General features: G+C 71.4%; 50 protein-coding genes and 3 pseudogenes (1 of these 53 running past the window's edge). 35 read left to right on the forward strand and 18 right to left on the reverse strand.

The annotated features are described in order from the left end of the window. The 3 genes from ACIRG6_RS36460 to ACIRG6_RS36470 form a co-directional block, all read right to left on the reverse strand. A partial coding sequence (locus ACIRG6_RS36460; protein WP_450152420.1) for an SDR family NAD(P)-dependent oxidoreductase occupies positions 1–13,028 on the reverse strand: 13,028 nt, incomplete at its 3' end. 244 nt (positions 13,029–13,272) lie between these two features. Next, a complete protein-coding gene (locus tag ACIRG6_RS36465; RefSeq protein ID WP_364686050.1) occupies positions 13,273–14,004 on the reverse strand; it encodes a TetR/AcrR family transcriptional regulator in 732 nt (243 codons plus the stop codon). Between the two features lie 4 nt (positions 14,005–14,008). Then, the gene (locus tag ACIRG6_RS36470) at positions 14,009–15,625 is read right to left on the reverse strand and encodes an MFS transporter (protein ID WP_403326201.1); all 1,617 of its coding nucleotides are present in this window, start codon (positions 15,623–15,625) and stop codon (positions 14,009–14,011) included. 338 nt (positions 15,626–15,963) lie between these two features. On the opposite strand from ACIRG6_RS36470, the gene ACIRG6_RS36475 reads away from it, so the two are divergent. The 13 genes from ACIRG6_RS36475 (at position 15,964) to ACIRG6_RS36535 (ending at position 30,611) form a co-directional block, all read left to right on the forward strand. Further along, positions 15,964–16,146: a DUF5302 domain-containing protein gene (locus ACIRG6_RS36475; protein WP_364686056.1), complete on the forward strand. Its 183-nt coding sequence runs from the start codon at positions 15,964–15,966 to the stop codon at positions 16,144–16,146. 329 nt (positions 16,147–16,475) lie between these two features. Next, positions 16,476–17,132 (forward strand): helix-turn-helix domain-containing protein, encoded by a 657-nt coding sequence (locus ACIRG6_RS36480; protein WP_364686059.1) that lies wholly within the window; start codon positions 16,476–16,478, stop codon positions 17,130–17,132. Positions 17,133–17,368: 236 nt separating this feature from the next. Beyond that, a complete protein-coding gene (locus tag ACIRG6_RS36485; protein WP_364825295.1) occupies positions 17,369–18,193 on the forward strand; it encodes an AfsR/SARP family transcriptional regulator in 825 nt (274 codons plus the stop codon). Positions 18,194–18,283: 90 nt separating this feature from the next. Then, positions 18,284–18,697: an acyl carrier protein gene (locus tag ACIRG6_RS36490; protein WP_403326206.1), complete on the forward strand. Its 414-nt coding sequence runs from the start codon at positions 18,284–18,286 to the stop codon at positions 18,695–18,697. A 14-nt stretch (positions 18,698–18,711) separates the two neighbouring features. Then, positions 18,712–20,523 (forward strand): beta-ketoacyl [acyl carrier protein] synthase domain-containing protein, encoded by a 1,812-nt coding sequence (locus ACIRG6_RS36495; protein WP_403326209.1) that lies wholly within the window; start codon positions 18,712–18,714, stop codon positions 20,521–20,523. After that, positions 20,520–21,350 carry a 4'-phosphopantetheinyl transferase family protein gene (locus tag ACIRG6_RS36500; protein ID WP_364686071.1) on the forward strand — a complete coding sequence of 277 codons (831 nt, stop codon included), beginning with the start codon at positions 20,520–20,522 and terminating at the stop codon, positions 21,348–21,350. Before ACIRG6_RS36495 ends, ACIRG6_RS36500 begins: the two co-directional genes overlap by 4 nt. Positions 21,351–21,562: 212 nt before the next feature. Further along, positions 21,563–22,384, forward strand: coding sequence for an AfsR/SARP family transcriptional regulator (locus ACIRG6_RS36505; RefSeq protein WP_403326212.1), 822 nt, complete (start codon positions 21,563–21,565; stop codon positions 22,382–22,384). Positions 22,385–22,555: 171 nt separating this feature from the next. After that, positions 22,556–23,515: an aromatase/cyclase gene (locus ACIRG6_RS36510; protein ID WP_403326215.1), complete on the forward strand. Its 960-nt coding sequence runs from the start codon at positions 22,556–22,558 to the stop codon at positions 23,513–23,515. Positions 23,516–23,561: 46 nt separating this feature from the next. Next, positions 23,562–24,251, forward strand: coding sequence for an acyltransferase domain-containing protein (locus ACIRG6_RS36515; protein WP_364686107.1), 690 nt, complete (start codon positions 23,562–23,564; stop codon positions 24,249–24,251). A gap of 180 nt (positions 24,252–24,431) precedes the next feature. Then, positions 24,432–26,528: a condensation domain-containing protein gene (locus ACIRG6_RS36520; protein ID WP_403326218.1), complete on the forward strand. Its 2,097-nt coding sequence runs from the start codon at positions 24,432–24,434 to the stop codon at positions 26,526–26,528. 44 nt (positions 26,529–26,572) lie between these two features. Further along, positions 26,573–26,758 (forward strand): DUF5302 domain-containing protein, encoded by a 186-nt coding sequence (locus tag ACIRG6_RS36525; protein WP_364686083.1) that lies wholly within the window; start codon positions 26,573–26,575, stop codon positions 26,756–26,758. A 201-nt stretch (positions 26,759–26,959) separates the two neighbouring features. Continuing rightward, positions 26,960–27,127 carry a hypothetical protein gene (locus ACIRG6_RS36530; protein ID WP_158075149.1) on the forward strand — a complete coding sequence of 56 codons (168 nt, stop codon included), beginning with the start codon at positions 26,960–26,962 and terminating at the stop codon, positions 27,125–27,127. 175 nt (positions 27,128–27,302) lie between these two features. Continuing rightward, a complete protein-coding gene (locus ACIRG6_RS36535; protein WP_403326222.1) occupies positions 27,303–30,611 on the forward strand; it encodes a type 2 lanthipeptide synthetase LanM family protein in 3,309 nt (1,102 codons plus the stop codon). Here the strand turns inward: ACIRG6_RS36535 and ACIRG6_RS36540 are convergent. From ACIRG6_RS36540 to ACIRG6_RS36550, 3 genes and pseudogenes are all read right to left on the reverse strand, one after another. Beyond that, positions 30,533–31,574: pseudogene (locus ACIRG6_RS36540) on the reverse strand (acyltransferase domain-containing protein). The gene ACIRG6_RS36535 and the pseudogene ACIRG6_RS36540 sit on opposite strands and share 79 nt — an antisense overlap. Before the next feature lie 421 nt (positions 31,575–31,995). Next, positions 31,996–32,511, reverse strand: coding sequence for a hypothetical protein (locus ACIRG6_RS36545; protein WP_403326225.1), 516 nt, complete (start codon positions 32,509–32,511; stop codon positions 31,996–31,998). Between the two features lie 17 nt (positions 32,512–32,528). Continuing rightward, positions 32,529–33,008, reverse strand: coding sequence for a hypothetical protein (locus tag ACIRG6_RS36550; RefSeq protein ID WP_403326228.1), 480 nt, complete (start codon positions 33,006–33,008; stop codon positions 32,529–32,531). Between the two features lie 307 nt (positions 33,009–33,315). On the opposite strand from ACIRG6_RS36550, the gene ACIRG6_RS36555 reads away from it, so the two are divergent. After that, the gene (locus tag ACIRG6_RS36555; protein ID WP_403326231.1) at positions 33,316–34,302 is read left to right on the forward strand and encodes a hypothetical protein; all 987 of its coding nucleotides are present in this window, start codon (positions 33,316–33,318) and stop codon (positions 34,300–34,302) included. A gap of 66 nt (positions 34,303–34,368) precedes the next feature. Here the strand turns inward: ACIRG6_RS36555 and ACIRG6_RS36560 are convergent, their stop codons facing one another. Beyond that, entirely contained in the window at positions 34,369–34,617 is a 249-nt protein-coding gene (locus tag ACIRG6_RS36560) for a hypothetical protein (protein WP_403326453.1), read from the reverse strand. Here ACIRG6_RS36560 and ACIRG6_RS36565 point away from each other — a divergent pair. The 4 genes and pseudogenes from ACIRG6_RS36565 to ACIRG6_RS36580 all read left to right on the forward strand — a co-directional run. After that, positions 34,550–34,821 (forward strand): annotated as a pseudogene (locus ACIRG6_RS36565) (Tn3 family transposase); the annotation flags it as partial. The gene ACIRG6_RS36560 and the pseudogene ACIRG6_RS36565 sit on opposite strands and share 68 nt — an antisense overlap. 89 nt (positions 34,822–34,910) lie before the next feature. Then, the gene (locus ACIRG6_RS36570) at positions 34,911–35,489 is read left to right on the forward strand and encodes a TetR/AcrR family transcriptional regulator (protein ID WP_403326234.1); all 579 of its coding nucleotides are present in this window, start codon (positions 34,911–34,913) and stop codon (positions 35,487–35,489) included. A 111-nt stretch (positions 35,490–35,600) separates the two neighbouring features. Further along, positions 35,601–36,630, forward strand: a pseudogene (locus ACIRG6_RS36575) (hypothetical protein). Between the two features lie 37 nt (positions 36,631–36,667). After that, a complete protein-coding gene (locus ACIRG6_RS36580) occupies positions 36,668–37,549 on the forward strand; it encodes an alpha/beta fold hydrolase (protein WP_403326237.1) in 882 nt (293 codons plus the stop codon). Positions 37,550–38,040: 491 nt separating this feature from the next. On the opposite strand, the gene ACIRG6_RS36585 is transcribed toward ACIRG6_RS36580, so the two are convergent. Then, entirely contained in the window at positions 38,041–38,640 is a 600-nt protein-coding gene (locus ACIRG6_RS36585) for a TetR/AcrR family transcriptional regulator (RefSeq protein ID WP_403326240.1), read from the reverse strand. 118 nt (positions 38,641–38,758) lie between these two features. Here ACIRG6_RS36585 and ACIRG6_RS36590 point away from each other — a divergent pair, with 118 nt between their 5' ends. The 3 genes from ACIRG6_RS36590 to ACIRG6_RS36600 all read left to right on the forward strand — a co-directional run bounded on the left by ACIRG6_RS36590 (position 38,759) and on the right by ACIRG6_RS36600 (position 41,176). Then, positions 38,759–39,508, forward strand: a complete 750-nt coding sequence (locus ACIRG6_RS36590; RefSeq protein ID WP_403326243.1) for an SDR family NAD(P)-dependent oxidoreductase — start codon at positions 38,759–38,761, stop codon at positions 39,506–39,508. 14 nt (positions 39,509–39,522) lie between these two features. Beyond that, complete coding sequence (locus ACIRG6_RS36595; protein WP_403326246.1) at positions 39,523–40,272, forward strand: SDR family oxidoreductase; 750 nt, start codon at positions 39,523–39,525, stop codon at positions 40,270–40,272. A gap of 44 nt (positions 40,273–40,316) precedes the next feature. Further along, a protein-coding gene (locus ACIRG6_RS36600; RefSeq protein ID WP_403326445.1) for an IS5 family transposase occupies positions 40,317–41,176 on the forward strand; the annotation gives its coding sequence in 2 pieces (ribosomal slippage) (positions 40,317–40,662 and positions 40,662–41,176; 861 coding nt in all). 9 nt (positions 41,177–41,185) lie between these two features. Here ACIRG6_RS36600 and ACIRG6_RS36605 read toward each other — a convergent pair. Beyond that, positions 41,186–41,518: a hypothetical protein gene (locus tag ACIRG6_RS36605; protein ID WP_403326249.1), complete on the reverse strand. Its 333-nt coding sequence runs from the start codon at positions 41,516–41,518 to the stop codon at positions 41,186–41,188. 1,012 nt (positions 41,519–42,530) lie between these two features. Between ACIRG6_RS36605 and ACIRG6_RS36610 the strand changes: the two genes are divergently transcribed. Further along, positions 42,531–43,379, forward strand: coding sequence for a hypothetical protein (locus ACIRG6_RS36610; RefSeq protein WP_403326252.1), 849 nt, complete (start codon positions 42,531–42,533; stop codon positions 43,377–43,379). A gap of 136 nt (positions 43,380–43,515) precedes the next feature. Next, positions 43,516–43,839, forward strand: coding sequence for a hypothetical protein (locus ACIRG6_RS36615; RefSeq protein ID WP_403326255.1), 324 nt, complete (start codon positions 43,516–43,518; stop codon positions 43,837–43,839). Here the strand turns inward: ACIRG6_RS36615 and ACIRG6_RS36620 are convergent. Together ACIRG6_RS36620 and ACIRG6_RS36625 are read right to left on the reverse strand one after the other, a co-directional pair. Then, the gene (locus tag ACIRG6_RS36620; RefSeq protein WP_403326258.1) at positions 43,836–44,114 is read right to left on the reverse strand and encodes a hypothetical protein; all 279 of its coding nucleotides are present in this window, start codon (positions 44,112–44,114) and stop codon (positions 43,836–43,838) included. The two genes, ACIRG6_RS36615 and ACIRG6_RS36620, sit on opposite strands and share 4 nt — an antisense overlap. 290 nt (positions 44,115–44,404) lie before the next feature. After that, on the reverse strand, positions 44,405–44,587 hold the full coding sequence (locus ACIRG6_RS36625) for a hypothetical protein (RefSeq protein WP_403326261.1): 183 nt from the start codon (positions 44,585–44,587) through the stop codon (positions 44,405–44,407). A gap of 296 nt (positions 44,588–44,883) precedes the next feature. Here ACIRG6_RS36625 and ACIRG6_RS36630 point away from each other — a divergent pair, with 296 nt between their 5' ends. Next, positions 44,884–45,285, forward strand: coding sequence for a hypothetical protein (locus ACIRG6_RS36630; protein ID WP_403326264.1), 402 nt, complete (start codon positions 44,884–44,886; stop codon positions 45,283–45,285). Between the two features lie 50 nt (positions 45,286–45,335). On the opposite strand, the gene ACIRG6_RS36635 is transcribed toward ACIRG6_RS36630, so the two are convergent. Continuing rightward, positions 45,336–45,812, reverse strand: a complete 477-nt coding sequence (locus ACIRG6_RS36635) for a hypothetical protein (RefSeq protein ID WP_403326267.1) — start codon at positions 45,810–45,812, stop codon at positions 45,336–45,338. 488 nt (positions 45,813–46,300) lie between these two features. Here ACIRG6_RS36635 and ACIRG6_RS36640 point away from each other — a divergent pair, with 488 nt between their 5' ends. After that, the gene (locus tag ACIRG6_RS36640) at positions 46,301–46,828 is read left to right on the forward strand and encodes a hypothetical protein (RefSeq protein ID WP_403326270.1); all 528 of its coding nucleotides are present in this window, start codon (positions 46,301–46,303) and stop codon (positions 46,826–46,828) included. A gap of 67 nt (positions 46,829–46,895) precedes the next feature. On the opposite strand, the gene ACIRG6_RS36645 is transcribed toward ACIRG6_RS36640, so the two are convergent. Continuing rightward, positions 46,896–47,396: a hypothetical protein gene (locus ACIRG6_RS36645; protein WP_403326273.1), complete on the reverse strand. Its 501-nt coding sequence runs from the start codon at positions 47,394–47,396 to the stop codon at positions 46,896–46,898. Then, positions 47,393–47,782, reverse strand: a complete 390-nt coding sequence (locus ACIRG6_RS36650) for a hypothetical protein (RefSeq protein WP_403326276.1) — start codon at positions 47,780–47,782, stop codon at positions 47,393–47,395. Before ACIRG6_RS36650 ends, ACIRG6_RS36645 begins: the two co-directional genes overlap by 4 nt. A gap of 169 nt (positions 47,783–47,951) precedes the next feature. Here ACIRG6_RS36650 and ACIRG6_RS36655 point away from each other — a divergent pair, with 169 nt between their 5' ends. The 4 genes from ACIRG6_RS36655 (at position 47,952) to ACIRG6_RS36670 (ending at position 50,684) form a co-directional block, all read left to right on the forward strand. Further along, a complete protein-coding gene (locus ACIRG6_RS36655) occupies positions 47,952–48,239 on the forward strand; it encodes a WhiB family transcriptional regulator (protein ID WP_403326278.1) in 288 nt (95 codons plus the stop codon). Positions 48,240–48,429: 190 nt separating this feature from the next. Beyond that, a complete protein-coding gene (locus ACIRG6_RS36660; protein ID WP_403326281.1) occupies positions 48,430–49,029 on the forward strand; it encodes an SMI1/KNR4 family protein in 600 nt (199 codons plus the stop codon). 225 nt (positions 49,030–49,254) lie between these two features. Next, positions 49,255–49,413, forward strand: coding sequence for a hypothetical protein (locus ACIRG6_RS36665; RefSeq protein WP_403326284.1), 159 nt, complete (start codon positions 49,255–49,257; stop codon positions 49,411–49,413). Between the two features lie 1,076 nt (positions 49,414–50,489). Beyond that, a complete protein-coding gene (locus ACIRG6_RS36670; protein ID WP_403326287.1) occupies positions 50,490–50,684 on the forward strand; it encodes a hypothetical protein in 195 nt (64 codons plus the stop codon). 3 nt (positions 50,685–50,687) lie between these two features. Here the strand turns inward: ACIRG6_RS36670 and ACIRG6_RS36675 are convergent, their stop codons facing one another. Further along, entirely contained in the window at positions 50,688–51,125 is a 438-nt protein-coding gene (locus tag ACIRG6_RS36675) for a DUF5959 family protein (RefSeq protein ID WP_403326289.1), read from the reverse strand. 202 nt (positions 51,126–51,327) lie between these two features. Here ACIRG6_RS36675 and ACIRG6_RS36680 point away from each other — a divergent pair, with 202 nt between their 5' ends. From ACIRG6_RS36680 to ACIRG6_RS36690, 3 genes are all read left to right on the forward strand, one after another. Next, on the forward strand, positions 51,328–51,579 hold the full coding sequence (locus ACIRG6_RS36680; RefSeq protein WP_403326292.1) for a DEAD/DEAH box helicase family protein: 252 nt from the start codon (positions 51,328–51,330) through the stop codon (positions 51,577–51,579). A gap of 214 nt (positions 51,580–51,793) precedes the next feature. Continuing rightward, positions 51,794–52,354 (forward strand): hypothetical protein, encoded by a 561-nt coding sequence (locus ACIRG6_RS36685; protein WP_403326295.1) that lies wholly within the window; start codon positions 51,794–51,796, stop codon positions 52,352–52,354. Between the two features lie 31 nt (positions 52,355–52,385). Beyond that, positions 52,386–52,610, forward strand: coding sequence for a hypothetical protein (locus tag ACIRG6_RS36690; RefSeq protein WP_364825772.1), 225 nt, complete (start codon positions 52,386–52,388; stop codon positions 52,608–52,610). Positions 52,611–52,832: 222 nt separating this feature from the next. Here the strand turns inward: ACIRG6_RS36690 and ACIRG6_RS36695 are convergent, their stop codons facing one another. Next, positions 52,833–53,138 (reverse strand): DUF6342 family protein, encoded by a 306-nt coding sequence (locus ACIRG6_RS36695; RefSeq protein ID WP_403326298.1) that lies wholly within the window; start codon positions 53,136–53,138, stop codon positions 52,833–52,835. A 481-nt stretch (positions 53,139–53,619) separates the two neighbouring features. After that, complete coding sequence (locus tag ACIRG6_RS36700; RefSeq protein WP_089513097.1) at positions 53,620–54,072, reverse strand: Lrp/AsnC family transcriptional regulator; 453 nt, start codon at positions 54,070–54,072, stop codon at positions 53,620–53,622. A gap of 109 nt (positions 54,073–54,181) precedes the next feature. Between ACIRG6_RS36700 and ACIRG6_RS36705 the strand changes: the two genes are divergently transcribed. Then, entirely contained in the window at positions 54,182–54,799 is a 618-nt protein-coding gene (locus ACIRG6_RS36705) for a LysE family translocator (protein WP_403326301.1), read from the forward strand. A gap of 41 nt (positions 54,800–54,840) precedes the next feature. Next, entirely contained in the window at positions 54,841–55,272 is a 432-nt protein-coding gene (locus ACIRG6_RS36710) for a PaaI family thioesterase (protein WP_403326448.1), read from the forward strand. A 142-nt stretch (positions 55,273–55,414) separates the two neighbouring features. Here ACIRG6_RS36710 and sigJ read toward each other — a convergent pair whose 3' ends face one another. Continuing rightward, positions 55,415–56,350, reverse strand: coding sequence for an RNA polymerase sigma factor SigJ (gene sigJ, locus ACIRG6_RS36715; RefSeq protein ID WP_403326304.1), 936 nt, complete (start codon positions 56,348–56,350; stop codon positions 55,415–55,417). Between the two features lie 72 nt (positions 56,351–56,422). Here sigJ and ACIRG6_RS36720 point away from each other — a divergent pair, with 72 nt between their 5' ends. After that, positions 56,423–56,648, forward strand: the 5' portion of a protein-coding gene (locus tag ACIRG6_RS36720) for an LUD domain-containing protein (RefSeq protein WP_403326306.1). Its footprint extends 485 nt past the window's final position; the window shows 226 of its 711 coding nt (coding positions 1–226); its start codon is at positions 56,423–56,425; its stop codon lies off the right edge, out of view.

Below are 56,648 nucleotides of genomic sequence, written 5' to 3' on the forward strand. Positions count from 1 at the left end.
TGGGGGTCGGTGTCGGGGTGGGCGCGGACGTGGGCGGCCAGGCGGGCTGCCTGGTCCCGCAGCGCGGCCGCCGTCTTGCCCGACACCGTCCAGGGGATCACCGGAAGCGGCGTCCCCGGCTCGTCCGGTGACTCGTCCTCCGCCGGAGTCTGCTCCAGCACCACGTGCGCGTTCGTACCGCTGATGCCGAACGACGACACCGCGGCGCGCCGCGCACGCCCGGTGTCCGACCACTCCCTGGCCTCCGTCAGCAGGGCCACCTGCCCCGCCGACCAGTCGACCTCCGTCGTGGGCCGCTCGACGTGCAGGGTCTTCGGCAGCACACCGTGCCGCATGGCCTGCACCATCTTGATGACACCCGCGACACCGGCCGCCGCCTGCGTGTGACCGATGTTGGACTTGATCGAACCCAGATACAGCGGCCGGTCCTCCGGCCGGTCCTGGCCGTAGGTCGCCAGCAGCGCCTGCGCCTCGATCGGATCACCGAGCCGGGTGCCCGTGCCGTGCGCCTCGACGACGTCCACATCACGCGGCGTCAGCCCGGCGCCCGCCAGGGCCTGCTGGATGACCCGCTGCTGCGAGGGCCCGTTCGGAGCGGTCAGACCGTTGGACGCGCCGTCCTGGTTGACCGCCGTACCGCGCACCACCGCGAGCACGTCGTGCCCGAGCCGGCGGGCGTCCGACAGCCGCTCCACGAGCAGCATGCCCACGCCCTCGGAGAACCCGGTGCCGTCGGCCGTGTCCGCGAACGCCTTGCAGCGTGCGTCCGGCGCGAGGCCCCGCTGCCGGGAGAACCCGATGAACGTGGCCGGCGTTGCCATCACCGTCACACCGCCCGCGAGCGCCAGTGAGCACTCGCCGGAGCGCACGGCCTGCGCCGCCAGATGCAGCGCGACCAGCGACGACGAGCACGCCGTGTCGACCGTCACCGCCGGGCCCTCGAAACCGAGGGTGTACGACACCCGGCCGGAGACGACGCTGCTGGTGTTGCCCGTCATCAGATGGCCCTGCACCTCGTCCGAGGCCTTCGCCACCCCGGACACGTAGTCCTGGCTGATGCTGCCGACGAACACGCCGGTACGGCTGCCCCGCAGGGACGCCGGGTCGATCCCGCTCTGCTCCAGGGTCTCCCACGCCGTCTCCAGCAGCAGCCGCTGCTGCGGGTCCATCGCCAGCGCCTCACGCGGGCTGATCCCGAAGAACGCCGGGTCGAACTCCGCGGCGCCGTACAGGAAACCGCCCTCACGCGTGTACGAGGTGCCCGGGTTGGCCGGGTCCGGGTCGTAGAGGTTCTCCAGGTCCCAGCCGCGGTCCTCGGGCATGCCGCCGATGGCGTCACGGCCCTCGGCGACCAGGTTCCACAGGCCGTCCGGGTCGGTGATGCCACCCGGGTAGCGGCAGGCCATGCCGACGATCACGACCGGGTCGCTGTCGTCCGCGACGGCGGCCACCACCGGGGCGGCGGCCCGGGACCGCACGCCGGTCACCTCGGTGTACAGGTGAGCGGCGAGTACGGCCGGCGTCGGATGGTCGAAGACGAGCGTCGACGGCAGCGTCAGACCCGTCGCCGCCGCCAGCCGGTTGCGCAGCTCCACCGAGGTCAGCGAGTCGAAGCCGACGTCCTTGAACGCCCGGTTCTCCTCGACCGCCGCCGCGGACTGCGCGCCGAGCACGGCCGTCGCGTGCGAGCGGACCAGATCCGCCAGCACGGCCGTCGCCTCCTTCCGGGCGAGCCCGGCGAGCCGTTCCAGCAGCGCCGAACCCGCGGCACCGGCAGGCGCCGACGCGGCGGTACGGCGTACCACCGTCCCGGCCAGCCCCCGCAGCACCGGCGGCAGCGCACCGGCCGCCGCCAGCTCCCGCAGACGGCGCGGCTCCCACCGGGTGGGCAGCAGCGCCGCCTCCGGCCGGGTGAGCGCCGCGTCCAGCAGCGCCAGCCCCTGCTCGGAGGCGAGCGGGAGGATGCCGGCCTTCGCCATCCGGGCCAGATCCCGTTCGCCCAGCTGCGCGGTCAGATCACTGGCCTCCTCCCAGAAGCCCCAGCCCAGCGCGTGCGCGGGCAGCCCCTGGGCACGCCGGTGCGCGGCGAGGGCGTCCAGGAACACGTTCGCCGCCGCGTAGTTGGCCTGGCCGGCCGCTCCGAGCGTGCCCGCCATGGACGAGAACAGCACGAACGCCGCCAGCGGCAACGCGCGGGTCAGCTCGTGCAGATGCCAGGCGCCGTCCACCTTCGGCCGCAGCACGGCGTCGAGGCGCTCCGGCGTCAGCGATTCCACGACGGTGTCGTCCAGGGCGCCCGCCAGGTGCACCACACCCGTCAGCGGGTGCGCCGCGTCGATGCCGTTCAGCAGGTCCGCGACCGCCGCCCGGTCCGCCACGTCGCAGGCCACGACCCGTACGTCGGCGCCGAGTTCCGTCAGATCGGCGCCCAGCCGCAGCGCGGCGGGCGCGTCGGGGCCCCGGCGGCTGGTCAGCACCAGGTGCCGCACGCCGTGCGCGGTCACCAGGTGCCGGGCCACCAGCGCGCCCAGCGTTCCGGTGCCGCCGGTGACGAGCACCGTGCCCTCCGACGCGAGCGGACGACCGCCCTCGGCGGGTTCCGCCACGGCCTCGGCCGCCACCGCGAGCCGGGGCACGAGCACTTCGCCCGCCCGCAGCGCGAACTGGGTCTCCGTGTCGAACGGCACACCGGCCGGCAACGGCCGGGCGTCCCCGTCACCGGGCAGGTCCAGCAGCGCGAAACGGCCCGGATGCTCCGTCTGCGCCGACCGCACCAGACCCCACACGGCAGCCGTGGCCGGGTCCGGGGCACCCGCGCCGGCGTCGACCGCGCCCCGGGTGACGACGACCAGACGGGACGCGGCGAACCGCTTCCCGGCCAGCCACCCCTGGAGCGTGGCGAGGACCGACGCCGTCACCCGCCGTGTCTCGGCGGTCGGTTCGGCCGAGGCGTCCGCCTCCACCGGCACGAACACCACCGGCGGGACGTCGTCGTCCGCCCCCGCGAGCGCCTCCGGACCGGCACACTGCCGCACCGACCAGCCCGCGCCGTCCAGCGCGGATGTCACCGGCCCGGCCGCGGAGCCCACGACCGCGCACTCCACCGGCGATCCGGCCGGGGCCGTCGGCACGGCCGTCCAGTCCAGCCGGTGCAGCGCGCCTCCGCGCGAAGCACCGTCGGCGAGCTTGCCCGCGGAGATCTCCCGGGACTCCAACACCGCGATCGAGGCGACCGGGCGGCCCGACGCGTCGGCCACCTCGACGGCGACCTCAGCCGCGCCCGCCGCGGGCGCGATCCGCACCCGGACCGTCGTGGCGCCCCGCGCGTGCAGTTCGGCACCGCGCACCCGGGCGACACCGCGCGGCCGTCCGTCGGCGGCGGCCTCCTGGTGCCACAGCGGGTGCAGCGCCGCTTCCAGCAGCACCGGATGCAGCACGAACGCACCGGCGTCCGCGTGCAGGTCCTGCGCCAGCTCGGCCTCGGCGAACAGCTCGTCGCCGCGCCGCCAGGCGGCCCGCACGGACCGCAGCACCGGGCCGAGCTCCAGGCCGCCGGCCGCCGACGCCTCGTACCACTCGTCCACGGCGACGGGCTGCGCCTTCGGGGGCGGCCAGGCCGCCAGATCGAAGGAGGGCGCTGCCGCCGCCCGGCCCAGCGTCCCGGAGGCGTGGTGGACCCACGCGTCCTCGGCCGCGCCCTCGGCGCGGGAGTACACGTCGACCGGACGGCCGCCGGACGCGGACTCCTCGCCCACGACCACGTGCAGATGCACCCCGTCGCCCGCTCCGCCCGCGCCCTCGGGGAGCACCAGCGGCTCGTGCAGCGCGAGATCCTCGATCCGGTCGAGGCCGGCCCTGTCCCCGGCCTGGGCGACCAGCTCCACGAACGCGGCGTCCGGCAGCACCGTCCGCCCGTGCATCCGCCTCTCGCCCAGCCAGGGCTGCGCGGCCGTCGACAGCCTGCCGGTGAGCACCACCGACCCGGAGCGCGGCGACGTCACCTCGGCGGCGAGCAGCGGGTGGCCGAGGGCACCCAGGCCGACGGCGCCCGCGTCCCGCACCGCCGGCTTCGGCGGCAGCCAGTACCGCTGCCGCTGGAACGGGTAGGTGGGCAACTCGGTGTGTTCGGCGGCCGGCAGCAGCGCGGTCCAGTCGACGCGGACGCCCGCGGCGTACGCCTCCGCCAGCGACAGCACGAACCGCTCCGGTCCGCCCTCACCACGCCGCAGCGTCCCCACCGCGACGGCGTCCGCCCCGGCATCCTGAACCGTGTCCTGCACGCCCATGATCAGGGCCGGGTGCGGGGACACCTCGAGGAACAGCCCGTATCCGTCGGCGAGCAGCGCCCGCGTGGCCTCCTCGAACCGCACGGTCTCGCGCAGGTTGCGGCTCCAGTAGGCCGCGTCCAGACCGCTGGTGGCGATCGGCGCGCCGGTCACCGCCGAGTAGAACGCGACCGAGGTGTCGCGCGGCGCCAGCTCGGACAGCTGCGCCTGCAGCTCGGGCAGCAGCGGGTCCATGTGACGGCTGTGCGAGGCGCACGAGGCGTTCAGCCGGCCGCAGACGATGTCGTCGTCGTCGAGCTCGATCAGCAGGTCGACGATCGCGTCGGTGTCGCCGGACACCGTCACCGAGCGCGGGGTGTTCACGGCGGCCACGGCGATGCGCTCGCCGTAGCCCGCGATGCGCTCCCGCAGCTCGGCCAGCGGCAGTTCGACGAACGCCATCTCGCCGCCGCCCCCGCCGCGGTGCAGCGCGCGGCTGCGCAGCGCGATGATGCGGGCCCCCTCCTGGAGGGTGAGCGCCCCCGCGACCACGGCCGCGGCGACCTCGCCCTGGCTGTGCCCGACCACCGCGTCCGGCTCCACGCCCAGCTCACGCCAGACCGCCGCCAGCGACACGAACATCGTGAACAGCGCCGGCTGCGCGATGTCGATGCGCTCCAGCGGGTAGTCGGCGGCGGGCAGTTCACCGCGCAGCAGTTCCCGTACGGACCAGCCGATCATCGGCGCGAAGGCCGCGTCGCAGGCGGCGACGGTCTCCTCGAACGCCGGGCTGCGCTCCAGCATCTCCCGGCCCATGGCATGCCACTGGCTGCCCTGCCCGGAGAAGACGAACACGGTCCGGTCCGGCACGGTCGCGGTGCCCTGCACGACCCCCGGCACGGGTTCCCCCGCCGCCAGCGCCGCGAGCCGCTCGCGCAGCTCCCCGCGGCCCGCGCCGATCACGACCGCCCGGTGCTCGAAGGCGCCGCGGCCCACGGCCAGGGCGCCCGCGACCCGGGCCGCCGACACCTCCTCGTGCGTGTCCACGTGCCCGAGGAGCCGCTCGGCCTGCGCCCGCAGCGCGTCGGCCGAGCGGGCCGACAGCACCCACGGCAGGACGCCGCACGGGGCCGTCGTCTCCGGGGCGGGCTCGGGCGCGGGCGGTGCCTGTTCCAGCAGCACGTGCGCGTTGGTGCCGCTCACCCCGAACGAGGACACCGCGGCCCGCCGCGGACGGTCCTCGCTCTCCCACGGCAGCGCCTCGGTGAGCAGCCGGATCGCGCCCGACGACCAGTCGACGTGCGAGGTCGGCCGGTCGACGTGCAGGGTCTTCGGCAGCACCCCGTGCCGCATGGCCTGCACCATCTTGATGATGCCCGCGACACCGGCGGCCGACTGCGTGTGACCGATGTTGGACTTGATGGAACCCAGGTACAGGGGCCTGTCCTCCGGCCGGTCCCGGCCGTAGGTGGCGAGCAGTGCCTGCGCCTCGATCGGGTCGCCCAGCCGGGTGCCCGTCCCATGGCCCTCGACGACGTCCACATCGCCCGGTGTGAGCCCGGCACCCGCGAGGGCCTGCCGGATCACCCGCTGCTGCGAGGGCCCGTTGGGGGCGGTCAGGCCGTTGGACGCGCCGTCGGAGTTGACGGCCGTGCCGCGCACCACGGCGAGCACGGGATGCCCCTGGGCCCGCGCCTGCGACAGGCGTTCCACGAGCAGCATGCCGACGCCCTCGGAGAACCCGGTGCCGTCGGCGGCGTCCGCGTACGGCTTGCAGCGGGCGTTCGGCGCCAGCCCCTTCTGCTTGTCGAACTCGTCGAACACCGACGGCGTCACCATCACCTGCACACCGCCCACGAGCGCCAGCGAGCATTCGCCGGAGCGCACCGCCTGCGCCGCCAGATGCAGCGCGACCAGCGACGACGAGCACGCCGTGTCCACCGTCACCGCCGGGCCCTCCAGCCCGAAGACGTAGGCGAGGCGACCGGACATCACACTGCTGGAGACGCCGGTCATCATGTGCCCCTCGACGCCGGCCCGCGCCAGGTCCGCCTCCGTGCCGTAGCCCGTCGACGCACCGCCGACGAACACGCCGACGGACGTGCCGCGCAGCGCGCCCGGCTCGATCCCGGCCCGTTCCAGGGTCTCCCAGGTCGTCTCCAGCAGCAGGCGCTGCTGCGGGTCCATCGCCAGCGCCTCGCGGGCGCTGATCCCGAAGAACGCCGGGTCGAACTCCGCGGCCCCCGCCAGGAACCCGCCCTGACGGGTGTAGTCGGCGCCGTCGCCGGCCGTCCATCCCCGGTCCGTGGGGAACGCGGCGATGCCGTCGCGGCCCTCGGCGACCAGGTCCCACAGACCGTCCGGGTCGCTGATGCCGCCCGGGTAGCGGCAGGCCATGCCGACGATCACGACCGGGTCGTCGTCGTCCGCGACCGCCGCCGGCACCGCGGCCGGCGCCTCGGCACGGCCACCGAGGAGTTCCTCGGCCAGGTGCCGGGCGAGGACCTGCGGCGTCGGATAGTCGAAGACCAGGGTGGCGGGCAGATTCAGGCCCGTGACCACGCTCAGCCGGTTGCGCAGGTCGACCGCCGTCAGCGAGTCGAACCCGAGCACCTTGAACACCGAGTCGTCGCGGACCGCCTGGGCACCGGTGTGCCCGAGCACCGCCGCGGCGTGCTCGCACACCAGGCCGGCCAGGGTCCGCTCCGCGTCGGTGGCGGACAGCGCCGCGAGCCGGCCGCGCAGCGCCGAGTCACCGGCCGCGACGGCAGCGCCCGCGGCGGTACGGCGCACCGTGCCGCCCAGACGTCGCAGCACCGGCGGCAGGTCACCGGCGGCGGCACGGGCCTTGAGCTGCCGGAAGTCCCACTGCACCGGCACGGTCGCGGCCTCGGTCGAGGCGAGGGCCGCGTCGAACAGCCCCAGGCCGTCCTGGGCGGGCAGCAGCACCAGACCCGTCCGGGCGATCCGGGCGAGATCGCTGTCGCCGACGTCGGCCATCATCGTGCTGCTGTCCCGGAGATCCCACGGGCCCCAGGCCAGCGAGTGGCCGGGCAGCCCCGACGCCACGCGGTGCTGGGCGAGGGCGTCCAGGAAGACGTTGGCCGCCGCGTAGTTGGCCTGGCCCGCGGAGCCCACGGTGCCCGCCATCGAGGAGAACAGCACGAAGGCCGCGAGGTCCGCGTCCCGGGTCAGCTCGTGCAGGTTCCACGCCGCGTCCACCTTCGGCCGCAGCACCCGGGTGACCCGCTCGGGGGTGAGGGCGTCCAGCACACAGTCGTCGAGCACACCGGCCGAGTGCACCACCCCGGTCAGCGGGTGCGCCGGGTCGACCCCGGCGAGCAGCGCCGCCAGGCTGTCCCGGTCGGCCGTGTCGCAGGCCACCAGGTTCACCTCGGCGCCGAGCGCGGCCAGTTCGGCGAGCAGCTCCGGCGCACCGGCCGCGTCCATGCCGCTGCGGCTGGCCAGGAGAAGGTGCCTGACACCGTGCCGGGTCACCAGGTGACGGGCCACCAGGGTGCCGATCGCGCCGGTGGCGCCGGTGAGCAGCACCGTGCCGTCGGGGTCGAGCGCGCGGGGCACGGTCAGCACGATCTTGCCGATCTGCTGCGCCTGCGCCAGCAGCCGGAACGCCTCGGGCGCCCGGAGCAGACTCAGCGCCCGCACCGGCAGCTGCTCCAGCCCGCCGTCCGCCAGGAGCCCCACCACCTCGGCGAGCATCTCGCCGAGCCGCTGCGGGCCCGCCTCGATCAGGTCGAACGCGCGGTAGGAGACACCGGGCAGGTCCCGCGCCACCTCGTCGGCCGAACGGATGTCGCTCTTGCCCATCTCGATGAACCGGCCGCCGCGCGGCAGCAGCCGCAGCGACGCGTCCACGAAGTCACCGGCCAGCGAGTCCAGGACGACGTCCATGCCCTCGCCGTCCGTGGCACGCAGGAACTCCCCTTCGAAGTCCAGGTCCCGCGAGGACGCCAGGTGCGCGTCGTCGAAGCCCGCGGCGCGCAGCACGGCGTGCTTGCCGGGCGACGCGGTGCCGTAGACCTCGGCGCCCAGGTGCCGGGCGATCCGCACGGCCGCGGTGCCCACACCGCCCGCCGCGGCGTGCACGAGCACCTTCTCCCCGGCCCGCAGCCCGGCGAGGTCGACCAGCCCGTAGTACGCCGTGAGGTAGGCGATCGGCACGGCGGCGGCCTGCTCGAACGACCAGCCCCGCGGCATCGGCACGACCATCCGCGCGTCGGCGACGGCCACCGGCCCGAACGACCGGTCCACCATGCCGAGAACACGGTCACCGGGCGCCAGCCCGGTCACGTCCGGGGCGACCTCCAGGACCACACCGGCAGCCTCGCTGCCGATGTGCCCCTCGTCGGGGTACGTACCCAGCGCGATCAGCACGTCCCGGAAGTTCAGGCCCGCGGCCCGCACCGAGATCCGCACCTGCCCGGCCGCCAGCGGCTCGCAGGCCTGCGGGAACGGCACCAGCGACAGATCGGCCAGGCCTCCCTTGCCCGGGGCGAGCTGCCACACGGCCTCACCGGCGGGCGGCGTCAGCGGCTCGCGGGGCACCGCGGCCAGCAGCGGCGTGAGCCGGTCACCGCCGCGCAGCGCCAACTGCTCCTGCGTACCGAGCGGTGCGCTCTCCAGGGCCCGCCAGGACTCCTCCGCACGCTCGGGACCGACAGCGGGGTCCAGGTCGACCAGACCGAACCGGCCGGGGTGCTCGGACTGCGCGGACCGCACCAGACCCCACACCGCGGCACCGGCCAGATCCCGCGGCCCGGACCCGACGGCCACCGCGCCACGGGTCAGGAGCACCAGCCGGGACGAGGCGAACCGCTCGTCCGCCGCCCAGCCGCGCACCAACTCCAGCGCCTCGACGACCTTCGCGTGCACGACATCGGCACCCAACTCGGCCTCCGCGCCGGGCAGGAAGGGCGCGAAGACGGCCTCCGGCAGGCCACCCGCCTCCTGCGCCCGCTCGGCGAGAGCGGCCACGTCCTGGTACACCGCGCACTCCCAGCCCGCGGCCCGCAGCGACACGGCGACATCCTCGGCGCCCTGCCCCACCACCGCGCACCGCGCCCCGCCGAGAACGTCGGCGGCGGGCACGGGCGACCAGTCGAGGCGGTACAGCGACCCCGAACCGCGCTGGGCGACGTCGGCGAGCTGCCCCGCCGTCACCTGACGGGCCACCAGCGAATCGACCGAGGCGACGGGGTTGCCCGACCGGTCGGCCAGCTCCACCCGCACCGACCCGGCGCCCACCGGCGAGATCTTCGCCCGCACCGAGGTGGCACCCACCGCGTGCAGCGCCACTCCCGACCAGGCGAACGGCAGCCACGGCCGGCCCTCCTCCGCCGTCAGCGGACCGAACCCGGCCGCGTGCAGGGCGGCGTCGAGCAGCGCCGGATGCACACCGAACCGAGCTGCCTCGGTGTGCTGTTCGGCCGGCAACTCGACCTCGGCGTATACCTCGTCGCCCTTCCGCCACACCGCCGACAGCCCCTGGAACGCGGGCCCGTACTCCAGCCCGCCCCGTGCCGCAGCCTCGTAGAAGCCCTCCACCGTGACAGGCTCGGCCCCCGCCGGAGGCCACTGGACCGACTCGAACGCCGGCTCCGGCAGCTCACGGGCCAGGGTGCCGTCGGCGTTGTGCGCCCACTGCTCCGACGGGTCGGCGTCCTCGGGCCGGGAGAAGACCTTCACGGCCCGGCGGCCGCTCTCGTCGACCTCGCCCACGACGACCTGCACCTGCACGCCGCCGCGCTCGGGCAGCTGCAACGGCGCCTGCAGCGTGAGTTCCTCCAGGAGCCCGCACCCGACATGGTCACCGGCCCGCAGGGCCAGCTCCACGAACGCGGTGCCGGGCAGCAGCACCGATCCCATCACCTGGTGGTCGACGAGCCAGCGCTGGCTGCCGCGAGCGAGCCGCCCGGTCAGCAGCACGCCACCGGAGCCCGGCAGATCCACCCCGGCCTTGAGCAGCGGATGCCCCGCCGCCCCGAGCCCGGCGGCCCTGACGTCGGCACCGCCGTCGAGGTCGTCCGGCCAGAAACGCTCGTGCTGGAAGGGGTAGGTGGGCAGGGGGGTGGGGCTGCCGGTGGGGAGGGTTTTGGTCCAGTCGGTGGTGTGTCCCTGGACGTGGAGCAGGGCGAGGTTGCGCAGCAGTTGAGTGTGGCTGCCGTGGTTGCGGGCGAGGGTGCCGACGACGATGCCGTTGTGTTCGGTGGCGGCGTTGGTGAGGGGCATCGAGAGCACCGGGTGGGCGCTGATTTCGATGTAGGTGGTGTGGTGGTCGGCGAGGAGGTGGGTGAGGGCTTGGTCGAAGCGGACGGTTTCGCGCAGGTTGCGGCACCAGTAGGTGCCGTCCAGTTCGGTGCCGTCGGTGGGCTGGCCGGTGACGGTGGAGTAGAAGGCGGTCTGGGTGGTGGTGGGGGTGATGTTGGTGAAGCCTGCCGCGAGGTCGGGCAGGAGGGGGTCCATGTGGGCGTGGTGGGAGGCGTAGTCGACGTTGACCTTGCGGGCGTAGACGCCGTCTTCGGTGAGGCGGGTGACGATCTCGGTGATGGCGTTGGCTTCGCCGGAGATGACCGTTGAGGTTGAGGTGTTGATGGCCGCGATGGAGAGGGCTTCGCCGTAGGGTGCGATGAACTTTTCGACTTCGGCCTGGGGGCGCTCGATGAGGGCCATGCCGCCACTGCCTGAGCAGGCCAGGACCGCCTGGGAGCGCTGGGCGACGATCTGCGCGCCGTGTTCCAGGGTGAGTGCGCCGGCGACGACGGCGGCGACGACTTCGCCTTGGGAGTGGCCGATGACGGCGTCGGGGTTGATGCCGTGGGAGCGCCAGAGGGCGGACAGGGCCACGCCCATGGCGAAGAGTGCGGGCTGGATGACATCGACCCGGTCGTGCGGCGGGTGGTCTCCACCCTCGCCGGTGAGGACTTCGCGTACAGACCAGCCGGTGAACGGCTTCAAAGCGGTGTCGCAGGCGTCGATCGTTTCGGCGAAGACGGGCGACTGGGCGAGCAGTTCGCGGCCCATGCCGATCCACTGGCTGCCCTGCCCGGGATAGACGAACACCGTCTTTCCCCGCGGCTGGGCCGTGCCGGTCACGACCTGCTCATGGGGCTGGCCTTCGGCGATCGCTCGCAGCGTCTCAACGGCCTGTTCCACCGACTCCGCGAGCACCGCAGCCCGGGAGTCGAAGTGCGTACGGTGCAGCGCAGCCGTGGCGGCCACATCCACCAGCGGCACCTCGTCGTGGTTCTCCAGCCAGTCCGCCCAGCGCCCTGCCTGTTCCCGCAGTGCGGCCTCGTTGCGGCCCGACACCACGATCGGCACCGGAAGCCGAGGAGCCTCAGCGGTCTCGGCCGTCTCGGCGGCGGGCGCCTCCTCGATCACTACATGCGCATTGGTGCCGCTGATGCCGAACGAGGAGATGCCGGCCCGCCGGGTCCGCTCGCCGCGCTCCCAGGGCAGGGCCTCCCGCAGCAGCTCCAGGCCGGAACCGTCCCACTGGATGTGGGGGCTCGGCTCGTCGGCGTGCAGGGTCTTCGGCAGGGTCTCGTGCTGGAGCGCCAGCACCATCTTCATGACGCCCGCGACACCGGCCGCCGCCTGCGAGTGGCCGATGTTGGACTTGGAGGAGCCCAGGTAGAGGGGGTGGTCCTGGGCGCGGGTGGGTCCGAAGACCTCGGCGAGGGCGCCGGCCTCGATGGGGTCGCCGAGGGTCGTGCCGGTGCCGTGGGCCTCGATGGCGTCGATGTCGTCCGGCGTGAGGCGTGCCGTCGCGAGGGCCTCGCGCACCACACGCTGCTGCGAGGGCCCGTGGGGAACGGTCAGGCCCTGGCTGCGGCCGTCCTGGTTGACGGCGCTGCCCCGGATGACGGCCAGCACGCGGTCGCCGTCGCGCTGGGCGTCGGAGAGGCGCTTCAGGACCAGCATGCCCGCGCCCTCCGACCAGCCCGCGCCGTCGGCGTCGGCGGAGAAGCTCTTGCAGCGGCCGTCGGCGGCCATGCCCTTGAACTGGCTGGACTCCACGAACAGCACAGGCGTGCTCATGACGGTGACCCCGCCGGCGAGGGCGGTGTCGCACTCGCCGTTGCGCAGCGCGCCCACCGCGGAATGCAGGGCGACGAGAGAGGACGAGCAGGCCGTGTCTATGGTCACGGCGGGGCCCTGGAGTCCCAGGACGTAGGAGACACGGCCGGAGATGACGCTGCTGGAGACACCGGTGCCCTGGTAGCCGTCCAGGTAGTCGAAGCCGGTCTGGTCGTCCGCGTAGTCCGAGCGCATGGCGCCGAGGTAGACGCCCGTCCGGCTGCCGCTCAGCGACTCCGGGCGCATTCCGGCCCGCTCCAGGGCCTCCCACACGGTCTCCAGCACGATCCGCTGCTGCGGGTCCATCGACTGCGCCTCACGCGGAGGGACGCCGAAGAAGTCCGCGTCGAAGCCTTCGACGTCGTCGATGAATCCGCCCTCACGGGCGTAGGACTTGCCGGGGGTCTGCGGTGTCGGGTCGTACAGGTCCAGGGCGTCCCATCGGGCGGGGAAACCGCCGATGGCGTCCCGTCCCTCGTTCAGCAGGTCCCAGTACTCCTCGGGGTTGGCGATCCCGCCGGGGAAACGACAGGCCATCGACACGATCGCGATCGGTTCGGTGCGCTGTTCCTCCAGCTCGGCGTTGCGCTGCTGAAGCTGCAGCACCGCGGCCATCGCGCGACGCAGGCGGTCATCGTTCCCGGGCCTGTTCACATCCGTCATTCGACTCGACTCCGTCACTTTTCCCTACGGCGGGTACTGGAAACGCAAGAGAGCCGTATCGCCAACGGGCGATACGGCTCTTGAAGAAATTCTATGAGTATTCGGGGGTGTGTTTTGAATTATGGCACACCACGCCTGTTCGAACAGTGTGACAGCAGACCCGCTCCGCCGTCAATGTTGTTCTGGCCGGAGGTGCGAGCTCAAGAATCGCTCGAAAAGAAATCAATCGCTTTTCGAGCGATTCTCAGTTTTCCTTGGTTCCTTTGGCGCGCATGCCGGCGATCATGCAACTCAGGCCGAACTCGAAGTGGTCGTCCCAGGCCCGGGACTCCCCGGCCTCCAGGTTGGCCCGCATGCGCGGATAGGCGTCGCCGACGAGTTCGAGCACCGGAGACAGCCAGATCTCCTTGATGTCGTCCGGCTGCAGCTCCGTCTCGCGCATCTTCAGGATCCACTTCACCTCGTCCGCCGCGAATCCGAGGACGAAGTTCACCAGGGTGCCCGCCGCCCGGTAGGCATCGGGCGGGCCGAACCCGCCCGCTTCGACGAGCACGGTCAGCTGCTCGTGCAGCGCCAGCGAATTCGGGCCGACCAGTGCGAAGCTGCCGGCCAGCTGGCTGGTCCAGGGGTGTTCACGGATGATGCGGCGCAGGTCCTGGGAGATGTGCTCGATCTGCTCACCCCAGTCGGCGTCCGGCTTGGGCGTCAGGTCGAGCTCGCCGAACGCCTCGTCGAGGGCGAATTCGAGCACCGCGTCCTTGGTGGGGACGTGCCAGTACAAGGACATCGCCGCGACACCGAGCTCGGCGGCGAGGCGCCGCATGGAGAGGGCACCGAGGCCTTCCCGGTCGAGCAGACGGACAGCCGCCGCGACGATCTGATCACGGCTCAGGGGATTCTGACCGCTGGGCGGCCGCCGGGCCGGCCTGGACAGCCAGATGCTGTCCAGGCGCGGTTCGGGAAGGTTGCGGGACATGGGATCAAGATACGCCCGTGGTGTCCGGCGTCTTTTCGGCCCCTGGAGCGGGCGCCTGCGCCGTGGCCTCGGCGGACTGCGTCGCGGCCTCCTCGGGCGGGACCGAGTTCCTGCGCAGCAGCGCCCAGGCCACCAAACCGGCGGCGACGGCGGCCGCGGCACCGATGCGCATGCTCACCGAGAAGCCGGAGACGAACGCGTCCCTCACCTGCTCGACGAGCTGTGACGGGTCCTCGCCGGCGGCGGCGACGCCCAGGGCCTGCCCGATGGAGTGCGTCGCCTCGTCAGGAATGGCGTCCGGCAGACGCGAGGCGAACAGCCCGGCGGCGAGGCTGCCCATCACGGCCACACCACAGGCACTGCCGAACTCCTGCATCGTGGAGTTGAGCCCGCCGGCCACCCCGGCGCGTTCCACCGGAATCGCGCTCACCATGGCGGTCGACGCCGTCGGCATGGCGATGCCGGCGCCCGCGCCCATCACGGCCAGTCCGGCCAGGGCCAGGAGGTAGCCGGAACCCTCGCCCAGGAAGCTCAGTGTCACCAGACCGGCACCCATCACGGCCAGACCCGTGGCCATCGTGGCGGGAGTGCCGATCTTCTCCGCGATCTTCGGGCCGAACGGCGTCATCACCATGAGCGCGAGCGCCATGGGCACGACGCCGAGGCCGGCCTCCAGCGGGCTGTAGTCCAGGACGAACTGCAGGTACTGGGTGAACAGGAACAGCGAGCCGGAGAGCGCGAGATAGGTCAGCGCCGTACTGCCGACGGCTCCGCTGAACGCGGGGTTCCTGAAGAGGGCCACGTCGAGCATGGGTTCCTCGCAGCGGCGCTCCCAGTACGTGAAGGAGATCAGCGCCGCCGCGCCGACCGCGAAGGGGATCAGCGTCTGCGGGGAGCTCCAGCCGTGCTCCGGCACGGAGATGATCGCGTACACCAGGCCGACGCTCATCAGGATGGACAGTGCCACACCGGGGACATCGGTCCGGCGGACCTGCGGGTCGCGCGACTCGGGGATCAGGATGATCATCGAGATCAGCGCGGCGAGCCCGACCGGCACGTTGATCAGCAGGACCGAACCCCACCAGAAGTGGTCGAGCATGAAGCCGCCGAGCACAGGCCCGAGGGCCACGGCGGCCGCGGCCACACCGGTCCACACGCCGATGGCCTTCGGCCGCTCCTTCTCGTCGAACACCTGCATGAGCACGGCCAGGGTGCTGGGCATCAGCAGCGCGGCGCCCACACCCATGCCGACCCGTCCCGCGATCAACTGTGCCGGGCTGTCGGCCATCGAGGCCACACCGGAACAGATGGTGAACAGCGCCACGCCGATCAGGAGCGCCTTGCGGCGCCCGATCCGGTCGGCCAGGGAGCCCGTCGTCATGAGCAGGCCGCCCACCGCCAGCGTGTAGCCGTTCATCACCCACTGGATCGCCGAGGTCGAGGCGTTGAGTGATTCCGTCATCGACGGGATCGCCACGGTCAGCACCGTGTTGTCCAGCAGCACCAGCATCACGGCGAGGCAGAGGGTGCTCAGGATCAGCCAGCGCTGCGGGTGGGGGGCGGGCCCCGCGGCCGGATCCTGCGTCTCCGCAGCCGTCCGCGGCTCAGAGGCCTCAGTCATGGAGGCTCCCTTCCAAAAGCTTTGACTTACTACGTAAGGGGAGTACGGTACACTGTAAGCGGGAAGAGGTTGCACCGCAATGACGCCCCATGAGTATGGGGTGTCTGCACGAGTTATGAAGGGGTGGTTCCGGTATCACTCGACTCGCTCTCGAGGGCGGCGCGGTGAAACGGACTTCCCTGGCCGACAGGTACCGGGTGCGGTGGCTGGAACGCGCATTTCGCGCGGATCGTCACTGCTTTATTCGAGGGGGTGTCAGGTGATTCTCAAGTGAGACTCAAGCGCTTTTCGAGCGGTGGTTCCGCTCGACTCCATTCCTCTCGACCCAGGAGCGACGTATGGCTGACGTGACCAAGCGCAATGCAGCAGACACCGACGTGAAGCTTCAGTTCAAGGAAGTGCTCGAGCGCAAGCAGCGCCGGCAGCGGTCCGGGGAGGCTCACGGCGACAGGGGCCTGCAGGCCAAGGGTGTGAGCGGCCCGGTGCCGCAGAAGAAAATCTTCCGTCGCAAGACCGGCTGACCATCCCCCGTTGTAAGCCGGGCGGCGGAGCAGGAGCCCCGGCGGTCCCGTCCTCAGTGACGGACCGTCGGGGCATCCGTATGTCCTGGACGCGAAGCAAAAACAGACAATCTTGACTGTTTCTGCCGGGGTCTCGATGTCGTGAAGAGCCCCTGGACAGCGCACTGATTCTGGCTGCCGCCTGGGCCCACCTTGGCATTTTCGGTGCGGAGGGCTCCCGTAATAAACCGTCATGATGGTTTACTGATCCTACGAAGCATGTCCGCTCGCGGTCCCCTGTGTGCGGACTGTCGTGCCGGGCGGCTGTCCCGCGATCAGGAGACTTCTCGATGGTGAAGCAGGAACGAGCGGCGCACACTCGGCAGACGTTGGTCCGAGCCGCCGGCGAGGAGTTCGCCCGCGGGGGCTACGAGCCGGTGTCGCTCAGCAGGATCAGCAAACGGGCCGGGGTCAGCTACGGCGGCCTGCACCACCACTTCGCCGGCAAGCAGGACCTGGCCCGGGCGGTCGTGGCGGAGGCCGCCGCCATCCTGCGTGACGAGGTGTGCGCGGACACCGGCTCCGCGCCCGGTGACGGCGGGCGCGGAGCCCTGGCGCGGCTCGTCGGGTCCACCTACCGCCTGGTGGACCGGATCGACCGGGACGCGGTGGTTCAGGCGGGGTTCGTCCTCACTCTGGACCTCTCCAGCCCCGACCTCGGAGAGGACCTGCGCGAGCGGTGGCGGCGCTGGGTCGAGCAGATCCTGGACGAGGCCGAGCGGGCGCAGGAGCTCGGCGCGGGCATCCGCGGTGCCGACGTCGCGACGGCCGTGGTGGCGGCGACCGTGGGATTCGAGGCGCTCAGCGTGCGGGACCGGGCCTGGCTGAAGCCGGATGTCGTCGTCCGCTTCTGGCGGCTGATCCTGCCGCGCGTCGCCTCGCCGGAGACGGCGGCCGCCCTGCATGCCGTCGGCTGCCCGCCCGTCGCGTGCGAGCCGGCGGTGTGATCCCCGGGACGGCGCCGCGCCCCCCGGGGCGGGCTGGCCGTCCCCGATCGAGGCAAAAAAAGTCATCGCGTTCTCTTTTTGGCCTCGCATCAGCAAGGATGCCCCCTGATCGGGCCGAAAGAGTGGTCGATTTGCCCGATTAGGTCGGGTTCACCGGCACACTCCGTGCATTGACAAACCGATCGTACTGTTTTTTACTTCGGCGAGAGGTTGCACAACAAACAGGGGAGAGAGTTGTGGACATCGGGGTCTTGGGGGCTCTGGAGGTGAAGGTGCGGGGTGTGTCGATCACACCCACGGCACCCAAACCGCGGCAGGTACTGGCGATGCTCGCCTCGCGCGTCAACCGGCTGGTGCCGGTGGAGGTGCTGACCGAGGAGCTGTGGGGAAGCTGCCCGCCCCGCAGCGCCCGCACGACGCTGCAGACCTACGTGCTGCAGCTGCGGGAGCTGATCGCCGCCGCTCTGGCCTCGCGGCCGGCGACGGACGAGCAGGAGCCCCAGGACACCGGAGCGAAGGACGTCCTGATGACGCTGCCCGGCGGCTACCGCCTGGTGGGCGGCGAAGGAGCCTGCGACGTCCGGGAGTTCGAGCTGCTGGCCGGGCGCGGCTACCGCGCCATGGACGCGGGCGACTTCACCGAGGCGTCCACGCTGCTGCGGCAGGCCCTCGGCCTCTGGTCGGGCGAGGCCTTCGCCGACGTCCGCACGGGCGCACAACTGCAGTCGGAGGCATGGCGACTGGAGGAGTCACGCCTGTGCGCGCTGGAGCAGTGCTTCGAGGCGGAGCTGCGGCTCGGCCGGCACCGTGAACTGCTGTCGGAACTGACGGTGCTGGTGAACCGGTACGGCACGCACGAGAACCTGCACGCCCAGTTCATGCTCGCGCTGTACCGCTCCGGACGGCGTGGCGAGGCCCTGCACGCCTACCAGCGCCTGCGCGCCACCCTCGTCCGCGATCTGGGGATCGAACCCTCCGCGCACGTACGCAGGTTGCAGCGCTCCATCCTCATGGCGGCGCCGGACGCCCCCGCCGCTTCCGTGCCCTCCCTGACCGGGTGAACCGGACCCATCAGCCATCGCCGTACGGATTCGACACGGCCTCGCCCATGCTTCCGCCGCGGCCAGCACGTGACTTGGAGAGAAGCCATCGTGTTCAACAACCCGAACCCGGCCCAGTCGGCACCCGGCGGTGACGTGCCGCTCGTTCTCGACACACTGCGCGAGATGCTCGGCGCGATCCTGCGCTGCGACCCGTGGGAGATCGACGAGAAGGCCACCTTCCACGTCCTGGGCCTCGACTCCATCCTCGGAGCCGAATTCGTGGACGCCATCAACACCCGGTACGGCCTCAAAGAGGAAGCCTTCACCCTCTACGACCACCCCACCCCCGCCGCCATGGCCACCCATGTCGTCGCCCGCACCTCGGCGAGGACCCCGGCCGCGCCCGGCCCGGGCCGCGCGGCCGGGCCCCGTGCCGGTCTCGACACCCTGCTCGACGCCGTCCGCGACGACCGGCTGAGCGTCGACGAGGCCGTCGCTCTGCTCGCCGCGGACAGGGCCTGAAGCGCCTGCCGCACATGCGTATGGACAACAGGGAGATCCTGACTCGGTTCAAGGACGGCACCCTCGGCAGGCAACAGGCCGTCGAGCTCCTCACCGAAGGAGCCGGCCCGCCCCCGCCGCCCGTCCCCCTCACCGCCCGGCCCGAACCCGCAGCCCCCCGCACCCCGCCCGCGGGCTGCGCCGTCATCGGCATCGCCGGACGCTATCCGCACGCCGGTGACCTCGACGCCTTGCGGCGTCTGCTGCGCACCGGACCGGACGCACCCGCCACCCCGCCGCCCGGCCGCCTGATCGACGAACACGGCCGCACCGGCCACTACCTCGACCGGGTCGCCGACTTCGACCCCGACTTCTTCCGGCTGACCGCCAGGGAAGCCGCCCTCACCGACCCCCAGGAACGCCTCTTCCTCGAAGTCGCCTGGCAGGTGATGGAGGACGCGGGCTACACCGGAGCCCGCCTCGACGCCCTGGTCGGCGCCGACGGCGAATCGCGCAGTGTCGGCGTGTACACGGCGGTGAGCTCCTGCGACTACGCCCTGCTGGCCGCGGAGCTGTGGGCCGACGGCCACCGGGCCATGCCCCGCAGCGGCCACGGGAGCGTGGCGCACCCGCTCTCCGCGCTGCTCGACCTGCGGGGCCCCAACTGGTCGGTGGACACCGCCGACTCGTCCTTCCTCGTCGCCCTGCACCAGGCGATCGGCGCGCTGGAGTCCGGCGAATGCGCCGCCGCGCTCGTCGGTGCTGTGGAGCTGCGGCTGCACCCCTCCCGCCAGTTCCCCGGAGCCGGAGAAGGCGTGGGCGCCCTGCTCCTCAAGCCACTGGACCGGGCACGGGCGGACGGCGACACCGTCCACGCCGTCATCCGCTCCAGCGCCGTGGGCCGCACCGGCCGCGCCGGGAACACCGGGCCCGCCCACCGCACGGAACAGCCCGGCCACGCCGGACCCGGCGGGCAGACCCGCAGCCCCGGCGAAGACCGCCTGGTGCGCCGCGCCCTGGCAGCCGCCGCGATCGACGCGGACACGGTCACCGTGCTGGAGACACCCGACAGCGCGGCACGCACCACCGGCCGGGCCGGAGCGGCCACCGGGGTCGCCGCCCTCACCCGGGCGGTGCTGCGGCTCGGCGAAGAGGCCGGCCGGGACGCCTCGGTACCGCACCGGGCCGTGATCACCGCCGGAAGCGAGGCCGGCACCCGGGCCTGTGTCGTCGTCGAGGCAGGTCCGGCGCAGCCGCCCGCCCGCCCGAAGACGGAGACGGACCCCTTCACCGGGCGGCCGCCGGTGGAGCACGGTGAGGACCGGGGTGCCGCCCCCGAGCTGATCCTGCTGTCGGCACCCACCCCCGGCCACCTCGCCGCCACCGCCCGCCGCCTGGCCGACTGGCTCGGTGCCGGCCGGGCAGCGGATCTGCCCGCTCTCGCCCACGCCCTGCGCACCGGCCGCGCCGCGCTGCCCTGCCGCCTCGCCGTCACCGCTCGCAGCCACCGGGAACTGGCCGAACTGCTGGGGGACTTCGCCGCCGGGGCGCCCGGTGACCGCGCGGGCCGGCGCCTGCGGGTGGCGGACCTGCGGACCGCACCGGCCGATCCGCTGCTCCTCGACGAGGCGCCCGAGACCCGCGCTTACCTGTCCGCGCTGTGGCGAGCCGGACGCCTGGAACAGCTCGCCGGACTGTGGGCCGGCGGCGTCGACGTGACGCGGACGGCGGAGACCGCCGACGGCCGCGAACCCGGGCCGCGCTCCGTGCCGCCCCGCTCCGCCCTGCTGCCCCGGCCGCTGTGGCTGGGCCGCGACACGGAAGCGGACGTGGAGCCACCGACGTGATCACGGACATCGGCCGGAGCGAGGACCCGGACCGCCCCGTCCAGCTGTGGTTCTGCGCCAACGACGACCTGCCGCCGGACCACGCGGCCCTGCTCGCCGCCCACTGGTTCGACGAGGAGGAGAAACGGACGGCACAGGCCTTCCTCTTCGAACGCGACCGGCGCCAGTACCTGGTCGCCCACACCCTGGTGCGCCGCGTACTGGCGCTGGAGACCGGCCTCGCCGAGGACGAACTGCACTTCTGGCGTTCCTCGCGCGGCCGGCCCTTCCTGCGCGTGCCGGCGGGCGGACTCCTGCGCGGCGGACGGCAACTGGACTTCAACCTGTCGCACGCCAGTGGCTGCAACCTGCTGGGCGTGACCCGCGCGCACACCATCGGCGTCGACGTGGAGCGGCTCGACCGGGACCCGCGCTCCTTCCACACGATCCTGCAGACCTTCGCGGCACGGGAGCGGCACTGGGTGGCCGAAGCGGCCACCGGAGCGGCGCGCGACCGCAGGACGATGCGGCTGTGGACTCTGAAAGAGGCCTACGCGAAAGCGCGCGGGCTCGGACTCGGGCTGCCGTTCGACTCGTTCTCCTTCACGCTGGCCGAGGACCGCGGTGTGCTCGGATTCGAGCCGCCCGCCGACGACCGGTACGGGCAGTGGACGTTCGTCGAACTCGAGCCCGCGCCCGACGTCCTGGCCGCCGTGGTCATCCAGACCGACCCCTTCACGGATCCCGTGATGCACCTGCACCGCGGATTTCCGTGGGCACGGACGGCACCGCACCGCGTCGCCCTGCCCGCGCCGGCGGCCGTCGCCGCGACACCGGCCTACCGGTGACCGCCCCGCGTTTGCTTTCTCCAGCGAATTCAGGGCCGCACTCCAGCAATTCACGAGCCGTACCACGCCAATCTGCGAGCAGCGAATTCAGCCGTCCATAACCGCTGGAGAAGAACTGGAGAATCAAGCGTGCACACTCTGTGTCCCGCTAGCGTGCAAAGAACCAAGCGTGTGTGCCCATGGAGTGCATCTCGCCGACACCGGGGGAGAACATGAAGATTCAGGTACTGGGACCGCTGAGGGCGGAAGTCAACGGCGGATCGATCGTTCCCACGGCCGGCAAGCCGCGTCAGCTGCTTTCCCTGCTGGCCCTCTACCGAGGACGTGTCGTGCCGGTGCAGACCCTCATGGAGGAGATATGGGGGGTCGAGCCGCCGCTGAGCTCGCTCACCACGCTCCAGACCTACATCCTCCAGCTGCGCCGCCGCCTCGGCACCGCCATGGGCCCGGACGTCCCCGGAAACGCCAAGGACATCCTGGCCACCCGGCACGGCGGCTACGTGCTGCAGATCCCCTCGGACTGCATCGACGTGCACGAGTACGAGCGGCTGGTGGCGGAGGGACGCAACGCCTTCGAGGCCGGTGACGCCGCCCTCGCCTCCGACCGGTTCCGCGCGGCCCTCGATCTGTGGGACGGTGCCGCCCTGGTGGACGTGCGTCTCGGACCCGTCCTCGACATCGAGGTCGTACGGCTCGAGGAGAGCCGGCTGGTCACCACCGAGCGCCGCATCGACGCCGACCTGCGTCTCGGTCGGCACGCCGAACTGCTGGGTGAGCTGCGCCAGTTGACGATGCATCACCCGCTGCACGAGGGGCTGCACGCGCAGTTCATCCTGGCGCAGTACCGCTCCGGACGGCAGGCCGCCGCTCTGGGTGCGTACCGCGGGCTGTGCGGCCGGCTGCGCGAGGAGCTCGGCGTCGAGCCCGCCCCGCAACTCCAGCGGCTGTACCAGGCGATGCTCACCACGGCTCCCCAGCTCGACATCCTGGCCGGCCCGCGCGGCGCCTCCACGTTCGACCTCTTCGCCGCCTGAGCGCACGCGCACCGACGCGACCTGCTGTCGAGGCGGTGCTCAAGGCGTCCTCGTCCCTCCCTCTAGTGATTCAGGACACAGTCGGCACGACGGCCTCGGCCCGCCGGAGCCCGAGGCCCGTGACGCCATGGGGCCCCCGCCCCGGGCTGTGACTTGGAGGAGGGCGGACGGATGCCTGCCGAGCGGATGCGCTGTGCGCAGCACGACGTGGTGATCGCCGCCCCCGCGGGCGTGGTCTACGGGCTGGTGGCCGATGCCGTCCACTGGCCCCGGTACTTCCCGTCCGTCGTGCACGTCGAACAGCTGGAGTCCGACGGGCGGCAGGAACGGCACCGCCTGTGGGACACCGCCGAGGGCCAGGTGCGCTCGTGGACGACGCGCCTGGTCTTCTCGTCCGACCTGCGGCGGGTGGACTTCTGGCAGGAGCAGCCGGCAGCACCGCTCACGAGCATGCACGGTTCCTGGACCGTCGAAGCCCTCGACGAGCGGCGCACCCGGCTGACCCTGAACCGCACCTTCACCGTCGCCCGCGACGACCCGGCGAGCGCCGCCCGGGCGGAGCGGGCCCTCGACACCACCGCCCGCATGGATCTGGAGGGTGTGCGCCACCACGCGCAGCACTGGGGCGACCTCGACGGACTCATGCTGTCCTTCGAGGACTCCGCCCGCGTCAAGGGGCCCGCCGAGCTCGTCTACGACGTGCTGTACCGAGTCCGGGACTGGCCCCAGCTCCTGCCCCAGATCGCCCGCGCCGACGTGCGGGAGGACCCGCCCGGTGTGCAGCTGGTCCGCGGGCAGACCCACGCGACGGGCCGGCTGCCCGCCCGCACCACCGAGGCCGTACGCATCTGCTTCCCCCACGCCGGACGCATCGTGTTCAAACTGACCGCCCCGCCGGGCCCGCTGGTGGCCCACACCGGGGAGTGGTCCGTCGTGCCGGACACGGCGGGCGTGACCGTCACCGCCCAGCACCGTGCCGTCCTCGACCCGGACCGCATCGAAGCCGTTCTCGGCGCCGGCACGGACACCGCCCAGGCCCGGCGCCACGTGCGGGAGAGCCTCGGCCAGGAGAGCCGGGCGGTACTCGAACTGGCCAGGCAACACGCGGAGAGCGCGGTCCGGGTGCTGTGACCCGCGTGCCGCGGTGGATTCGCCACGAGGACACGAGAGGGTGCCCATGAAATCCGACCCGCACATCCGGGACATCCCCCGGCCCGCACTCCTGGCCTGCGGCTGCGCCGACCGAGGCGGAAAGCCCGGCGTCCGCGGCGACCTCGCGGTGCTGTTCCCCGACTGGGACGGCCGCCCACCCACCACGACCAGGACCCTGTACGGCTCGTTCCCCGCCTTCCGGGCCGCCTTCGACGCCCTGCGCGACGCCCTGGACTGCTGTCTGCCCGTACCGCTGGTCGCCGCCGTGTTCGCGCCCCCGCACGGAGTCGACGCCCGGCTGCTCGAAGACCCCCGGTACGGCAAGCCCGCGCTGTTCGGGTACCAGGTGGGCCTGTTCCGCCTCTGGCACGCCCTCGGCATCGACGCCACCGCGGTCACCGGACACGGCATCGGCGCGCTCGCGGCGGCCCACGTGGCAGGAGCCCTCGGTCTGCGTGACGCCGCCCACCTGACCCTCACTCAGGAAGGCGGCCCCTGCACCGCGCCCACCTCGCACCCCGTGGGCTTCGGCAGGCTCCTGCGGTGCGAACCCGTCCGGGAGATGCCCCAGGCCGCCCCCGAACCCCGGGCCCTGCTGGCGGCCTTCCGCCAACTCCAGGTGCGGGGACCCGAGATCGACTGGAAAAGGCTCCTGGCATCGGGATCCGCTTCAGGGCCGCTAGAGGAATCCGGCCTCAGCTCCCTGAGTGCCTAGTCTGGCCGCAAGGATCCCGGCCGACCCCCCACGCCCGCACGCCGCCCCGGGTGAGCCCCGGGCGGCACGCCCGCGAGTACACCGTCACGACACCCGTCCTGCCGTCCCGCCGGCGGCGTCCGCGCGCGACAGCCGGACGGCACGACAGATCACGACACACCGAGGGGAAAGGGGGCACGGATGACCACCGACGGCCACCACCCCTCCGACGCGCCCGCCCCCGTCCCGGGACACCCGCCGGCACCCGAACCGGGGGCCGTGACCGTGACCGTGACCTTCGCCGGCACCCCCGAGACACGGCAGGCCGTCGTGCACGTCCACGGCCCCGCACCGACCGGCGCCCTCGGCACCGGCACCGCACCCGCCGCCCGCCACACCGGGCACGCGACGGTCTCGCCCGCGTTCGCCGGGCCCCTCGCCGACCGGCTCACCCGCTCCCCGGCCCCGTCACCCGCCCCCACCCGGGTCGAACCTCCGGAGACCTTCGCCGTCACCCCCCTGCAACGCGATGTCCTCGCCGACGCCGTCCACCACCCGGACCACCATGTGGAGCAGCTCGCCTGGCGCTGGCACGGCCCGCTGGACACCGGCCGCTTCACCGCCGCCTGGCAGTCCGTCTTCGACCGGGAGACCGTGCTGCGCGCCGCGTTCGACTGGGACCCGCACCCCACAGTCACCGTGCACCGCCACGCCACCCCGGAGGTCGTACGGCACGCACACGGAACCTTCCCCGGCCGCGCCGCCCTGATGGAACACGAGCGGGTACGCGGCTTCGACCTGCGCCGCCCCGGGCTGCTGCGCGCCGCCCTCCTCGACGGGGCACCCCCGGGCACGCCGGGCGGTACCGCGCCCACCGAGGTCCTGCTCACCTACCACCGCGCCCTGCTCGACCACTGGAGCGTGCACGCCCTGCTCCGTGAGTTCTACCGCGCCTACTGCGCCGAGGGCGTCCTGCCCGGCGGCGAGCGCCGCCCCGACCTGCGCGACTACGTCCGCTGGCTGGGAGACCAGGACCCGTCCGCCGCCCGGGACTTCTGGTCCCGGGAGGCGGCACGTCCCGCCGTGCGCCTGCCGCGGGCCGAACCCGGCGCCACCACCGGGCAGACCGGCACCGGACGCATCCGGGTCCGGCTCACCGGCGACGAGGTGGCACGCCTGGCCGCATGGGTGGCGCACCAGGGCGCCACCGAGAGCGTCGCCGTGCACGCGGTGTGGGCGATGCTCCTGCACCGCGCGTCGGACGCCGCCGCGGAGCCCGCCCGGGTGCGCTTCGGCGTCACGGTCTCCGGCCGGGGCGTCTTCCTCGGGGACATCGAGCGCACCCCCGGCCCCTTCGCCAGCCCCCTGCCGGTGTCCGTCGAGGTGGACCCGCACGCCCCGGTCTCCCGGCTGCTGTGGGCCCTGCGCGACTGCGCCCTGGACGTGTCCGGGTACGAGTGGGTCGCCGCGGGCCAGATCCGCGACTGGCTCGCGCAGGGCCCGGCCGCGCCGCAGGACGAGGCGGAGGCCGTGCTCGCCGACTCCCTGCTGGTCTTCGAGCACCGCACGCGCGGGCTCGGCGAACTCGGCCCGGGCCTCGCCGCGCGGGGCATCCGTGTCGACACCCCGGACCTCGTCCCCGCCCGCCCCCCGGTCCCGATCGGCATCGTCGTCCACCACGACGACCAGGGCGGCTTGGTCCTGACGTGCGTGCACGACCGCGCCCGCCTCGACGACGCCCGCGCCTTCGCCCTGCTGTCGGCGAGCGCCCAACTGCTGCGCGAACTGCCGGACACCGCAGGGGAGTCGGTGACCGTCGCCGCCCTCCTCGACGGCCTGCCCGGCACCGACCAGCCCCGCCTGCACGAACGGCCCGTACCCCCGGCGGGGGAGGGCGGCCCGCTGGTCACACTGCGGGCGGCCACCGCACCCCGCACCGGGACCGCCTGCCTGGTCACCCCGCCGGGCACCCCCGCCTCCTGGCTCGCCGGGCTCGTCAGGGGCACCACCGGAGCGCATGCCGTCGTGGCGCTCCACCCGGCGGCCCACGGGACCCGGACCTGCGTCACGGCCCTCCGCCACCATCTGCGCACCACCGACGGCCCGCTGGTGCTGGCCGGCGTCTCCGGAGTAGGCGCCGTGGCCTGCGACATCGCCCTGGGCCTCGCGGAGGACGGCGGCCAGCCCCCGCCCGTGGTCCTGGCCGGCGGCGACTCGGTCGGCGCCCTGGCGCACGCGATTGAGACAACCTTGAAACGGACTGAGGCCAAACTCGAGCGGCCCTCGAGGGGGCAGTGATGCCCTGGGGTACGGGACTTGCCGTCGAACGCCAGGAGGCAGCCATGGCTGACACGCCCCCCGCGAACCATGCCGAGGAGGAGGAGGCTAAGCGCCGTTTCCAGGAGGCCCTTGAGAAGAAGGCGCGCACCTCACAGGCACGCGCGGCTCACGAAGAGGGCCGACTGAAAGTCAAGAACATGAGTGGCAACGCCGGTCAGAAGAAGTTCTTCAGGCGCAAGACCGGCTGACGGCCCCCGGCCGCCGCGCATGGTGCACCGACGCCGTGCCCCGATCTCCGCATCGGGGCACGGCGTCGTCGTTTCTCCGCGGTGCGACCGGGCGCCGAGGCGCCTTCGACCAGAACTCCACCGGCGCGGCCTACCGTCCCAGTGTTTTCCGCGGTGGCCGGCCACCGCGGACGCACCTACCGACCTACCGAAGGGGATTCGATGGACATCACCACGACTGTCTGGAAGGACGCCATGCAGCAGGAGGGCCTCACGGCCACTCCGGGGCACCCGGCGGGCGCGGTGGACCTCACCGCCGACCTCCCCACGGGCGACTCCGTGGCGGCCTCCACCCTCTCCACGCAGCCGTTCTTCAACTGCTGCGGCTGACGACCCAGGCGGCTCACCGCCGCAGCGGTCGTGGGGTGGCCGCGCGACTGCGGCCACCCCGCGCACCATCCGGCGCCGGATCGTCGCGCCCCGGCCGGCCCCGGCCCGCCGCGCCCGGACCTCCCGGCGCGGACCCGCGAACGCGGCGGACCCACCCGGTCGGAAAGGACATCCCATGCCGTTCAGCAGCCCGCCCGGCGGACACCCGGACTCCCTTCCCTCCGGCTTCTGGGCCGCGGCCTGCTACGCACGGGAACGCCTCGCCGCCCCCTGCGCGCCCGCCGACCCGCCGGACCCGCAACAGGCGGCGGCCCGGCTCGCCCGCTGGCGCGCCCTGGCGCCCTTCAGGGGACCGGAGGAACACTTCACCGCCGGACTGCGCGCGGTCGCCGTGACGGCCCCGGCGCTGCACCGGCTGCTCGGCGAGGACCCCGAGGCACTCGCCGCCCGCCTGCCCGGCCCCCCGGGATGGGCGGACCGGGTGCGCTCGGCCCGCCCCGAAGCCGACCGGACGGACCAGCAACCGCTGCCCGGCCTGCTGCGCGTCGCCGAACCCCTCGTACGGCAGGCCCAGGACCGGCTGCGCGGCGCCCTGCACGATCTCGGCCCGTTCCCCGCGGAACTGGACGGCCTGGCCGAGGCCCTGACGGCGAGCGTGCCGGTCACCCGGCTTGCCGTGGTGCTGAAGCCCACCATGATCCTGGAGATCAACCTGGCCCGCGTCCAGGGCCGGCTGACGGCCGGGGCGACCGCCGAGGAGCGCTACCGGCTCTTCGTCGACACCCTGACCGAACCCCGCGAACAGCACCGCCTATGGACGCGGTACCCGGTACTGGCCCGCTGCGTGACCGAACTGCTCGACGACTGGGTGGCGGACCGCACGCGCCTCGCCCGGCACCTGCGCGACGACCTCGACGCGCTCTGCGACGACCTGCTCCGCGGCGTCAGACCGGGCGGCGTGGCAGCGGTCGGTTTCGGCCAGGGCGACGTCCACCGCCGGGGCAGCTCGGTGTGCCGCGTCGACTTCCGCGACGCGCCCCCCGTGTTCTACAAGCCGCGCTCGCTCGCCGTGGACGAGCAGTTCGGCAGGCTGCTGCACCGCTTCGGCCAGGACAGCCCGCACGCCCTGCGCACCCCGCGCACACTGACCCGCCAGGACCACGGCTGGGCGGAGTGCGTGACGGCACGGCCCTGCGACGAACCCGACGGCGTGGCCCGCTTCTACTGGCGCACCGGCGCGCTGCTGGCCCTGGTGCACGCCCTGCGCGGCACCGACTTCCACCACGAGAACGTCATGGCCGTCGGAGAGCACCCCGTGCTCGTCGACCTCGAGGCACTGCTGCACCCCCGCGCCCCCCACGGGACGTCACCCACCAGCGCGGCAGGCCCCCAGGAGGAGCCGGCCCTGTCCGTCCTGCGCGAGTCGGTGCGGTCCACCTCACTGCTGCCGACCAAGGTGGTGCTGGAGGGGGCTCCGGCCGGGACGCCCGTCGGCGACTACAGCGGACTCGACGGCGCGGCCGGCCAGCTGTCCGTCACCCCGGTCCCCGTCGAGAAGAACCCGGGGACCGACGAGGTGCACATCGTGTGGGAGCACGTGCGCACGCCCGGCTCGCAGAACCGGCCGCGGCTGCCGGACGGTACGCCCGCCCGGCCCGCCGACCACCTCGCCGACGTGCTGGCCGGATTCCGCTTCGGCTACGACTGGATCAGTGCCCGGCGCCCCGAACTCCTCGCCCCCGGCGGCCTGCTGGAGGGCTTCGCCGACACCCCCGTGCGCTTCCTGCCCAGGCCGAGCTTCGTCTACGGCAAGGTGCTCACCGAGAGCATGCACCCGGACTTCCTGCGCGACGCGCTGGACCGGGAGTGCAGCGCGGCCCGGCTGTGCGGCGGACGCTACGCCGGCCCGGCCGGGGAAGCCGTAGTGCGCGCCGAGATGGACGCGGTGCTGCGCGGGGACATCCCGCTGTTCGAGGCGCTGCCCGGAGCACGCGACCTCCTCCTCGACGACGGCCGGACCGTGCCCGGCTTCTTCGACGAACCCGCCCTCGCCGCGGTACGCCGCCGCATCGAGGCCATGGGCCCCGAGGACCGGGAGCTCCAGGAGCGGATCATCGCCGGATCGTTCGTCGGCGGTGTGGACGTCAGCCTGCTGGAGGAACCGCCGTCCTCGGCCACCGCTGTCCGCCGGACGCGGACCCGCACCGCCGACCCGGGCGAACTCGTCGTCGCCGCCACCGAGATCGGCGACCGGGTACGGCGCCTGGCCACCGTCAGGGAGGGCCGGATCGGCTGGATCGCCCCCCAGCCGGTGGCGTACGGCGTCTGGGACCTCGCCCCGCTCGACGCGGACCTGTACTCGGGCCTGTCCGGCATCGGTCTGTTCCTCGCCCGGCTCGGCCGGATCAGCGGCCACCCGCGCTTCACCTCGCTGGCGCTGGACGTCGCCGACGAACTGGTCCGCCGCGTCCGCGCGAGCGCCACGGCCCTCAGGGGCCCCGGTGCGGGCGGGCAGGAGGACATCGGGGCGTTCGGCACCTGGATGGGGCCCCTGTACTTCCTGGCCCACCTCGACCGGCTGCTCGGCGGCACACCGCATCTGGCCGCCGTGCGCGAGCCGGTGCTGTCGGTCGCGGAGCACGCCCTGGACGGCACCAAGGCCTACGACGTCGTGGCCGGCTCGGCAGGCTGCGCACTGGCCCTGCTCGCCCTGATCGACGCGGGGCAGGACCCCGACGGACGCGCCGCGGCCCTCGCCCGCCGTGCCGCCCGGCACCTGGTCTCCGGCGCCGTCCCCGACGGCACCGGGCGGGGCCTGGCATGGGAGCACCACCACATCGACAGCGCCCGGCCGCTCACCGGGTTCGCCCACGGCGTGGCGGGCATCGTCACCGCCCTGGCCCGGCTGGCCGTCGTCGCACCCGACGAGGGCTGCGCCGAGGCGGTGGCCGGGGGACTGGCCTACGAGAGGGAGGCGTTCGACCCCGAGGCGGGCAACTGGCCCGACTTCCGCGCCGAGGCCCCCTCCCCCTTCCGTTCCCTGTGGTGCCACGGGGCGGCGGGGATCGGCATGTCCCGGCTCGATCTGATCGGCCGGCCCGCGACGGCGGGGCTGGAGCGGCAGCTGGCCGCGGACGCCCTGGCGGCGCTGCGGCCCGGCGATCACGGCCCGGGCGCCGGAGCGCACCGGCTCACCGGCCGCGGCAGCGACAGCATGTGCCACGGCGACCTCGGCAACCTCGAACTCGTGCTGCTCGCCGAGCGCGGCGGCCGGTCCGAGCCGGGCCGGCTGATGCGGCTGCTGGGGGAGAAACTCGATGCCGCCGCGGAGTCGGACTGGGTGTGCGGTTCGCCCACCAGGGCGGAGACACCCGGCCTGCTGACCGGACTCTCGGGCGTGGGACATCAGTTGCTGCGGTTCGCCTGCCCGGACGAGGTGCCCTCCGTGCTGCTGCTGCACCCGCCGGCGCGGGGGAGGGCCTGACAGCCTCCCCCCTGGGGCCGGGGCAGCGGCCGGGCCGCCCGCCACACGGCGCCCACGGCGCTCCAGTCCACGTCGAACCCTTCGCACCACAGCCGGGCCGCGAGGTCCTCCAGGCCGTGGCGTGGGGGCAGGTCCCGGTGGGAGGCGGCGAGGACCGTCAGCGTCTGCTGGACGGAGTACACGGCGACCGGGTGCGGGGAGATATCGACGATGCGCACCGCGCCCCGGCCCGCGAGGTGGCGGACTCCCTCTTCCAGCAGGGTGGGTTCGCACATGTTGCGCACCCAGTACGTCGCGTCGAGCGCGGCACCGTCGACGAAACCGCCGGTGACCGTCGACCAGTACGGGACGGCGGGACGGCGGGTGCGCAACCTACCGGCTGCGGACGAGTTCGGGGGCCATACCGGCCAGCAGGGAGCTGTGCCCGGCGTAGTCGATGGGGGTGCGCAGCGTTGCGATCCCTCGGGCGGACAGCTCCTGTTCGGCCTTGGTGACGGCGCCCGGGGTCCCGGACAGGCACACCTGGCCGGGAGCGAGATGGCTCGCGACGAAGAGCTGCCCGCCGCCGGCCGCACAGAGACGTTCGGCGTCCTCCCGGGGCATGTCACAGACGATCAGGGTGCCGTGCCCCGACGCGCGCTCGGCCACGAGCCGGGACCAGGTGGCGATGAGCCGCGCTCCCTCCTCCAGCGGCAGCGCACCGGCGGCGACGACCGCGGCGACGTCCCCGATGCTCGCCCCGAGCACGAGATCGCTCCGCAGGCCCCACGCATGCAGGGTGCGGGCCAGGGCGGTCTGCACGGAGAGCAGGACCGGCTGGAGGACGTCCGTGGGCGCGAGGGTCCGGCCGTCGTCCGCGAGGAGCGTCTCGATGACGGACCAGCCGGTCACGGCACGCACGGCACGGTCGCACTCGTCCAGGGGGGCGCGGAAGGCGGGTTCGGCCAGCAGGGCGCGGCCCATGCCGATCCACTGCGGCCCGCCGCCCGAGAACAGGAAGGCCAGCGCGGGGCGTTCACCGGTGCGGCACGCGGGCCCGTCGTCCAGCCGTGCGAGGAGTTCGCCACCGCAGCCCGTCCGGGCGGTCCGCGGTGGCGACGACGCGATGCGTGCCCGTGCCGTGCGCGGCGAGCCGCCTGGGGTGCACCCCGCCCGGGAGGGCCTGCCCGGCCCAGGTCGTGAACGGTCCGGCGCAGTGCCTCGCCGGTCTCGGCGGCGACGGGCAGGATGAACCGCCGCCGCGGCGCGTCGGCTTCGGCACCGGACGCGAGGTCCGGCCCTGAGGGCGTCGCGTCGTCCTCGGCACCGGCTCGCGGCGGCTCCTCGGCGCGGACCGGCCGCGGGAGCGAGCCGGGACTTCCTTCGTCGTTCCTCACAGTAAGGCTCATGCGCTCGGGCCGCCCCCTTCTTCGTGGCTGTCCGTCAGCCATCCCGGTGTGGGGGGCTCCTGCTCGGCGGTGTTGCCGCGTCCGACCGTGATCGCCCAGGTGGCGGTCGATGGCGCGGTGACCGTTACCGTGCCGGCCCTGTGGGCGGCTTGCGTGGCGAGTTGGTTGTATGTGACGGCGGGTTCGGCTGTGCCACATTCCAGTGGGAAGTCTGTTCCCAGGACGGGCACCATGACCTTGATGGTGCCGGTGCCCAGGCAGCTGACGGCTACGATGAGTGCCTTGCCCTGAGGGCCGGCGTTGTAGGAGAAGCTCGCGTTGCCGCGCGTCTCACCGTGCCGACCGGCGAAGACTTCACCGGCTTCGGGATCAAGCGCTGGTGGCGTGACCTCAACCCTTGGCGGACTGGACGTAGGCCTCGATGTGCTGGGCGCCGAGGACGCGGAAGCCTCGTCTGTGCTCTCGCCGGAGGTGCAGCCCACCGCCATCAGCAGCAGAAGAGCCGTCGCCACCGCTCTGTGCCGGGCTCTCACTTGGTTTCCCACAGCACCCAGCCGACCCGGCGGGGCGTGTAGATCGTTTCGTTCTTCTTCACGCCCCGGGTGCAGTTGGCGTACAGGTACTGGCTGCAGCCGTAGGACTTGAGCCGGTAGACGCCGTAGCGGGCGTGGGTGCTGTGTTTCGACGGGGTGTCGACCGCGATGGTGTTGCCCGGCTTCGCCGTCAGCTCCACGGACAGCTCGACGCCGAACTTGCCCTCGATCTCGACGACCGCGGCCGAGCCTCCGACCTTCAGTTCACCGCTGTAGGCGATACCGACCTTGCCGGTCACTTCGGAGGTGAAAGTGGACTTCGCGGTGCGCGATGTGCCGTTGTAGTTGCTCTGCTCAGCGCCCACCCCCTTGTGGTAATCCTTGCCCTTGCTGGTGGGCGTGTACCGGTAACCGGGCTCGCAGGCCCTCGCGTCCAGGGTGTCGCTCGGCTTGGACGTCGGCAGGTCGGTATCCACATCCCCCAAAGTGGGATCAGGTGCAGGCAACGTCGCGGGCGCAGGGGCCTCGTTGCTGGGAGTGCCCTCGACGAGGTCGGTCTCCTCCGGCCCCGGCGGCGGAACCGGTCTCGGCGACGGCGGTGTCGGTGGCCGTCGGTGACGGCCCCTCAGCGACTGCGGTACCGCCGGTGGTCAGTCCGGCGATGACAGTCAGACAGGTAACGGCCAGCACATTTCTGGATATGCGGGCGCTGGTCATGAAGCCACCAATTCCTGGTGGATCGCCCCGTGGCGATCAAGTGCCCCGAACACTAGACGTGACGACATGTACACAACCAGCGTACGTGCGATTCCTGAGCATCATTTGAGCAATGTCCGGGTGGTTGGCTTCCACAGACAACGGCGCGAGAGGCGACCTGGGCGGCAATACCCACTGCGCCGGCGCGCCATCCTGCTGATCCTGCGCCACGACCCGGTCATGCGCCGCGTCTGGAGCGTCGAAGAGGTCTGCGAGACCTGCGCCCCGCTGATCCCGAACGCCACCGTCCTGGCCCGCGCCGAACGTCCCGGCCGCGCCCCCGACCGCCCCCTGTTCAGGCACCGGCTCCCGTGCGGCCGGTCGTCGCGGGCGGCTTCTCCTCACCTGCCGCCCCGGTCGCCGGCGATGCGGCTCCCGTGCGGCGCTCCCGCACGCCTGGAAGAACGCCTGCCGGTCAGCCGCATCGCCGCCGTCTTGCGGCACCAGTGCCAGGAACGTGTGGCCGGCTTCCTGGGTCCGGCGGGCGATCTCGGCGAGAAGCGCCCGACCGACCCCGCCGCGACGAGCGGCATGAGCGACGGCCATCGTCAAAACGAACGTCTGCTCGCCGGAATGCGCCTCCCGGCCTTCGTCGTGCCCGAATCACGAGCGCTTTGCCTGCTGGCCCATGGTGTCGACTCTGGCGGAGGTGCAGAGCACTACGCTCCTTCCATGTGGAGTGAGTCGAACAACTATGGCTTCGAGAACGAGCTGGACTACCTGCGGTCGATCAAGAAGGACGACAGCTATACGTTCACGTACCCGTTCGAGTACATCGCTAAGAACTACGGGAACGACAATTACGACATCGGCACAGCGGACATGGTGGTCCGGGTCCAGTGGAACGACGCGGAGGCCGGTTACACGGTGGCCTACGACGTCCCCGAGATGGACAAGATCGACCCCGCTGAGGGGAACGGCGATGCAGCGAGCTTCTACGAGAGCGACGTTTACTGGAGGCTCGTGAGCGACCTTGACGGCATGGGGATCGGCTCCGAGCTCCGTGCAATCTAGGCACGGTTGGCTTGCCGTTCCCCGGGCCCCAAAGGCCCGGGGAACGGTCACGGTGCGGGAGCAGGGTCAGTAGTCGTCGCGTTCGGTGTTCGGTCGGTACTGCTCGATGAGGTCGCAGGTACAGGTCCCGCCCTCGTACAGCTCCTTGTCGCACTCTTCCTGGTGCTTCCGCACCGGCCGCTGCGCCGGGGCCGCCGGCCGCGGGGCGGGCGGCGGCGGGACGGCCTCGGCGGCCGACACCGCGCTCCGCGAGGGCCAGGAGGGCCAGCTCGCCGCCCTCGGCCTGGTCCTCAATGCCGTGGTGCTCTGGAACACGTGCTACCTGGACGCGACTTCGCCCAGCTCCGCGCCGAGGGCCACGACATCAAGGACGAGGACGTCGCCCGCCTCTCCCCGCTCACGGACCGGCATATCAACTTCCTGGGCCGCTACCTGTTCAGCATCAAATCCAGCGGCCCTGGGCATGGCCTGCGCCCGCTGCGCGACCCGGACACCGCCGAGGACGCCGACGACGAGTAGTCGTGAGGCCGGCCTGCAGGTCAGCGATTGGCCAGGCGGCCACAGGCTCTTTTCTTGAGCGAACGATCCAGATAGGTTACGGTGGGGTCATGGCAAGGACCCGGGAGTTCGACACGGAAGCGGCGGTGAGCCGCGCGATGGAGCTGTTCTGGACGCGCGGCTATGAGGCCACCTCGGTGCGCGACCTGACCGGACACCTGGGGATCGGGCAGGGGTCCTTGTATGCCGCGTTCGGCGACAAGGACGGCCTGTACCGGGCGGCGCTGGAGCACTACCGCACCAACCTCGCGGCGGCCGCCCTGCGCAGTCTGGAGGAGGGGGCGGACGCCCGGTCGGTGATCCGCACGATGCTGGTCGAGCGGGTCCGGATCGCCGTGGAGGACAACGGCCGGGGTTGCCTGGCGGTCAATGCCGCCTGCGAGCGCCTGCCTGAGGATGCGGCGACCCGGCGCACCGTGCGCGACATGCAGGAGGCCAGTCGGGACGCGCTCGCCGAAGTGCTGCGGGTCGCGGCGGAGCGGGGCGAGATCGCGAAGCGGCACGACCCGCACACCCTCGCCGCTTTCCTCGTCACCTTCCTCAACGGACTGCTGGTCTCCGCGAAGATCACGCCGGACGTCCGCGCCCTCGAACCCCTTGTGGAGGTCGCGCTGGCCTCCCTCGACTGACTTTTTCATGCCCGGAATCTGTATCGGTCGATCCAGAAAAATCGCCGGTGCCCGCTCGGACACGGGATCCGGCGACCCCGCTTCGCTTCAATCGAAGACTTCGGAGGACCCATGCCCCCCGCACCCACCCCGAGTACGCCCGCTCTCGGCGGAAGCCGCTGGAACACCTTCCCCGCGGCCGGCACCACCCTGACCGCCCGCGAGTTCTTCACCGCCACCGAGCCGCTGCTACAGGGCATCATCGACGACAACGCCCTCACCAGCGCCGACAGCGAGGTGCTGGAGGGCCAGATCCGCGCGGCACTCGCCCTCGGCACCCGGGAGACCTCGCTCCCGCTGTCCCTCGGCCCGGACAGTGCCTCGGCAGCGCGCGAACCGGGCGCGCAGGCCGAGACGATCGGCCAGGAGCTTGCCTCCTGGTCGACCGAGGCGCTGGAGAGGCTGCTCACCGATCCGGTACCGCTGCCCACCGGCCCACTGGTCGTCCGCAGCCACTGCTACGGCCACCTGCTCACCCCTCCCGCAGCCGATCTGCTCCGCGGACGTCGCGGTGGACCGGTCACGATGCAGCTCTACAACGAGTGGCTCCACCAGATCGTCCTGCTGCCCTTCACACCTGCTGACCTGGCACCCCGACCCGGCCGTCGGTGAAGCCGCCACGTATGTCGCCGAGGTGCAGGACTACTACACCGCACCCCGCACCCTCGTCGAGGACCTGCCGCCCGCTACCACCACATCCGGCCCGCTCTCCGCCCGTACCGTCACCGCGCCGGTCGCCGACGGGACCCGCACCGCCCGCATCGAAGTCACCCACGACGGCACCACCGCTCACGTCGACCTCGGCCAAGCCCTGCGCGGCCACCGCTTCACCCAGCGTGAGGACCCCGCCGCAGGCGACGCATCCGGCACCGCCGACGCCTGGTCCGCGCTCCGCGCGCCGGGACTGGTGTGGACGCAGAGCGGCGACGTCACTCTGGACGCCACCGGTCAGGACGACCTCGTCGTACTGGCCCTGCTCGGCCGGCTCTACCCGGAGAACGTCACCCTGCGCCCCGCCGGCCGTTCCGCTGCCCGGACAACCGCGGACGGCACCGGGCCGAGCCGCCTGGTGACCCTCGTCGACCCCGCGCAAGCCCACTGACACCCGCATCGCGACGCACACCAAGAAGGTTAAAAACATGATGTTCGACCATGAAGGAACGCCCGTCCGCACGGGCCGAGCCGCCGTGAACGGAACGAGTCTGCACTACCGCACAGCCGGGTCGGGCCCCGCGGTGGTGCTCCTGCACGGCGTACCCAAGACCAGCTACCACTGGCGCCACATCGTTCCCAAGCTGACGCCCCGCTACACCGTCGTCGTGCCGGACCTTCGCGGGCTCGGCGACTCCGCCCGCCCGTCGGACGGCTACGACTCCGCGACCATGAGCGACGACATCGCCGAGCTGATGAACCACCTCGGACACCGGACATACGCCGTGGCGGGTGAGGACTGGGGAGCGGTGATCGGCTACCAGCTCGCCGCCCGCCACCGCGACCACGTCACTGCTCTCGTGTTCGCCGAGGCACTGTTCCCCGGATTCGGCTTTGAGGACCACACGGCCCTCACCCCCGAGAACGTCTCCAGCGGCATGCACCTGTGGCATCTGGGCTTCTACTTCCAGCCCGACATACCCGAGATGCTGATCACCGGACACGAGCGCGAGCTGATCACCTACATGATCAAGTACGAGCGCAGCCGGCCCGACAGCGCCACCCCCGACGCGGTCGACGAATACGTGCGCTGCTACTCCATGCCCGGCGGCATCCGCGCGATGCTCTCCATCTACCGGGCCATGCTCGTCGACGCCGAACAGAACCGGCAGACCGCACGGAAGAAACTGGACATTCCGGTCCTGGCGCTGGGCGGATCCGCGTTCATCGGCGACCGCAACGAGTCCCAGATGCGACTCATGGCTCACGACGTCACCGGGCATGTCTTCGACGCCGGCCACGACCTCGCAGAGGAAGTACCCGACGAGATGGCCGACGTCCTCCTGCCGTTCCTGGCCACGCACCAGTAAGACCGGTGAGCGCCTGGCGGCCGTCGAAGACATGTGCGTGACGGATGACGAGGACCGCGAGCCTCGGCGCTCGCGGTCGCTCCGGCTTCCTGGTGCATCGCTCTCACTCCTTGCATGTCCGAGTAGGTGTTCAGGTCCGGGTGGGTGCAGCCGCTGGCATCGGGAGCCGGAGGCCCGGGAGCGCCACGTCCCGAAACAACTGCAACTACATTGGGTGCAGTCAGGGTGTGCGTCATGACACGGGGCGTGTGTGCGTCACGGTTGGATCAGTGGTCCTGCGCTTCGTTGTCGCAGGCCAGTATCTGCTGCAGGAGGGTGGCGATCGTCGTCCGGCCGAGCTGTTCCTCCAGAGCCCGCTCCGCGACCGTTTCAGCAGGCGCCGCGCAGCAGGTGACGGCTCAGGCGAGTTGGACGGTTCCGGCGCAGGCCGGCGCGTATCTCGTAGCGGATACACAGGCGTTTGGGCTGCTGCAGCCGCGACAGGGGTCCGGTCACGCCCGCAACCCGTCCACCGCCGCGTCGATCGCCGCCAGGGCCGCAGTCCTGTCGAGCCCCGCCCTCGATACGAGCGAGAGGCCCTGGACGATGTAGAGGAGAAGTTGCGCCTGGGCCTCCGGGGAGCAGGTGTCCGTGACCTCTCCGGCGGCCTGGGCGCGGCGGAGCGCAGCGGCGACGATGTCGGCGAACCTGCGGTACGAGCGTGTGACGATCTCCGTGGCTTCGCTGTCCTGGGGGACGAGTTCGGCGGTCGTGTTACCGATCAGGCAGCCCTGTGGCACGCCCAGGTCGGAGACCAGTTCGTCCAGCCTGGCGGGATGGGTCAGGATCTCCCGCAGGGCGGGCAGGAGAGGGCTGGTGTCGAGTGCGGCGGTCAGATGCCGCTCGTACACCTGCCAGTAGAGCCTGACGGCTTCGAGGTAGAAGCGGCGCTTGTCGCCGAATGCGCCGTAGAGACTGCCACGCTCGACGGCCAGCGCGTCGACCAGGTCCTGGATCGACGTCGCCCCGTATCCCCGGGACCAGAACAGTTCGAGTGCGCGCTCCAGCGTCTGTTCCTTGTCGAACTCGCGGGGGCGTCCGGTTCGTGCCACGTGCTCGATCCTACGACTTCTTGACTATGCGTTCAAGAAGTCGTAGCTTCCGTCGCGTCACTTCTTGAACGGACGCACAAAAGTCGGTCGCTCACGGACCGGCACGAAGGGCGGAGCAATGGCACTTGCAGGGAAGACGGCGCTCGTCACCGGCTCCGGCACGATCGGGGGACTCGGTCACGTCACAGCCAGGGTGCTGGCCGCGGGTGGAGCCGACCTGATCCTGACCGGCACCGATCCGCAGCGCGGCGCCCGGGTCGTGGAAGACCTCCGCGCAGCCGGCGGCGGCTCCGCCGGGGCGGTGCGTTTCGTCGCCGCCGATCTGTCCGGTCTGGCGGGCGTGCGACAGCTGGCCGCGGACGCCGGAGCCGTCGACATCTTGGTCAACAATGCGAGCGTGATGACGTTCTCCCCGACCACCGGGCAGGACCTCGCGAGCTACGACGCAGCCTTCGCGGTCAATGTGCGTGCCCCGTTCCTGCTCACCGCCCTGCTCGCGGAGAAGATGGCCGCGGGCGGCGGCGGCAGCATCGTCAACGTCAGCTCCACCGCGGCCGGCCTCGGCATGCCGGGTATGGCCGTCTACGGCGCCACCAAGGCGGCGCTCGAATCACTGACCCGCACCTGGGCGGCGGAATTCGCCGAGTCGAACGTGCGGGTCAACGCCGTCGCTCCGGGCCCGATGCGCACCTCGAAGGTGGTCGCGGCGATGGGCCCGGACATGGGTGGCATGGGCCTGACCACCGCACTCAAGCGCACCTCCGACCCCGTCGAGGTGGCCCACGTGATCGCCTTTCTCGCCAGTGACCGGGCCAGTTACATGACCGGGGCGATCGTGGCCGCCGACGGTGGCCGCACCGCAATCTGAAGAGGAACAGAACAATGGATCGTCTTACGGGAAAGCACGCACTGATCACAGGGGGGACGAGCGGCATCGGCCTGGAAACGGCCCGCGAGTTCCTCGCCGAGGGAGCGACTGTCGCCATCACCGGCCGCTCGCAGGAAAAGCTGGACGAGGCGGCCCGGCAACTGGACGGCCCGCTGCTGACCATCGCCAGTGACGCCGGCGACGTACCCGGCCAGGCGGCGCTCGCGGCGCACCTCCGGGAAGAATGGCCGAAGCTCGACATCCTGATGAGCAACGCCGCCGACATCACCCACCTCCCCATCGAGGCATGGACCGAGGAGGCGTTCGACACGCTCATCGCGACCAATCTCAAGTCGCCGTTCTTCCTGATCAGAGACCTCCTGCCGCTCTTCTCGCAGCAGTCCTCGGTCATCCTCGTCGGCTCGGTCTCCGCGTACATCGGACACGACCACGCGGCCGTTTACGGCGCGGCCAAGGCGGGCCTGCTCTCATACGCGCGAGGGCTGACCCATGAGCTGAAGGACCGGGGCATCCGCGTCAACGGATTGAGCCCGGGCCCGACGATCACCAATGCGTTCGCACCCCTCGGCCCCGAGCGCCAGGCCGCCCTCTACGAGGAACTCCGGCAGACCGTGCCTCTGCATCGCCTGGGAACCGCCACCGAGCTGGCGAAGGCGGCGGTCTACCTCGCCTCGGACGAATCCGCCTACACCGCGGGGACCGTGCTGCGCGTTGACGGAGGCATCGGGCAGCTCGCGTACTAGGGTCCGTCTTCAATGATCATCAGGTCGTGGATCATGGTGGGGTGATACGCCGCCATGAACTCACCGATCAGGAGTGGGAGTTACTCGCTCCGCTGATACCGCGGGCCACGACAGGCCGGCCCCGGGTGGCAGACCGGCAGGTCATCAACGGAATGGTCTACAACATCCGCACCGGTATCTCCTGGCGTGACCTGCCGGAACGCTACGGACCGTGGCAGACGGTCTACACCCGCTTCCGCCGCTACGCCCTCGACGGAGTCTTCACCCGGGCCCTGCAGCAGATCCAGGCCCGGGCCGACGCCACCGGTGACATCGACTGGCTGGTCCAGATCGACTCCACCATCGTCCGCGCTCACCAGCACGCCGCCGCCACCGGCCGAAAAGGGGGAGGCACCGGCCGGACGAACCGGACGATCACGCCCTCGGTCGATCCCGAGGAGGGCTGACAACCAAGGTCCACCTCGCCTGCGACGACAAGGGCCGCCCTCTCGCCCTCCTGATCACACCCGGCCAACGTCATGACAGCATCTGCGCACAAGCTCTGCTGGACAGAATCCGTGTTCCTCGCACCGGCCCGGGCCGACCACGCCGCCGACCTGACCACGTGATCGCGGACAAGGCATACAGCTCTCGCGGCTTCCGCAGCTACCTGCGGCAACGCGGCATCGCGCACACGATCCCCGAAAAGATCGACCAGCAGCGGTACCGGCACCATCGCGGGAACCGCGGTGGCCGGCCACCAGGCTTCAACCGGGAGATCTACCGCCGACGCAACCTCGTCGAACGCTGCTTCAACAAGCCCAAGCGCTTCCGCGGCATTGCCCTCCGGTACGACAAGACCGCCACCTCCTACGAAGCAGCGGTCACACTCGCGTCACTCCTGCTCTGGGCAAGATCCGTTTGAAGACGGACCCTAGTCACCCATGAACCACAAGTAGCTGCCCGGCGTGATCGCACACGCTTCGAGGAGTTCGGCGAGGTCCAGCAGAGCCGCCTTTTGCCGTTCGTCAGTGCACCGCCGGGTCAGGGCGGCGACTTCCTGACGGGCGACCTCGGCTTCCTGCTCGTTGAACAGCGTGTCGCCGTACGGATCCACCCAGCCGAGTTTGCCCGAGCCGTGCCGGTCGAGCCCGTTCAGCGCACTGGCCAGCCCTTCACCATGCTCGTAAGACCCCCGCAGCAACGTCTCCTGCGACGATCCCTTGCGCCTGGGCCGCCCCGAGTGCAGCTCCAGTTTGATCCCCATAACCCCTCCACAGCTTCGGACACCAAAGCTTCGCAGCATCACATGCCAGACAGAACTCGCCAAGGCCCGAGCACTGCTCCTCGCCGCCTGCCTGCTGCTGCCTGGCCGGTGCCGGCACTGCCGCTGCCCGTCCCGCCTCACGGACCGCTGCTGCTGACCGGCGCCCCCGCGCTCCCGCCGGGCGGAACGCCGTCGCCCGTCGCGGCGGCGGCCGCCACCTGTGCGGGCAGGCTGCTGCCCAGCCGCCGTCCCCGGGCCGCGCGGCGTGCCCCCGCCGTTCGAGCAGAAGGCCCCGTGGATGAGTGAGCAGAGCGCGCCCCCGCCCGGTGAGTTCGGCACGTGGCTGGCCGCGCAGGGAGCGGACGCGCACGCCCTGGTGTGGCTCGACCCGCCCGGCCAGCAGGCCGGTGGGATCGGCGGGCCCGAGCCGGAGCCGCCGACGCTGGGGGAGACGGGCATCGCCCGTCCCGGTTTCGACCTCGCACGGGTCTCGGTGCAGGAGGTCGTTACGGCCGCGAGGAAGCGCTGCGTCGCTGGCTGGACCTGGACACCGGCGCCCGCCCGCTGGCTATCGTCACCGCCGGACCCGACGGTCTGCGCGAACGCACTCCGGACGAACTCGCCGTCGTCCGGCTCCTGCACCAGGCGGACGACCCCTGGCTCACCCGGCAGCTGGCCGACTGGCTCCACCGGCGCAGCACCACCGCACCGCAGGGCGTGGACGCGGGGTGGAGCGCCGCGACGGCCGCCTGGACGTGCCACATGCGCGCTCTGAGCGACTACCCGCCGCCCTCCGTCGTCTCCCTCGCGCTCAGCGCCGCCAGGCAGGACGCGAGCACCGCGGAGCTGATCGCTGCCACTGGCCAGAACGTCACCGCTCTCCTGGAGCGCCTGGAGCGCCCCCCACCGGCCCCATCACGAGCTGGTCGACGACTGGCACGCTCTCCAGGCCCTGGCCGCCGACGTCCCGGCCTTCACCGGGACGGCCGACTGGCTCCTGGACCAGATCGCCTTGCGCGACGCCTTCGCCCAGCGGCTGCGCGCCGTCCTCGAACCCGACATCACCGACCACCTCCATCAGGCGACCAGCCCCCGCACCCCCGGCACCTCCGCCCCGGCACTTGATGAGCAGCGCGCCGCCCACCTCGCGCAGGCCTGTGCCACCGTCCGCGCCTACACCGCCGCCTTCTACTCCGGCCGCCCGCAGGAAGCCCGACGCATCCGGGACGCCTTCCCCGCCCCCGCCCGGGCCTTGACCGCCTCCGGCCCGGCAACCGCCTGGCGCCGCGCCTCCACCACCGCCCAGCGGGCCGTCGAGGCTTTGGCCGAACAGCGCGCCGCCACCCTCGACGACGACGCCGACTACCTCGCCGACCCGCGCCTGTTGCATGCCCGCATCGCCTACCTGTCCGCCCGCCTCGGACAGGTGCACGCCCTGCACGACGCACTCGGCCGCCTCGCCTTCCCCACCGAGCCCCCGGCCGCCCTGCCCGAAGACGTCGTGTCGGTCGCGGCCGCGCAGACCGAACGCCGCCTCATCGAGGCTTTCGGCACCCTCGACCGGGCCGCCCAGGCCCTCGACGGACAGATCACCTACCAACGCCAACACGGGCCAGACGCTTCAGGCACCGAAGCCGACCTCCTGACAACCGTCCGCACCGCACTCGACCGCCTCACCACGGCGGTGGTCCCGCTCGACGAGAACGAGATCCGCGCCCGCCTAAAGCAGGCCATGGCACGCCCCGCCCCTCAGCCCGACCCCGCACCGGCCGGACCCGCCTCCACGGCTCTCGCCGCCAGCCACGAAACCCACGCCCAGACCCGGGCCGCCGGCCCCAGCACACCAGGGATCCACCGGTGACCGTGCGGGGGCACGGCGCACCGCGCCGATGAGGCTCCCGGTTCACGTCGTGCCAGGGCTGCCTCAACCGGCCACCGTCCGATGCGCGTCCCAGCAGTTAGGCTCCAAACGGACAGACGGAATCGGGGGAGTGACGATGCAACCGTGGCCTGAGGGACCAGCCGCTGACCCGGAGGCGGCCCGGGAACGCTACACCTCTGATCTGAGGGCCTCGCGCAAGGCCCTGCGAGAGGCGATCAGGGCCGATCTGCCCGTCGCGCACGTCGGGCTGGCCATCGTCGTCGTGGCGAGCGCGCTCCTGGGCAGGTTCACGCAACCCGCCGCGGGCGCCTTCGTGGCGGGAGCGTTCGCCGCTCTGTTCCTCGCCGCCGTGGTGGTCATGCTCCTGCGGGGCATCCGATGGCTCGACGCAGCGCGCCGCGCCTACCTCTTCTCCTTCGGCTGGGCAAACTGGATCTAGGCGCTGCGCTGCTGCAGGATCTGCCAACTCCAGGTGTCCGCCTCGCTGCTGCGCCGGTAGAAGACGTTCGGCTGTACCGGATCACACGTCACCAGCAGAATGTCCCCCTGGCCGAGCACGACGTTCCGTTCGACGCGGGTGGAGCCTCTTCTTCGGGCACGCAGGACCTCGAGTTGCAGCGCGTGGGGGCCTGGGGGGAGAGGGCTGAAGCGGACCTTGCTGATGGTGGTCCGGTCCACGCCGCACAGCTCGCGCCCGTCTTCCGTGACGGACACCCGGCACCACTTCGGTGACATGCTGCGGACCGGGTCACGCAGGTCCACCTGGACCAACAGGCCGGTCCGGCCCCGCTGGCGAGCCTTCCGGATGAGGAAGCGAGAACGCCACTTCAGCCGCCCGCCGAAAGCCCCGTCCACCTGCACTGCACCCTGTCCCATGTGTCTCCCGTCTACGAACCGGTTGCCCACGCTGATTTCCCTTGCATCCAGATGCCGGGCACGTGGTGCCGGCATGTCGGCAAAAGACGCGGCCTTCAGCCTTGAGAGCCGGTGTCGTGGTGAGGACTTCACGACATGTCCAGCGCGACCAGGCCAAAGCCGACGACCAAGAGGGTGGGGGAGCCGTTCCAGCTGATCAGGATCAGAATCGCTCCTGCTCCCCAGAGTCTGGGCTGCCACACTCGTTGCCGGAGCCACGCGCCGGGCATCCGACCGAGGAGCAGAGCCTGCACGCCGATGACGGCCAGCACGATACCCAGGGCGACCAAGCACCAAGAGCAGTACAAAGAACACCGACCAGCCCTCCCCATGTACCCGGCTGTCCTGGCAGACCGCTATCCACCCGACCACCGGTGAGACCTCAGCGCCGGGGCGGCAGCGAACAAGACCCATCCCCCGGCGTTGGCTTTCGGCCCCGAAACAGGGAATCCACCAGTGACCGGGGCCCGACCTAAGACAGCGGGATGCGCCGGGCAGGCTCCGATCCGGCGTCTATCGGCGTACTCGCCTGTGCAGCAGGAGTGTTGCGGTTCGAGATGATGGGGCCGTGTCTCTTCGCTACTTCAATCAGACCGGCTGGACCGCGATCTTCAACGGCACCGACACCGAGATCGGCCGCATGGTGCGCGTAGAGGGCTGGCACCAGGCGACCGGGACAGCTCTGGTCGTCGATCCCAAGCGTGGTGCCCTGCGTCCAGTGACGGACTACCCAGATTTCTCCCACCTGGAGCGAGCCGATCAAGTCGTGGCCGCGATACCTGGTGGAGGATGGCGGGTGTACTGGAAGGACGAGGGGCCAGGAGGCACGCCGCTGACGGAGCAGGTGCTGGCCTGGCTCATCACGTCACAGGGGCGGGCGACAGCCATCACGGTCGATCCTCAAGGTCATGTCGAGGATGCTGATAGCGCCGACGCCTTCATCCCACCAGGCGAGGCCCCAGTGTCTTGATCGCAGTCTGCCGTGGCTGACTCGCACCGGGCCCGAGGCTCGCCCGCGCTTCAGTCCCAGGCGTTGAAGAGCACTCCGCCCAACGTGGTGATGCCGTAGGAGCGAACCTCGCGCCACTCGCCTTGTGTGAGGACCGACGTGTCGACGTCCGAGAGCGGCAGAGTGAGCTCGGCGTGATCGAGCACGAAGAGGCCCAGGTCGACGAAGGTGTGGGCCCACGGTGGCGGTGCGAGGAACTCGTCGGTGTACCAGTCCCGGCGCGCGTGAGCGAAAGCGATCCAGGGGTGGTGGGCGTGGCACAGCAGAACGTACTCGGTCGTGCCCGCGAGGACCGTCGCGGTGTGGAACGTACGTGGGTACGTCTGTTCCTCGACTTCGCCCACACGGCCTCCGGCCGCCCGGGCGGCCCCATATAGGGCTGTGCGGAACGTCCGCAGGTCGGTCAGCGGCAGCGGCCCGTCCTTCGGCCAGAAGAAGCCGGTGGCGCCCCGCGGCAGTGTGAACGCTGCGTCCTTGTCTGCGGCCATGCCGCCCATTCTGCGAGGCGAACGCAATCCGCTGCGTCGGGTTTTTCGCTGACATCGTCCATCACGCCGTCGAACGCCCACCGCGCCGCAGCGCCGTACGACGGACCTCTCCCGCTGATCACGAGCAGCACGCGCCCCGGTCCGCGCCACCGGACAGGGCGTTGAGGGGGTGCGGCCGGCGCTGCTGTGCTGCTCGCCACGGCGGCTCGCCCCGTGACGCCGCTGGCACCGTCCGTCCGTCGTCCCCCGCCCCCTGGGGGCCCGGCGTACGGCGCCGCCCTGGGCGCGCTCGTCCTCACCGCCCGCACCCACAACCCCGCGCCCGCCGCCTGGCCCGGGGGAGCGGGTGCAGGTCACCGTTCCCGCCGTACGGACCGGCCTTCACGATCACTGTCGCGGCCCCCGGCACACGACAACGGCCCACCGGTCACGGGTCCTTGCGCGCTTGCAGGCTCCCGGGCAACAACCCGCCGATCACGAGGATTGTCATGCCCCGCTTCCAGCGCACCGTCGTCACCGCTCTGAGTGTGGCCGCCATCGCCGCGACGGCCCTGGCCACCGCGCCGACGGCCTCCGCGGCGGGCTACCGCTGCACCACCTCGAAGATGACCGTCGACGACCCCGCTTACAGCGGCCCCTGGCCCGTCAACTGGGACCTGTCCGCGACGATCTGCGCCAAGCGCTCCGGCTCGTACCTGTACGTGTACGCGTACGCGAAGGTCAGCGTGAACGGGCCGAACTTCTACGACAAGGGCCCCGTCTTCGACGCCGCCCGCTGGGTCCAGCAGATCAAGCACTCCCGCTCCGGCCCCGACACCGTGCAGGTCTGGAAGAACTTCCCCGGTATCAAAAACCGTATCGAGAACAAGACCCGCTCCGGCCCCTACACCACCTTCGCCATCCGCTGGACGGCCGGAAACCGGCGCGGCCTCGGCGACGGCTACCTCCAGCTCGACTGGGACAACGACGGCAAGGGCTACCGCAGCTACCACTTCACCGCATCCCCGGCCGTGTAGCCACCGGCGGGGCGCGTCCGGCGCTGCCCGGGCAGCGCGGCGGCTACTTGACCTGCGCCGGGACCTTCTAGGCCGCCGGCTTGGCCTTGTCGCTCGCGGGCTCGTCCTCCGAGGGGGAGGGCGTCGCGGGTGCGTCGGTGTGGGCGGTGTACATGACGTTGCCCTGCTGGCGGGTCTTCTCGGCGAGGTTCTTCGTGACCAGGGTCTGCAGGCCGTTGCGCACCGTCTGCGCGGACGTCGCCCGGTCGGGGTGGTCCTTGGCGAGCTGCTCGCCGACCTCACGGGCCACCAGCGGCTGCCCCGGCGTCTTGCGGAGCACACCGAGCAGCAGCTCCCACAGCGGCGGCCCGCCGGCCGCGGCCTTGCCCGCCGGAGCCTTCGTGGCGGCGGCCTTCGGCGACGCAGCCTTCGAGGTGGTGGCCTTGGGTGCCGGAGCCTGCTCCGCCGCCGACTTCTCCGCAGCAGGCTTCTTCGCGGCGGGCTTCCCGGCAGCCGGCTTCTCGGTCGCCGACGCCGTCTTCCTGACGGTGCCCTTCTTGACCGGCGCCTTGCTGGCCGCCTTCTTCACGGCTGCCGGCTTCTTCGCCGCGCGGCGGGCTTCTTCGCCTGGGCCGCCTTCTTCACCGTCTGGCCCTGGCGCTGCGTCGGAACGGTCTGCGACGCCTCGGCGTCGGTCTCGGCCGGTACGGAGACCTCGGCCTGCTCCACCGTGGCCGCCGACGGCGTCTCGGACGCACTGCCCAAGGCCTCGGCTCCGGGCTCGCCCGTCGTGGGCAGGCTGCTCTGCGCATGCGTCAACCACGCCTCATCCGCCCTGAGTTGGTCAAGACGCTGCTGGAGTTCGGCGATCTGCCCGGTGAGCTCTTCCTGTTCTGCGTGGTTGGCCGTGAGCTCGTCGGCGAATCGCTGGCGCACACGTTCTTGCACGGGGGTCGTCTGGGGCTCGTCGGCCACGACAGCACACTCCTTCTACCTGGGATGTTGCTGACGGATGCTACTCACCCCAAATGCCCCATAGTTACAGTCCCGCACGATCGCCACCTTGAGGACAGATGAAGACTGATCGGCTGTGACCTGGGCATAGGCTCGGTGCCGTCGCCGAACGCGACGGGGGAGGAACATCATGACGACCGTGAAGTACTGGCAGGAGGACGCCGCCTGCCGCGGCGCCGACCCGAACGAACTGTTCGCCGAAAGCACCCGCCAAAAGCGCGCCAAAGCTGTCTGCGAGGGCTGCCCGGTGCGCATCGACTGCCTGGTGGAAGCACTCGACAACCGCATCGAATGGGGCGTGTGGGGAGGCATGACCGAACGCGAACGCCGCTCACTGCTGCGCCGCCGACCGGGCGTTGCCTCTTGGCGGCACGTCCTGGACAGCGCGCGCGTCGAGCAGCAGCCGCGGGCCAGCTGACCAGATGCTGTCGCGGACGGCTACTCAGAGGTCGGCTGCACTGGTTCGCGAACCAGGCTGACCGACCTGATGGCCATGGGGGAGCGGCTGGTGCCGGACGCGTTGGTCCAGGGGGTGGTTCCGGCGGCAGTGGTTGCTCTTCGAGCTGAGATGATCCTGCTGCGAGGACGGCACAGCAGCGAGGAGCGTCATGGCCGACTACCTGCCTGCGGTCATGGCGATGCTCGGCCAGGCCCACAACCGATACGCGGATCCATCCGCTTGGGACCGCCTTCACGCAGAACTCGGCATCCGGCTGCCGACCGACTACCAGACCATCGTGGACGCTTACGCTCCCGTCCAGCTCAATGGCCACCTGTCCTTGTCTCACCCGGCGACCGCACGCTGGAACCTGGGCGAGTGGATACGGGACACAGCGCGCGCCTGGTCCGAGATTCCCTGGGACGATCTGGGCCCGGAGGAGGATCCTCGCCTGCTGTTCGGACTTGCGGAGTTGAGCTTCGCTACCCGCAACGGACTGTGGCCGATCGCCAGCACCGACCGAGGCGAAACCCTGTTCCTCATGGCTACGGACGGCACGCTGTCCAAGATCCTGGTCGAAGACGGCGAGGGCGGCTGGACGCAGTACGAGATGAACTTCGCCGAATGGCTTTACCGCTACCTCGTCGGCGAAGACATGGCCGGCCCCAACACCTCAGCCTTCTATCCCGGCCCGGTACAACTGCGCCGTCTTCCGATGACCGCTGACGCACGGCCGGAGCCCTGGAACGGGCCTGAGCGCGGCATGTAACCCTGCCTGCCACGACAGACTCCACAACTGCGGCAAGCCTTCGGATCCCGGCTCCACCACCACGCTGCCGCCGGGCCGGCCCGCCTGGCGGAACGCCCGACCCGGCATCGCGCCGCTGCCCTCCCGCCCGGCGGGACGTTCTGCTCCAGTTATCCCCGGCGGGTGCCTGCGGCGGCGACACTGACGATGACCGGGCATGGTCCCGCCAGGGTCGGGGGTGGGGGTGTGGAGGGGTTCGGGCCGGAGGACATCGCGGCCAGGCGCGAGGAGGGCGACCTGCCGGCTTTCCTGCGCCTGCGGATCCGCCCCGACCGCACTCCCGTTCAGACGGCAGCACTGTGGCAGCGCGCTGCGGCGCCCGCCGGGCACCTCGTGGGCACCTGACCCTCCAATACCAAGAGCGGCATCAAGGAGTACCCCAAGAGCTCCAAGAGCCGCCGGGAAGTCCCGCTCTCGCCCCATGTCCTGGAGGCCCTCGAACGCCACATCCACCGGCTCGACCGCGACGCAGTGGTCTTTACGACCATCATCACCAAGGGCCGTTCCGGACGCCTCCTCGCCGATAGCGACTGGCGTCGGCAGACCTGGTGGCCTGCTGTCGAGGCTGCCTACCATTTCGGCGACGACGGCGAGTTGCAGCTCGTCCCGCACTACCCGCCGCACTCCATGCGCCACACCTGCGCCTCGTGGCTGGTCCAGACCGGGTCTCGCTCTACGAGGTCCAGCACCTTCTCGGCCATGAGAGCTTCCAGACCACCCAGCGCTACGCCCACCTTCAGCCGGACGCGCATAAGGCCGTGCTGGGAGCCTGGGAACGCATGGAAACCCCGCTCTGTATCGTCGCATGAACGTTCCTTCGCCCTGTCCTCCGCGGACAGGGCGAAGGCGTTTCCCGGTTGCACAGGGGCCGGTTCACGTTCGGGGCTCGGTTGGCCGGTCGTCGGGAAGCATCCAGCGGCAGTCAGTGTCGATCGGCCACGGGTGGGCGTAAACATCGATCTTAGCCCGCTAACGTAGCACCCCCCGCCCGGCCGGCGGATCCACAGGAGTGCGCAAGGGCTCCTGCAGGGGGCCGAGTTGCACCGCGTTTGCCTCAGCCCATTTCAGCCAGCCGCCTCGTCCGTCGGAACCGGCGCGTCGTCGGCTCGGGCGCGGCAGCTCGGCAGAAGGCGCGGATCTCGTCGGCCTGCAGCCAGCCCCGAATCTGCCCGGTAAGCACCGTCGCCCGGTGCTGCGGCAGGTCGTCGACTTTCGCGCGGGCCAGTCCGTCTCCTTCAACTGCAATCTGTTTCGCAGACCTGCTGGCGTCGGCGGAGCGCCTGCCTGCGACGATGCCCGGCTGAGCTATGACCTTGCGGTGTGGGACGGCGAACCGCCCACACGATGATCATCAAGCGGGTGCGGTCGCGCGGTACCCGGACGACGCCGACCACGGTGTCGTATGGGCGTCGACACCGGTCATGGAGGAGGCGTCGGGCCCGATCGCGTACCTGACCATCTCGTACGGCAAGGCCGACGAAGTGGCCGAGTACGCCGCTGTGCTGGCTCGTGCACACGGCCTTGTCTGCTTCGATCCGCAGGGAGAATCCTGCGGCCGTGAGCTGCTGTCGCTGCTACTGCGTGACGGCTCCGGCACTGTGATCGCCACGCGGTGATCATCAAACCGTGCGCGCCTCAGGGGCCGCTGAGAGGGCCGCTCGGACACGGTCCAGCAGCATCCGGTTCTCCTCCATCCAGTTCTCGGCGACGTCGACCGGCACGAGGACTGCGATCTGTGTGGACGGTGAGTCGTGGACGGTGACCTCGAACGGGTCGTCGGGAACGATGTCCATCCAGGCGCTGCGGTCACCGGCCGGCCACACGGCTCCCCCCTCGGCCTCCAGAGCGTCGAGGCAGCGCTCCCACTCGTCCAGATCCGCGGGGGACACGACCAGGCGGACCCGTCCGTTGACGAAGTCGCTGCGCAGAACGATCTCTGCCGGGTAGTACCGCTCCTCGCCGTCCGTCCAGGGGGCGTCGCATCTCACCTCGACGGTGACGCTCTGAACTGCGTCTGCGAACCGGAACAGCTCCAGCGTCTGCGCGTCGGTGACCACGGTTGCCTCTCGAACGTGTGACGGACCAAGGTGTCCCTGATCTTCTCGCATACGGCCCATGCCATGCCCGCAAGCCAGAGCGCCGTACGTATCGCGTATGGATCACGTACGTTCTCCGTACATGCAGACCCCCGAGTGGCAGGGCGCTTGCTCGGTAAGGTGCCCTCATCGACGGGCCTGCTTCTGATTGAGGATGAGCTTGATGACCCTGGTTGAGTTGCCGAGGTCCGGCCGCCCGGTGAGGCAGGTCCTTTTCCCTGATCAGGTGGAGGCGGTCGAGTGGCTGGTGCGGCATTTGCACCGCCCCGGCACGCGGGGTCTGTTCGTGTCGGCGACGGGGAGCGGTAAGACGCTGGTGTCGGTGCGGGTGGCGGACGGGCTCGCAGCCCCGCCAACGCGCGGCCCGTTTCCCGGACATCGCGTTCGTTACGTCCAGCGGCCCCTGTGCTTGTAGCAGCGCACCGCCATGTCGCCGAGAAGGTGACCGTGCTGCCGACCGCAGCGCTCTGCGTCAGCTCCGCGAACAGGGAGCGCGCGTACTCCCGGCTGATGGGCATGACCGGGATGATGACAGTCACCACTGACAACACCCCCAGAACAGTCGGTGGCTGCGCATCGATGCTGGTGAAGCCGCCCACCGGCCGCAGCGGCGCGCCTACGATGCGGCTGTGCGGAACACGAAGGCGTTCAAGGGAGCTGTTGCCCTCACGCTCGCGGAGCTGGCTCACCGGGGGGTGACGCTCGCACCGGCGACGGTCGAAGACACGATCGAGAAGAACATCAGCACCGTCGCGCAGCGCCTGGGGATCCAGGTGCGTTCCGCCTGGCGGTACTTCGACGCCGCCGCCCTCGCCGACCGTCTCGCCGGCAGCGCGCAGGCATTCAAAGAGGGCACCAGTGCCACGGACGCGGGCCGGGCCCCGATGCCGCCGATCGACAATCCGGAACTGGCCCTGGTCCTCGCCGGTGTCCCCGACTCCCTGGCGCAGACGGGCGGCGACCTGTTCTCGGTCATCGTCAACGTGGCGGTCAACACCTGGATGGCCGGCCACATCCAGGGCGAGGACGGCTGCATGGGCTGCGATGGCAGCCGCGGCCCGGGCGGGCACGACTGGCAGGCCCGGATGCGCACCATCACCGAGATGCAGCCGGACATCAGCAAGGGGTTCGACCGGGACGTGTGGACCCGAGCCGTCAACGACGCGGGCTACACCGTCACCCGCCGCTGACACCGGCGCCCAGTATTCGGAGATTTATCGAATGATCCATTTTGTGTGGGCGGTGGTGCTCACTGTCCTGGGCTCACTGATAGCCCTGGACTATCGCAATCTCGCCCTCCGGGTGTACGACATCACCTGCATGTTCTCGCTGGGTGGCGCGCCCGGCCCTCGGTTCACCGAAGACCACATGAGAATCGTGTGGGGCTGTCTGGCAGTGGTCTGCGCGGTGATCGCGGCCCTCAAGGGGTGGGCACTGTTCGGCTGACGCTTTACGTCGTGACGGTCCGGATCCCCGGCGAGGCCACAGACCGGTCGCTAGCCAACCAAGATCAACCTCGCCTGGGACTTCTTGCGCCGCAGACTTCTCACCCCCGAATAGGAAGGGCCCGCCCGACCGGTCAGGTCGTGCGGACCCTCGTACTACGTGGGGAGGAGGCTCACGCAGTGGCGTGGCCTCAGTGCCCGGATCCGGGCTACCTGAGGGGGCTCAGGAGTCCCAGCGCAGGTCCTTCTGGTCGGTGATCAGCTTCCCGGCGATCTTCAGGTTGCCGTCGGAGTCGAGGATGCCGAGGATCTTCTTCGTGCTGCCGTGGTGGGTGGTGATGTAGACCTTGTCCGACTCCTGGGAGCTGGAGTGGTTGGAGTTCAGTACGATCTCCACGCTGTTCGGGGAGATGATCGCGACGTCCTTCTCCGGGGAGTCCCGGTAGATCCGGTTGTCCACCAGCTTGACCCGGCCGTGGGTCTCCGCCTCTTCCCAGCGCGTCGCGACTCCGAGGTCGAGCTCAGCCATGAGTCCCCCTTGTGATCCGGCGGGCCGTGCCCGCGGTCGGTGGCGTGCCGGGATGTCCCGGTCCGATTGAGGAGCGTAGGAGGAGGACGCGGGCAGACTCGGACATTCCGGAGATCGTGGCCGCTTTCCGTCCTCATGGCCAGATTCCTTTCGGCGCACGAGGCCGGCTCAGCCGTCCCTCAGCGGACCCCCGGCCGGTCGATGAAGTCCCACACCCAAAGCTGGAGCGGCCCCAGGACGGTGACGAGAAGGAATGACCTGGCCGGTCGCTGATCGTCCACTCCAAAAATCAGGAGGCGACTCGTATGAGTGATTGCATCGGGTGTTGGGTCAGGTCGGACCGCTATGGGCTGCTGTGATGATCACCGGCCGGTTGTCTGGCGGGCCGTCTCATGACCGGATTGCGGGGGTTCATTGGACGCGTCGACCGCCTGTCGTCAAACGATCGTTTGACGACAGGCGGCCTGGGACCGGGCGCGGCTCATTCGGGCAGTGGCCTGTCCTGGACGACGTTCTTCATGACGAGGGTGGACGTCAGGCGCTGGACGCCGGGGAGCCGGGCGAGCTGCTGGTCATACAGCTCCTGGAAGGAGGCCAGGTCGGTGGTCGCGACACGCAGCAGGTAGTCGGGCTCGCCGAACAGACGCTGCGCCTGGAGCACGTGCGGGACGGCGGCCACGGCCTCTTCGAAGGCGGTGACAGTGTCGGGCGTCTCCCAGCGCAGCGTGGCGAAGACGAGGGCCTCGAAGTTCAGGCCTACGGCTGCCGGGTCGACCACGGCCCGGTAGCCGCGGATCGCGCCCTCCCGTTCGAGGTCGCGCAGCCTGCGGTGGCAGGGCGAGACGCTGAGCTGCACGCGAGCGGCCAGCTCGGTGACTGTCAGGCGGCCGTCGAGCTGTAGCTCGGTAAGAATCTTCCGGTCCAAGGCGTCCATGGAGTAAATTCTCCCCCGAAACCCGCGATCATGAGGTAAAGACGCAAACACTTTCGGGCAAATCCGGCCTAGCGTTCCCTCCAGAGCAAGACGTGAGAGGGAATGATCGATGGACACGACGACGCTGGCGGCCTTTCTGACGGTGGACCTGCTGCTGGTCTTCACACCGGGCGCGGACTGGGCCTATGCGATCTCCGCCGGACTGCGAGGGCGCTCGGTCGTCCCGGCCGTCACCGGACTGATCGCCGGACACGCCGCCTACGCGCTCGTGGCCGTCGCGGGCCTGGCGGTGATCGTGGCGAGCTCCCCGGCCGCGCTCACCGCCCTGACCGTGGCGGGCGCCGGCTACCTGCTGTGGCTCGGGTGGGGAGTCCTGCGCCAGCCGGCCGTTCCGGCGGCCGCTGGTGAGAGCCCGGATGCCTCCCGCCTCCAGGTCCTGCTGAAGGGGGCCGGGATCAGCGGCCTGAACCCGAAGGCGCTGCTGCTGTACTTCTCGCTGTTCCCGCAGTTCATCGACCCGGCCACCGGCTGGCCGGTCGCCGCGCAGACCGGGCTGCTCAGCACGGTGCACTTGACCGCGTGCGCCGTCGTCTACCTCGCCGTCGGCATCCTCGCCCGCACCGTCTTGAGCACCCGACCCTCGGCCGCCCGGATCGTCACCCGGATCAGCGGTGCCATGATGATCGCCATCGGCGCCCTGCTGCTGGTGGAACGCCTGGCCCGCTGAAGCCCCGCCCGCCCGACACGGACCCGATGGAGAGCATGCAGGTGGAAGACCGGATGCAGCAGGAACAGGCGAGCCCCGCGGTGCAAAAGCGCGTCCGGGACAGCTTCGATCGGCAGGGCCTGATGTCCCACCTCGACGCCCGCCTCGCTCACATCAGCCCCGGCAGCGTACACATCGTGCTCCCGGCACGCCCCGAGGTGACCCAGCAGCACGGCTACATCCACGCCGGCGCCACCAGCGCCACCGCCGACAGCGCAGGCGGGTACGCCGCGCTCACCCTGTTCGACGAGGACTCCGAGGTCCTCACCGTCGCCGCCGGCGACCACCTCGAGGCGATCGGCACCGTCCTCAAGCCCGGCCGCACTCTGACCGTCTGCCAACCGGAGGTCTACGGCGTCCAAGCCGACGGCGCCCGCAAGCTCGTCGCGAATGGCCAGCAGACCCTGATCTGTGTGAGCAGGACCGCCGGATAGTCCTTGAACGGCCGGTGCGGGCCCGCGCTGCCCCGGCCTCACCGCTCGGTCACGGCGGCCCACCGTCGTCGTCCTCGTCCAGCTCCTGCGCCTCCAGGTCGCGCAGCGGGCGCAGGGCGCCGGCGGCCGGGACACCGGGCCCTCAGCCCGTCGTCCAGCGGCGGAGCTTCTCGGGGTTGCGTACGACCCAGATGTGCTTAATCCGGTTGTCCACGACCTCGAACGCGTACACCGACACGATGATGCCGTCCTGCTGAGCCACCAGTCCTGGCTGGCCGTTGACCGTACGCTCCAGGAACGTCATCGTGTCGGGCCTACAGCGGGCGATCTCCACCCAGGCGCGCGCGATCTGCTCACCGCCTTCGATGGGGCGCGGGAAAGTGGTGGCCAGGCCTCCGCCGTCGGCGATCGCCGTGGCGTCTGGGTCGAGCAGGCCGATCAGGGCGTCGATGTCCTTGGCCTCCCATGCCTGCTTGAAGTCCCTGACGACGCCGGTGCGCTGGATTGCCGAAGTCGCGGAAGGCTGCGCGGCCCGGATGCGGCGGCGGGCCGAGGAGGCCAGCTGGCGGCACGCCGCCGGGGTCCGGCCGACGACCTCGGCCACTTCGGCGAAGGAGTGGCAGAAGACGTCGTGCAGGATGAACGCGACGCGTTCGGCCGGGGTCATCGCTTCGAGCACGACCAGGAAGGCCAGGTTCACCGACTCGTCCAGGGTGACCCGGTCGGCCGGGTCGGCGCTCGCGCTGCCCGGCCCGCTGATCCACTCCGTGTCCTCGGGCAGCGGCTCGGGGATCCATTCGCCTATGTAGGTCTCTCGCCTGGCCCGTGCCGAGCCGAGCAGGTTGAGGCAGACACGGCTGGCGACCGTCGTCAGCCAGGCACCCGGGGACTCGATGACGTCCTGCTGCTGACGGGACATCGCGTACCAGCGGGTGTACGTCTCCTGGACCGCATCCTCGGCCTCAGCCACAGAGCCCAGTAGCCGGTACGCGAGATTGAGCAGCCGGCGCCGCTCGCGCATGATCGCGTCCAGGCCCGGATCGGGCCGGCCGTGTGCTGGCTCGGATCGGGTGTTCATGGTGCCGACGGCTCCCTCGGTCGCAACTGTCCTTACCGGTTCGACAAGACAGCCCGCTGGAATGTCAGGCCAGTGGGTGGCCTGACATTCCAGCGGGCTGCGTTGTCGAACCTGCTGAGACGAACACGTCGTCCAGCAAACAGGAAGCCCATCATGAACACCTCACTACCGGCAACGCCGTTCACCGGCCCGGCGCCCGCGCAGCGCCTGGAGCGGGCGGCCACCGCGCTGACCGCGAACGGCTTCTCCGTAGAGATCCTCGATGAGGTCGCCGCCGCGCGTACGCGCATCAAGGATC

It is taken from the genome of Streptomyces flaveolus (genome assembly GCF_044765825.1).
GTDB classification, from domain to species: domain Bacteria; phylum Actinomycetota; class Actinomycetes; order Streptomycetales; family Streptomycetaceae; genus Streptomyces; species Streptomyces flaveolus.

Excerpts from the sequence above, each read along its gene's own strand:
- ACIRG6_RS36465 (WP_364686050.1), bottom strand. The coding sequence starts at position 14,004 with ATGTCCCGCAACCTTCCCGAACCGCGCCTGGACAGCATCTGGCTGTCC.
- ACIRG6_RS36470 (WP_403326201.1), bottom strand. The coding sequence starts at position 15,625 with ATGACTGAGGCCTCTGAGCCGCGGACGGCTGCGGAGACGCAGGATCCG.
- ACIRG6_RS36475 (WP_364686056.1), top strand. The coding sequence starts at position 15,964 with ATGGCTGACGTGACCAAGCGCAATGCAGCAGACACCGACGTGAAGCTT.
- ACIRG6_RS36480 (WP_364686059.1), top strand. The coding sequence starts at position 16,476 with ATGGTGAAGCAGGAACGAGCGGCGCACACTCGGCAGACGTTGGTCCGA.
- ACIRG6_RS36495 (WP_403326209.1), top strand. The coding sequence starts at position 18,712 with ATGCGTATGGACAACAGGGAGATCCTGACTCGGTTCAAGGACGGCACC.
- ACIRG6_RS36505 (WP_403326212.1), top strand. The coding sequence starts at position 21,563 with ATGAAGATTCAGGTACTGGGACCGCTGAGGGCGGAAGTCAACGGCGGA.
- ACIRG6_RS36510 (WP_403326215.1), top strand. The coding sequence starts at position 22,556 with ATGCCTGCCGAGCGGATGCGCTGTGCGCAGCACGACGTGGTGATCGCC.
- ACIRG6_RS36515 (WP_364686107.1), top strand. The coding sequence starts at position 23,562 with ATGAAATCCGACCCGCACATCCGGGACATCCCCCGGCCCGCACTCCTG.
- ACIRG6_RS36520 (WP_403326218.1), top strand. The coding sequence starts at position 24,432 with ATGACCACCGACGGCCACCACCCCTCCGACGCGCCCGCCCCCGTCCCG.
- ACIRG6_RS36525 (WP_364686083.1), top strand. The coding sequence starts at position 26,573 with ATGGCTGACACGCCCCCCGCGAACCATGCCGAGGAGGAGGAGGCTAAG.
- ACIRG6_RS36530 (WP_158075149.1), top strand. The coding sequence starts at position 26,960 with ATGGACATCACCACGACTGTCTGGAAGGACGCCATGCAGCAGGAGGGC.
- ACIRG6_RS36535 (WP_403326222.1), top strand. The coding sequence starts at position 27,303 with ATGCCGTTCAGCAGCCCGCCCGGCGGACACCCGGACTCCCTTCCCTCC.
- ACIRG6_RS36555 (WP_403326231.1), top strand. The coding sequence starts at position 33,316 with ATGTACACAACCAGCGTACGTGCGATTCCTGAGCATCATTTGAGCAAT.
- ACIRG6_RS36570 (WP_403326234.1), top strand. The coding sequence starts at position 34,911 with ATGGCAAGGACCCGGGAGTTCGACACGGAAGCGGCGGTGAGCCGCGCG.
- ACIRG6_RS36580 (WP_403326237.1), top strand. The coding sequence starts at position 36,668 with ATGATGTTCGACCATGAAGGAACGCCCGTCCGCACGGGCCGAGCCGCC.
- ACIRG6_RS36590 (WP_403326243.1), top strand. The coding sequence starts at position 38,759 with ATGGCACTTGCAGGGAAGACGGCGCTCGTCACCGGCTCCGGCACGATC.
- ACIRG6_RS36595 (WP_403326246.1), top strand. The coding sequence starts at position 39,523 with ATGGATCGTCTTACGGGAAAGCACGCACTGATCACAGGGGGGACGAGC.
- ACIRG6_RS36605 (WP_403326249.1), bottom strand. The coding sequence starts at position 41,518 with ATGGGGATCAAACTGGAGCTGCACTCGGGGCGGCCCAGGCGCAAGGGA.
- ACIRG6_RS36615 (WP_403326255.1), top strand. The coding sequence starts at position 43,516 with ATGCAACCGTGGCCTGAGGGACCAGCCGCTGACCCGGAGGCGGCCCGG.
- ACIRG6_RS36635 (WP_403326267.1), bottom strand. The coding sequence starts at position 45,812 with ATGGCCGCAGACAAGGACGCAGCGTTCACACTGCCGCGGGGCGCCACC.
- ACIRG6_RS36640 (WP_403326270.1), top strand. The coding sequence starts at position 46,301 with ATGCCCCGCTTCCAGCGCACCGTCGTCACCGCTCTGAGTGTGGCCGCC.
- ACIRG6_RS36655 (WP_403326278.1), top strand. The coding sequence starts at position 47,952 with ATGACGACCGTGAAGTACTGGCAGGAGGACGCCGCCTGCCGCGGCGCC.
- ACIRG6_RS36660 (WP_403326281.1), top strand. The coding sequence starts at position 48,430 with ATGGCCGACTACCTGCCTGCGGTCATGGCGATGCTCGGCCAGGCCCAC.
- ACIRG6_RS36670 (WP_403326287.1), top strand. The coding sequence starts at position 50,490 with ATGGAGGAGGCGTCGGGCCCGATCGCGTACCTGACCATCTCGTACGGC.
- ACIRG6_RS36680 (WP_403326292.1), top strand. The coding sequence starts at position 51,328 with ATGACCCTGGTTGAGTTGCCGAGGTCCGGCCGCCCGGTGAGGCAGGTC.
- ACIRG6_RS36690 (WP_364825772.1), top strand. The coding sequence starts at position 52,386 with ATGATCCATTTTGTGTGGGCGGTGGTGCTCACTGTCCTGGGCTCACTG.
- ACIRG6_RS36695 (WP_403326298.1), bottom strand. The coding sequence starts at position 53,138 with ATGGCTGAGCTCGACCTCGGAGTCGCGACGCGCTGGGAAGAGGCGGAG.
- ACIRG6_RS36700 (WP_089513097.1), bottom strand. The coding sequence starts at position 54,072 with ATGGACGCCTTGGACCGGAAGATTCTTACCGAGCTACAGCTCGACGGC.
- ACIRG6_RS36705 (WP_403326301.1), top strand. The coding sequence starts at position 54,182 with ATGGACACGACGACGCTGGCGGCCTTTCTGACGGTGGACCTGCTGCTG.
- sigJ (WP_403326304.1), bottom strand. The coding sequence starts at position 56,350 with ATGAACACCCGATCCGAGCCAGCACACGGCCGGCCCGATCCGGGCCTG.